At 65.2% G+C, this 57,671-nt stretch carries 49 protein-coding genes and 1 rRNA gene (1 of these 50 running past the window's edge); 33 read left to right on the top strand and 17 right to left on the bottom strand.

Annotation, left to right across the window (positions count from 1 at the left end; genetic code table 11):
• On the bottom strand, nt 1–31 hold the 5' end (the start) of the coding sequence (locus J3S28_RS24725; RefSeq protein WP_207843613.1) for a 2'-5' RNA ligase family protein. The gene continues 494 nt to the left of window position 1, outside the view; only the first 31 of its 525 coding nucleotides appear in the window; the start codon lies at nt 29–31; its stop codon lies beyond the left edge, outside the window.
• A gap of 28 nt (nt 32–59) precedes the next feature.
• Nucleotides 60–2,357 carry a molybdopterin-dependent oxidoreductase gene (locus J3S28_RS24720; RefSeq protein WP_207843612.1) on the bottom strand — a complete coding sequence of 766 codons (2,298 nt, stop codon included), beginning with the start codon at nt 2,355–2,357 and terminating at the stop codon, nt 60–62.
• A gap of 86 nt (nt 2,358–2,443) precedes the next feature.
• On the opposite strand from J3S28_RS24720, the gene J3S28_RS24715 reads away from it, so the two are divergent.
• Nucleotides 2,444–3,547 carry an isocitrate/isopropylmalate dehydrogenase family protein gene (locus J3S28_RS24715; protein ID WP_207843611.1) on the top strand — a complete coding sequence of 368 codons (1,104 nt, stop codon included), beginning with the start codon at nt 2,444–2,446 and terminating at the stop codon, nt 3,545–3,547.
• 18 nt (nt 3,548–3,565) lie between these two features.
• Nucleotides 3,566–4,474, top strand: coding sequence for an alpha/beta hydrolase (locus tag J3S28_RS24710; protein WP_207843610.1), 909 nt, complete (start codon nt 3,566–3,568; stop codon nt 4,472–4,474).
• 87 nt (nt 4,475–4,561) lie between these two features.
• On the opposite strand, the gene J3S28_RS24705 is transcribed toward J3S28_RS24710, so the two are convergent.
• Nucleotides 4,562–5,371, bottom strand: coding sequence for a class I SAM-dependent methyltransferase (locus tag J3S28_RS24705; protein ID WP_307797409.1), 810 nt, complete (start codon nt 5,369–5,371; stop codon nt 4,562–4,564).
• 153 nt (nt 5,372–5,524) lie between these two features.
• On the opposite strand from J3S28_RS24705, the gene rpsA reads away from it, so the two are divergent.
• The 3 genes from rpsA (at nt 5,525) to coaE (ending at nt 9,375) form a co-directional block, all read left to right on the top strand.
• Nucleotides 5,525–7,015: a 30S ribosomal protein S1 gene (gene rpsA / locus J3S28_RS24700; RefSeq protein WP_207843608.1), complete on the top strand. Its 1,491-nt coding sequence runs from the start codon at nt 5,525–5,527 to the stop codon at nt 7,013–7,015.
• A 103-nt stretch (nt 7,016–7,118) separates the two neighbouring features.
• Nucleotides 7,119–8,387 carry a zinc metallochaperone AztD gene (aztD, locus tag J3S28_RS24695; protein ID WP_207843607.1) on the top strand — a complete coding sequence of 423 codons (1,269 nt, stop codon included), beginning with the start codon at nt 7,119–7,121 and terminating at the stop codon, nt 8,385–8,387.
• Between the two features lie 70 nt (nt 8,388–8,457).
• Nucleotides 8,458–9,375, top strand: coding sequence for a dephospho-CoA kinase (gene coaE / locus J3S28_RS24690; RefSeq protein WP_207843606.1), 918 nt, complete (start codon nt 8,458–8,460; stop codon nt 9,373–9,375).
• A gap of 5 nt (nt 9,376–9,380) precedes the next feature.
• Here the strand turns inward: coaE and J3S28_RS24685 are convergent, their stop codons facing one another.
• Nucleotides 9,381–9,899 (bottom strand): ribonuclease FAU-1 family protein, encoded by a 519-nt coding sequence (locus J3S28_RS24685; protein ID WP_207843605.1) that lies wholly within the window; start codon nt 9,897–9,899, stop codon nt 9,381–9,383.
• A gap of 76 nt (nt 9,900–9,975) precedes the next feature.
• On the opposite strand from J3S28_RS24685, the gene uvrB reads away from it, so the two are divergent.
• Both uvrB and J3S28_RS24675 read left to right on the top strand, forming a co-directional pair.
• Nucleotides 9,976–12,135 (top strand): excinuclease ABC subunit UvrB, encoded by a 2,160-nt coding sequence (uvrB, locus tag J3S28_RS24680; RefSeq protein ID WP_207843604.1) that lies wholly within the window; start codon nt 9,976–9,978, stop codon nt 12,133–12,135.
• 211 nt (nt 12,136–12,346) lie between these two features.
• Complete coding sequence (locus tag J3S28_RS24675; protein ID WP_084835914.1) at nt 12,347–12,793, top strand: universal stress protein; 447 nt, start codon at nt 12,347–12,349, stop codon at nt 12,791–12,793.
• On the opposite strand, the gene J3S28_RS24670 is transcribed toward J3S28_RS24675, so the two are convergent.
• The 5 genes from J3S28_RS24670 to J3S28_RS24650 form a co-directional block, all read right to left on the bottom strand.
• Entirely contained in the window at nt 12,781–15,033 is a 2,253-nt protein-coding gene (locus J3S28_RS24670) for a HelD family protein (protein ID WP_504970640.1), read from the bottom strand. The genes J3S28_RS24675 and J3S28_RS24670 overlap by 13 nt on opposite strands.
• 151 nt (nt 15,034–15,184) lie before the next feature.
• Entirely contained in the window at nt 15,185–15,442 is a 258-nt protein-coding gene (locus tag J3S28_RS24665) for an HPr family phosphocarrier protein (protein WP_207843603.1), read from the bottom strand.
• Nucleotides 15,443–15,487: 45 nt separating this feature from the next.
• Nucleotides 15,488–17,533 (bottom strand): PTS fructose transporter subunit IIABC, encoded by a 2,046-nt coding sequence (locus tag J3S28_RS24660; protein WP_207843602.1) that lies wholly within the window; start codon nt 17,531–17,533, stop codon nt 15,488–15,490.
• A gap of 80 nt (nt 17,534–17,613) precedes the next feature.
• A complete protein-coding gene (locus tag J3S28_RS24655) occupies nt 17,614–18,594 on the bottom strand; it encodes a 1-phosphofructokinase family hexose kinase (protein ID WP_207843601.1) in 981 nt (326 codons plus the stop codon).
• Nucleotides 18,591–19,358: a DeoR/GlpR family DNA-binding transcription regulator gene (locus J3S28_RS24650; RefSeq protein ID WP_207843600.1), complete on the bottom strand. Its 768-nt coding sequence runs from the start codon at nt 19,356–19,358 to the stop codon at nt 18,591–18,593. The genes J3S28_RS24655 and J3S28_RS24650 overlap by 4 nt, the downstream gene beginning before the upstream one ends.
• Nucleotides 19,359–19,519: 161 nt before the next feature.
• Between J3S28_RS24650 and J3S28_RS24645 the strand changes: the two genes are divergently transcribed.
• Nucleotides 19,520–21,205: a putative PEP-binding protein gene (locus J3S28_RS24645; protein ID WP_207843599.1), complete on the top strand. Its 1,686-nt coding sequence runs from the start codon at nt 19,520–19,522 to the stop codon at nt 21,203–21,205.
• 54 nt (nt 21,206–21,259) lie between these two features.
• Here J3S28_RS24645 and J3S28_RS24640 read toward each other — a convergent pair whose 3' ends face one another.
• Entirely contained in the window at nt 21,260–22,564 is a 1,305-nt protein-coding gene (locus J3S28_RS24640; protein ID WP_207843598.1) for a DoxX family protein, read from the bottom strand.
• A 231-nt stretch (nt 22,565–22,795) separates the two neighbouring features.
• On the opposite strand from J3S28_RS24640, the gene J3S28_RS24635 reads away from it, so the two are divergent.
• Nucleotides 22,796–23,233: a hypothetical protein gene (locus J3S28_RS24635; RefSeq protein WP_207843597.1), complete on the top strand. Its 438-nt coding sequence runs from the start codon at nt 22,796–22,798 to the stop codon at nt 23,231–23,233.
• A 3-nt stretch (nt 23,234–23,236) separates the two neighbouring features.
• Here J3S28_RS24635 and J3S28_RS24630 read toward each other — a convergent pair whose 3' ends face one another.
• Together J3S28_RS24630 and J3S28_RS24625 are read right to left on the bottom strand one after the other, a co-directional pair.
• The gene (locus J3S28_RS24630) at nt 23,237–23,911 is read right to left on the bottom strand and encodes an MBL fold metallo-hydrolase (protein WP_207843596.1); all 675 of its coding nucleotides are present in this window, start codon (nt 23,909–23,911) and stop codon (nt 23,237–23,239) included.
• 37 nt (nt 23,912–23,948) lie between these two features.
• Nucleotides 23,949–24,917 carry a GlxA family transcriptional regulator gene (locus J3S28_RS24625; protein WP_207843595.1) on the bottom strand — a complete coding sequence of 323 codons (969 nt, stop codon included), beginning with the start codon at nt 24,915–24,917 and terminating at the stop codon, nt 23,949–23,951.
• Nucleotides 24,918–24,987: 70 nt separating this feature from the next.
• Here J3S28_RS24625 and J3S28_RS24620 point away from each other — a divergent pair, with 70 nt between their 5' ends.
• The 3 genes from J3S28_RS24620 to ilvD all read left to right on the top strand — a co-directional run bounded on the left by J3S28_RS24620 (nt 24,988) and on the right by ilvD (nt 31,352).
• Nucleotides 24,988–26,295 carry an MFS transporter gene (locus J3S28_RS24620; RefSeq protein WP_207843594.1) on the top strand — a complete coding sequence of 436 codons (1,308 nt, stop codon included), beginning with the start codon at nt 24,988–24,990 and terminating at the stop codon, nt 26,293–26,295.
• A 373-nt stretch (nt 26,296–26,668) separates the two neighbouring features.
• Entirely contained in the window at nt 26,669–29,623 is a 2,955-nt protein-coding gene (gene uvrA, locus J3S28_RS24615) for an excinuclease ABC subunit UvrA (protein ID WP_207843593.1), read from the top strand.
• Nucleotides 29,624–29,663: 40 nt separating this feature from the next.
• A complete protein-coding gene (gene ilvD, locus J3S28_RS24610) occupies nt 29,664–31,352 on the top strand; it encodes a dihydroxy-acid dehydratase (RefSeq protein WP_207843592.1) in 1,689 nt (562 codons plus the stop codon).
• 78 nt (nt 31,353–31,430) lie between these two features.
• Here the strand turns inward: ilvD and J3S28_RS24605 are convergent, their stop codons facing one another.
• On the bottom strand, nt 31,431–31,775 hold the full coding sequence (locus tag J3S28_RS24605; RefSeq protein ID WP_084892197.1) for a DUF1844 domain-containing protein: 345 nt from the start codon (nt 31,773–31,775) through the stop codon (nt 31,431–31,433).
• Between the two features lie 355 nt (nt 31,776–32,130).
• Here J3S28_RS24605 and infC point away from each other — a divergent pair, with 355 nt between their 5' ends.
• The 6 genes from infC to pheT all read left to right on the top strand — a co-directional run bounded on the left by infC (nt 32,131) and on the right by pheT (nt 37,913).
• Complete coding sequence (infC, locus tag J3S28_RS24600) at nt 32,131–32,766, top strand: translation initiation factor IF-3 (protein ID WP_207843711.1); 636 nt, start codon at nt 32,131–32,133, stop codon at nt 32,764–32,766.
• A 37-nt stretch (nt 32,767–32,803) separates the two neighbouring features.
• Nucleotides 32,804–32,998: a 50S ribosomal protein L35 gene (gene rpmI / locus J3S28_RS24595; RefSeq protein WP_207843591.1), complete on the top strand. Its 195-nt coding sequence runs from the start codon at nt 32,804–32,806 to the stop codon at nt 32,996–32,998.
• Nucleotides 32,999–33,066: 68 nt separating this feature from the next.
• Nucleotides 33,067–33,447, top strand: a complete 381-nt coding sequence (gene rplT / locus J3S28_RS24590) for a 50S ribosomal protein L20 (RefSeq protein ID WP_084835833.1) — start codon at nt 33,067–33,069, stop codon at nt 33,445–33,447.
• A 17-nt stretch (nt 33,448–33,464) separates the two neighbouring features.
• Nucleotides 33,465–34,304, top strand: a complete 840-nt coding sequence (locus J3S28_RS24585; protein WP_307797421.1) for a TrmH family RNA methyltransferase — start codon at nt 33,465–33,467, stop codon at nt 34,302–34,304.
• A gap of 48 nt (nt 34,305–34,352) precedes the next feature.
• Complete coding sequence (locus J3S28_RS24580; RefSeq protein WP_207843590.1) at nt 34,353–35,384, top strand: phenylalanine--tRNA ligase subunit alpha; 1,032 nt, start codon at nt 34,353–34,355, stop codon at nt 35,382–35,384.
• A 51-nt stretch (nt 35,385–35,435) separates the two neighbouring features.
• On the top strand, nt 35,436–37,913 hold the full coding sequence (pheT, locus tag J3S28_RS24575; protein WP_207843589.1) for a phenylalanine--tRNA ligase subunit beta: 2,478 nt from the start codon (nt 35,436–35,438) through the stop codon (nt 37,911–37,913).
• Here pheT and J3S28_RS24570 read toward each other — a convergent pair.
• From J3S28_RS24570 to J3S28_RS24555, 4 genes are all read right to left on the bottom strand, one after another.
• Complete coding sequence (locus tag J3S28_RS24570) at nt 37,898–39,328, bottom strand: MFS transporter (RefSeq protein WP_307797405.1); 1,431 nt, start codon at nt 39,326–39,328, stop codon at nt 37,898–37,900. The genes pheT and J3S28_RS24570 overlap by 16 nt on opposite strands.
• A 143-nt stretch (nt 39,329–39,471) precedes the next feature.
• Nucleotides 39,472–40,227 carry an ABC transporter permease gene (locus J3S28_RS24565; RefSeq protein WP_207843587.1) on the bottom strand — a complete coding sequence of 252 codons (756 nt, stop codon included), beginning with the start codon at nt 40,225–40,227 and terminating at the stop codon, nt 39,472–39,474.
• Complete coding sequence (locus tag J3S28_RS24560) at nt 40,227–40,943, bottom strand: ABC transporter ATP-binding protein (protein ID WP_207843586.1); 717 nt, start codon at nt 40,941–40,943, stop codon at nt 40,227–40,229. The genes J3S28_RS24565 and J3S28_RS24560 overlap by 1 nt, the downstream gene beginning before the upstream one ends.
• Before the next feature lie 78 nt (nt 40,944–41,021).
• Nucleotides 41,022–41,660, bottom strand: coding sequence for a TetR/AcrR family transcriptional regulator (locus tag J3S28_RS24555; RefSeq protein WP_207843585.1), 639 nt, complete (start codon nt 41,658–41,660; stop codon nt 41,022–41,024).
• 86 nt (nt 41,661–41,746) lie between these two features.
• On the opposite strand from J3S28_RS24555, the gene J3S28_RS24550 reads away from it, so the two are divergent.
• From J3S28_RS24550 to J3S28_RS24480, 15 genes are all read left to right on the top strand, one after another.
• Nucleotides 41,747–42,313 carry a VOC family protein gene (locus J3S28_RS24550; protein ID WP_207843584.1) on the top strand — a complete coding sequence of 189 codons (567 nt, stop codon included), beginning with the start codon at nt 41,747–41,749 and terminating at the stop codon, nt 42,311–42,313.
• A 21-nt stretch (nt 42,314–42,334) separates the two neighbouring features.
• On the top strand, nt 42,335–42,973 hold the full coding sequence (locus J3S28_RS24545) for a carboxymuconolactone decarboxylase family protein (protein WP_207843583.1): 639 nt from the start codon (nt 42,335–42,337) through the stop codon (nt 42,971–42,973).
• Nucleotides 42,974–43,037: 64 nt separating this feature from the next.
• Nucleotides 43,038–44,075, top strand: a complete 1,038-nt coding sequence (argC, locus tag J3S28_RS24540) for an N-acetyl-gamma-glutamyl-phosphate reductase (RefSeq protein WP_207843582.1) — start codon at nt 43,038–43,040, stop codon at nt 44,073–44,075.
• Nucleotides 44,076–44,131: 56 nt separating this feature from the next.
• Entirely contained in the window at nt 44,132–45,319 is a 1,188-nt protein-coding gene (argJ, locus tag J3S28_RS24535; RefSeq protein ID WP_207843709.1) for a bifunctional glutamate N-acetyltransferase/amino-acid acetyltransferase ArgJ, read from the top strand.
• Nucleotides 45,316–46,257, top strand: a complete 942-nt coding sequence (argB, locus tag J3S28_RS24530; protein ID WP_207843581.1) for an acetylglutamate kinase — start codon at nt 45,316–45,318, stop codon at nt 46,255–46,257. Before argJ ends, argB begins: the two co-directional genes overlap by 4 nt.
• Nucleotides 46,254–47,453 (top strand): acetylornithine transaminase, encoded by a 1,200-nt coding sequence (locus J3S28_RS24525; protein ID WP_207843580.1) that lies wholly within the window; start codon nt 46,254–46,256, stop codon nt 47,451–47,453. The genes argB and J3S28_RS24525 overlap by 4 nt, the downstream gene beginning before the upstream one ends.
• The gene (gene argF / locus J3S28_RS24520; RefSeq protein ID WP_207843579.1) at nt 47,450–48,373 is read left to right on the top strand and encodes an ornithine carbamoyltransferase; all 924 of its coding nucleotides are present in this window, start codon (nt 47,450–47,452) and stop codon (nt 48,371–48,373) included. Before J3S28_RS24525 ends, argF begins: the two co-directional genes overlap by 4 nt.
• Nucleotides 48,352–48,840, top strand: a complete 489-nt coding sequence (locus tag J3S28_RS24515; protein ID WP_372436073.1) for an arginine repressor — start codon at nt 48,352–48,354, stop codon at nt 48,838–48,840. Before argF ends, J3S28_RS24515 begins: the two co-directional genes overlap by 22 nt.
• Before the next feature lie 85 nt (nt 48,841–48,925).
• Entirely contained in the window at nt 48,926–50,122 is a 1,197-nt protein-coding gene (locus J3S28_RS24510; protein ID WP_207843577.1) for an argininosuccinate synthase, read from the top strand.
• The gene (gene argH / locus J3S28_RS24505; protein ID WP_207843576.1) at nt 50,122–51,534 is read left to right on the top strand and encodes an argininosuccinate lyase; all 1,413 of its coding nucleotides are present in this window, start codon (nt 50,122–50,124) and stop codon (nt 51,532–51,534) included. Before J3S28_RS24510 ends, argH begins: the two co-directional genes overlap by 1 nt.
• Before the next feature lie 89 nt (nt 51,535–51,623).
• Nucleotides 51,624–54,611 (top strand): AMP-binding protein, encoded by a 2,988-nt coding sequence (locus J3S28_RS24500; RefSeq protein WP_307797402.1) that lies wholly within the window; start codon nt 51,624–51,626, stop codon nt 54,609–54,611.
• A 61-nt stretch (nt 54,612–54,672) separates the two neighbouring features.
• Nucleotides 54,673–54,912, top strand: coding sequence for a Trm112 family protein (locus J3S28_RS24495; protein ID WP_307797401.1), 240 nt, complete (start codon nt 54,673–54,675; stop codon nt 54,910–54,912).
• A gap of 2 nt (nt 54,913–54,914) precedes the next feature.
• Nucleotides 54,915–55,598 carry a DNA-3-methyladenine glycosylase gene (locus J3S28_RS24490; RefSeq protein WP_207843574.1) on the top strand — a complete coding sequence of 228 codons (684 nt, stop codon included), beginning with the start codon at nt 54,915–54,917 and terminating at the stop codon, nt 55,596–55,598.
• On the top strand, nt 55,595–56,884 hold the full coding sequence (tyrS, locus tag J3S28_RS24485; RefSeq protein ID WP_207843573.1) for a tyrosine--tRNA ligase: 1,290 nt from the start codon (nt 55,595–55,597) through the stop codon (nt 56,882–56,884). Before J3S28_RS24490 ends, tyrS begins: the two co-directional genes overlap by 4 nt.
• 663 nt (nt 56,885–57,547) lie before the next feature.
• A 16S ribosomal RNA gene (locus tag J3S28_RS24480) occupies nt 57,548–57,671 on the top strand; the annotation flags it as partial.

Here is a 57,671-nt window from a genome sequence, read left to right as displayed (position 1 = left end):
CGTCAAAGATGAGTTCTATCGAATGTGCCACGGGTTCACCCTAGGACATTCCGGAGGGGTCAGGCGGGGTCCATCCACAAGCGCTGATCATGGACGACGACGTCGGGAACCTGACCGCGATAGACCTGGACCTCGACACGAACCAATTGACCGGTCGACCCCTGCGCGAGTCTCGACGAGCCGGTGTCTCGCGTGAGCACGTTCGGATTGCCGTGGATGCAGGCGGCGACATCCGGTGAGCTGTAATCGAACCAGGCGCCCGTCGAGATCTGTACGACGTTGCCGGAAACGCGGTCGTCGACGACTGCTCCGGCCAGCATGTCGCCGGTGTCGCTGCGTACCAGCACGACGTCGCCCGTCGCGATCCCGCGGGCTTGTGCGTCCGCCGGGTTCAGGCGGATCGGCTCGCGTCCGACGACCTTGGACTCAACACTGACGGCGCCGTTGTCGAGCTGGCTGTGCAAGCGCGAGGCAGGATTATTGGCCACGAGGCACAACGGGTACGGGCCGGATCCCACATCGACGGTCTCGGCAGGTGCGAGCCACGTCGGATGGGCCGGGCAGTCGTCGTAGCCGAAGCCGGCGATCGTCGACGACGAGATCTCGATCCGGCCGCTGGGTGTCGCGAGACGATATCTGTCGGGATCGCTACGGAAGTCTTCGAACAGAACGTGTTTGGAGTCTGCGCCCGGGAGGTCGAGGTGGCGCGCCTCCCAGAACTCGCCGAAGTCCTGGGCGGGGGTGAACCGGTCAGGGATCGCCTCGCGCCAGCGTTCGTAGATGTGCTCGAGCCAACCCCACTCATGGCGGCCCTCGGTGAACTGTTCCTCGACGCCGAGCCGCTTACTCAGTTCGGTGAGAATTGCGTAGTCGGTCAACGACTCACCGACAGGCGGTGAAACCTGCTGCATCGCGGTCATGATCTCGTCGTACCGACCGCAGCCGATGTCGTTGCGTTCCAGCGTCGTCGCGACCGGGAGGACGATGTCGGCGTGCCGCGCCGTCGCAGTCCAGAACGGTTCGTGCACGACAACCGTGTCAGGTCTTTGGAAGCCGGCGCGCAAGCGCACGAGATCCTGATGGTGATGGAACGGGTTGCCGCCTGCCCAATAGATCAGCTTGGTGTCGGGGTAGACCCGCGTCTGGCCGTTGAACTCATAGGTGGCACCGGGTTCGAGCAGCATGTCCGAGATGCGGGCGACCGGAATGAAGTCGCTGACGGGATTGACGCCCTGATGGAACGTCGGCAACGGGTAGGGGAGTTTGCCTGCGCCCATACCGCCGGTCGACCCGTATCCGTGACCGAATCCTCCTCCGGGGAGCCCGATCTGACCCAGAAACGCGGCCAGCGCGATCGACGCCCACAACGGTTGTTCGCCGAACTGCGCCCGCTGCAACGACCATGAGGTGGTCACCAGGGTCCGCCCGGCAGCCATGCGGCGGGCGAGGTCAGCGATGGTCGGGGCGTCGATCCCGCAGATGTTCGCTGCCCAGCCCGGGGTTTTCGCGATCCCATCGGTTTGCCCGCGTAGGTAGCGGGCGAACTGCTCGAATCCGACCGTGTACTTGTCGACGAACTCGAGGTCGCAGAGCCCTTCGGTGAGCAAGACCCAGCACAGGGCCAGGATGAGCGCGGTATCCGTGGCCGGGTTGATGGAGATCCACTGGGCGTCGGTCACCGTCGCCAGATCGTCGGCAAGAGGACTGATGGTCACGAACTCGGCGCCTCGGGCGCGGGCGCGGTCGAGCGATTCCCGCACCGTGTGCCGACTGATCCCACCCGCGTTGATCTGGACGTTCTTGGCCGGTATCCCTCCGAAACACACGAAGAGGTCAGTGTGTTCACTCAGGACGTTCCAGGTAGTGGGTCGATAGAGCGGCGCCTCGTCGCCGACGATGTGCGGGAGCAACACACTCGACGCTCCGTGGCTGTAACTGTGCACCGATCGGGTGTAACCGCCGATGGTGTTCAAGAACCGGTGAATCTGGCTCTGTGCGTGATGAAAGCGGCCGGCACTTGCCCAACCGTAGGATCCGCCGAAGATCGCCGGATTGCCGTACGTGCTGCGGACTCGCTCGAGTTCGCCCGCAAGGAGGTCGAGAGCGCGGTCCCAGCTCACCTCGACGTACTCGTCGGATCCGCGCCGGCCCGACGGCCCCGGACCGTCCTCGAGCCAGCCCCGTCGGACAGACGGATGCAGTACGCGGACGCCTTTGTCCAGCGACGCCGGAATGTTGCGGAGGAGCTCCGACGCATCAGGGTCGGCGGGGTCGGGCGTCACAGACAGTCCCTGCTCGTCGAGCGATGCCGAGAATGCACCCCAATGCGAGCTGTTGACCAGTTCTTCTGCAGCCATGCGTGGATTCTTTCATCGGTCGTCGTCTGTGGTTTGGTCAGCACACGTATATCCCGGTTCGATAGCGCTCTGGAACGATCACAATCATGGCGAACAGATATCGCATCGGACTCATCGACGGCGACGGGATCGGCCCGGAGATCGTCCCGGCGGCGGCACGGGTCGTCGAGCAGGCGCTGAGCGGCGCAGGACGCTCGGTCGACTGGGTGCCACTGGAACTCGGGCACACGACCATCGAGAGATACGGCACCGCGATCCCGGAGGCAACGCTGGCCGCACTCGACGACCTCGCGCTCTGGATCCTGGGACCCCACGATTCGGCCGGCTACCCATCGGAGCATCGCGCCGGGCTGACACCGGGCGGAGCCATTCGTAAACGCTATGACCTCTACGCCAACATTCGCCCTGCGCTCGCACACGACGGCGTACGTGCGACAAACCCCGATCTCGATCTCGTCATCGTGCGGGAGAACAGCGAGGGGCTGTACGCCGATCGGAACATGGCCCGCGGCACGGGGGAGTTCATGCCCACCCCCGACGTTGCGCTGTCGGTCGGCGTGATCACCCGCGCGGCCACCGAGCGAATCGCGGTGTCCGCGTTCGAACTTGCCCGCTCCCGTCGCAAGCACGTCACCATCGTCCACAAGGCGAACGTCCTGTCGATGACCACAGGATTGTTCCGCGACGTCTGCCTCGAGGTCGCGCAGCGGTATCCCGACGTACGTGTCGACGACGAACACGTCGACGCCATGGCAGCGCATCTGGTGCGTGATGGCCGGCGGTTCGATGTCGTCGTCACCGAGAACCTGTTCGGCGACATCCTCTCGGACCTGGCCGCCGAATTGGCCGGGTCGCTGGGCATCGCGGCGTCGATCAACACCTCGGCCACCAAGGCGATGGCACAGGCCGCCCACGGCGCCGCACCCGACATCGCCGGTCGCGGGGTCGCGAATCCTGTCGGCATCATCGGTTCGGCCGCGATGCTGATCGAGTGGCAGGCGCTCCGCACCGGAGACGATGCGCTTGCGGTCGCCGCGGAGAGCATCCGGAGCGGGATCAGCACAGCGCTCGCGGCCGGCATCGCGACCGCCGACCTGGGTGGAACCGCCACCACCGCAGGTTTCACGGACGCGGTGCTCGATATTCTCGAGAATCCACCGCCTGGCACTAACCTTGCCAATGAGCAGTGACACCAACAAGGGGGCGGCATGGCAGGCGTGAGAGAAGACGTGGTCTTCGCATCGGGGCGGGGGAGTGCGCGGGCGCACTGCGCGGCGTGGCTGTACCGGCCTGCAGGAGATGGTTCCGGATGCGCGCCGCTCATCATCCTGGCGCATGGTCTCGGAGCAGTACGGACCATGCGTCTCGATGCCTACGCCGAGCGATTCGTGGCCGCCGGATATGCGGCGCTCGTTTTCGACTACCGGCACTTCGGCGATAGCGAAGGCACCCCGCGTCAGCTGCTCAGTATCGGACGCCAACGCGAGGACTGGCACTCAGCGATCGCCTACGCGCGCACGCTGGACGGCGTCGACCCGGCCAAGATCTGCATCTTCGGAACATCTTTCGGGGGTGGACACGTGCTCGCCGTCGCCGCCGACGACTCCCGGTTGGCTGCCGTCATCTCGCAGTGCCCGTTCACCGAAGGACCGGCGTCGGCGCTGACGCTCGGGCCTCGGGCGACCATCGGGGTCACCCTCGCTGCTATCCGTGACCTGGTGGCAGCCGCACGTGGCCGGGACCCTGTACTCGTGCCCCTCGCCGGTGATCCCGGTGAGACGGCGCTGATGAATGCACCGGACGTCGTCGACGGGTATCTCGGCCTGGTGCCCGAATCCGAGACCATCGTCAACGGCGTCGCGGCTCGGGTCGGCCTGGCCATCCCGTTGGCGAGACCGGGGCGTGCGGCCAAGAAGATTTCGGCGCCGGTGCTGTTCTGTGTGTGTGACACGGACACCGTCGCACCCCCGGGCCCCACGCTGAAATATGCTGCGGCGACCCCGAACGGCACGGTCCGGCGGTATCCGTTCGGCCACTTCGACATCTACGTCGGCGACGCGTTCGAGCAGGCAACCGCCGATCAGATCGAGTTCCTGCAGCGCGAAGTACCGGCCTGATCCCGCCGCCCCCGACGGAGGGTGGGTATGGCGGAGCCGACCAGGCCTTGTGCTCGCCACAAGGGCACATCTCCGGGGGTGGCAGGGCTACGTGGGCTTGCGAGTACAGAAGATGGCGGTGCCGGGGAAGTAGTGCCCGCGCAGCGGGCTCCACTGTCCCCACTCGCGGTCGAAACCTTCGGGCCACTCGGGTTCGATGAGGTCGTCGAGGATGAGGCCGGCGGCCCGGATCTCCCGAATCCGATCCCCGAGGGTGCGGTGATGCTCGACGTAGCTGACCGTCCCGTCGTCCTCGGTCTCGACGTAGGGCGTGCGGTCGAAGTACGGCAGGATCACCGTCAACCCGGTGGGTCCGGGGTCGTCGGGGAAGGCCCACCGCATCGGATGATTGACCGAGAACACCCAGCGACCTCCCGGCCGTAGTACCCGGGCCACTTCGCTCATCACCCGTGCCGAGTCGGCGACGAACGGCACCGCACCGAACGCCGAGCAGGCGAGATCGAAGACCCCGTCGCCGAACGGGAGGTCCTCCGCTCCGGCTTGCACCAGTCCGGGCTGCGGACCACCTCGAGCCATCGCCTGCTGGCCGCGCCGGAGCATCTCCCGAGACAGGTCCAATCCGACCGCATGTGCGCCGTGTCCGCTCAGCCACCGACTACATGGCGCGGAGCCGCATCCGATCTCTAATACAGCCTTGCCTGCGACGTCACCGAGCAGTTCGACATCGTCTTCGCGCAACCCTTCGGGGCACCACACGAAGTCTCCGTCGACGCTGTCGGCGCCGAGGAAGTCGCCGTGCGTACCGTGGTAGGAGTCGGCGTCGGCGTCCCACCAGCGACGATTCGCCGACACGCTGGTTTTCGAGTCGACGCCCGTGCGCAGATACGGGTATGACACGGAGGTATTTGCCCAGTCCAGCGGGGCTGGCGTATCCTCAGACACGCGCGTGCCTGAGCTCGCGTGGTTCTTCATGCCGGTCACTCATCTGTGGCCACTGTTGATCCCGCATTACTGTCCCTACAACCCAACCTGTCCGGAGCCATCTAACATATGCCGTCCACGACCATTACCTCACCACAAGTAGCCGTTAACGATATCGGCTCGGCTGAGGATTTTCTTGCCGCCATCGATGCCACTATCAAGTACTTCAATGATGGCGACATCGTCGAGGGCACCATCGTCAAGGTTGACCGCGACGAAGTGCTGCTCGACATCGGTTACAAAACCGAGGGAGTGATCCCGTCCCGCGAACTGTCCATCAAGCACGACGTCGACCCCAGCGAGGTTGTCAGCGTCGGCGATGAGGTGGAAGCACTCGTCCTCACGAAAGAGGACAAAGAGGGTCGGTTGATCCTGTCCAAGAAGCGCGCTCAGTACGAGCGTGCGTGGGGCACCATCGAAGAGCTCAAGGAAAAGGACGAGGCCGTCAAGGGCACCGTCATCGAGGTCGTCAAGGGCGGCCTGATCCTGGACATCGGTCTGCGCGGATTCCTCCCCGCATCGCTGGTGGAGATGCGTCGCGTGCGCGATCTGCAGCCGTACATCGGCAAGGAGATCGAGGCCAAGATCATCGAGCTCGACAAGAACCGCAACAACGTCGTGCTCTCGCGTCGTGCGTGGCTCGAGCAGACCCAGTCCGAGGTTCGCAGCGAGTTCCTGCACCAGCTCCAGAAGGGCCAGGTCCGCAAGGGCGTCGTGTCCTCGATCGTCAACTTCGGCGCATTCGTCGATCTCGGCGGCGTCGACGGTCTGGTGCACGTCTCCGAGCTGTCGTGGAAGCACATCGACCACCCCTCCGAGGTTGTCGCAGTGGGCGACGAGGTCACCGTCGAGGTTCTCGACGTCGATCTGGATCGCGAGCGGGTGTCGTTGTCGCTCAAGGCCACTCAGGAAGATCCGTGGCGCCAGTTCGCTCGTACCCACGCCATCGGCCAGATCGTGCCCGGCAAGGTCACGAAGCTGGTTCCGTTCGGTGCGTTCGTGCGGGTCGAAGAGGGCATCGAAGGCCTCGTCCACATCTCGGAGCTGGCCGAGCGCCACGTCGAGGTGCCGGATCAGGTTGTCGCCGTCGGTGACGACGCGATGGTCAAGGTCATCGACATCGACCTCGAGCGTCGCCGGATCTCGTTGAGCCTCAAGCAGGCCAACGAGGACTACACCGAAGAGTTCGACCCGTCGAAGTACGGCATGGCCGACAGCTACGACGAGCAGGGCAACTACATCTTCCCCGAGGGCTTCGATTCCGAGACCAACGAATGGCTCGACGGATTCGAGAAGCAGCGGGAAGCGTGGGAGTCTCGCTACGCCGAGGCCGAGCGTCGCCACAAGATGCACACCGCCCAGATGGAGAAGTTTGCCGCTGCCGCCGAGGCCGCTGCCAACGCTCCGACCGATTACTCGTCGGATTCCGCTGACAAGGGTGGTGACGACGCCGCCACCGCGACGTCCTCGTCGTCTTCGTCCGCTCCGAAGAGTGGTGGATCGCTTGCCAGTGACGAGCAGCTCGCTGCTCTGCGCGAGAAGCTGTCCGGCAACGCCTGATAGACATCTAGACAACCGAAACGCCCCCCGCCGCAAGGTGGGGGGCGTTTTGTTGTTTCGCGGCACCATTGTGGGCAAGCCATGCACATATAGCTTTTTGACAATGGTTATCGTTTGCAAGGACAATTCGGACGTGAATATTTCCCGTGGGCTGCAAGCCCTTTCCCTTGTCGCAATCGGTACGGTCCTGGTCGCCGGGTGTGGCTCCAGCAGCGACGGCGGCGATTCGTCCGCCAGTTCGAGCTCGGCCGAGTCGAATTCGAAAGGCGTCGAACAGGAGTCGGCTCAGCCGCGTTTGGCGGTGAGCTACGACGGCGGCGTCGCCGTGCTCGACGCCACCACCCTGGATCAGGTCGCGACCCTGCCGGCCGAGGGGTTCATCCGGCTCAACCCCGCCGGCGACGGTCGGCACGTATTCGTGTCGGAGTCAGAGGGATTCCGGGCACTCGACCTTGGAACATGGAGCCGGTCGCACGGGGACCACGACCACTATTACACTGCTGAGCCGGCGCTGACGGATATCCGTTTCGGTGGTGAGGAACCGGGACATGTTGTGGTGCATGATGATCGCACTACGCTGTTCTCGGACGGCACCGGCGAGATCGACATTGTCGAGCCCGCGGAATTGCTGCGGGGCAATGGCGTTGCCATCAGTCACAAAGTCGAGCCGCACCACGGAGTGGCCGTGGCCCGAGAGGACGGGACCACTGTGGTCTCTGTCGGCAACGAGGACGAGCGCACCGGGGTGCAGATTCTCGATGCTGACTTCCGGCAGATCGCAGCCAACGACCAGTGTCCGAATCTGCACGGCGAAGCTGCCGTGGCCAATGGCGTGCTCGCGTTCGGCTGCACCGATGGCATCCTGATCGTCCGTGGCAACGAGATCACCAAGGTGCAGAGCCCAGATGTGTACGGCCGCATCGGAAATCAGGCCGGCTCCGAGGTCTCGCCCGTCGTACTCGGCGACTACAAGGTCGACGAAGACGCAGAACTCGAACGGCCCACCCGGGTGAGCCTGACCAACACCGATACCGGGGAGCTCAAGCTCGTCGAACTGGGGACGAGCTACACGTTCCGTTCGCTCGCACGTGGGCCGCAAGGTGAGGCACTGGTGCTCGGGACCGACGGCGCCATCCACGTGATCGATCCGATCAGCGGCGCGGTGACCGACAAGATCGCCGTCATCGGAGAATGGAGTGAGCCGGAGGACTGGCAGGAGGCCCGCCCGGCCCTTTACGTCGAAGGTTCGACCGCCTACGTCAGCGACCCGACGAACAAGAAGCTGTTCGCTGTCGATCTCGGGTCGGGAACTGTGTCGAAGGAGACCACGGTCGACTTCACGCCGAACGAATTGACGGGCGTCACCGGCTGACAGCAGTGGATCGGGTCCTCGCGCGCACCCTGCGGGGTGCGCGCGAAGACCCGTCTGTGACACTCATCTCGTGATCCGAGTAGGCCTGACCGGTGGTATCGGCGCCGGAAAATCGACAGTCGCACGCACGCTGACCGAGCGGGGCGCGTACCTCATCGACGCGGACGTGATCGCCCGCGAGGTGGTCGCGCCGGGGACCGACGGGCTGACGCAACTCGTCGAGGCCTTCGGGGAGGGCATCCTCCAACCCGACGGCGCCTTGGACCGGGCCGCACTGGCCGCGAGGGCGTTTGTGGACGAGGGGCAACGCAAGAAACTCAACGGGATCACCCACCCGCTCGTCGGCGCACGGGCGTTCGAGTTGCTGGAAGCGGCGCCCGCCGACGCAATCGTGCTGCAGGACATTCCGCTGCTCGTCGAGAACGGCAGTGCACCCTTCTTTCATCTCGTGGTGATCGTCCACGCGGACGAGGACGTACGGCTGGCCCGCCTGACCGGTCAGCGTGGCATGCCGGAAGAGGACGCTCGGGCGCGGATCAAGTCGCAGGCGAGCGTCGAGGACCGTCGGGCTGTGGCCGACGTCTGGCTCGACAACAGCGGAACCCCGGACGATCTCGCGGCACTGGCCGCAGCGTTGTGGGACGAGCGGCTCGTGCCCTACGAGGGGAACGTCCGCAATCGGATCTGTGCACCGCAGCCGTCCGAGGAGGTCGATGTACGCCCGGAGTGGGCGCTGCAAGCAACCAGGCTGACGAACCGGTTGCGGGTGGTCGGCGGGGACACGATCGCCGATGTCGTCCACGTCGGACCGACCGCGGCCTCGGCGGGCCGCGCGCCGGACGTGCTCGAGTTCGAGGTCCGACTGGCGGACGGAAAGGCGCCTGCGGACGTGACCGCGCTACTCGCCGACGGCGGTTTTCCCGAGCGCAGCGCCGGAGTCCACGCCAACGCCGATCCGGGCCGAGCGGTCACCATCTCCGTCTCCTGACCCCACTATCGGAGGTCCCAGGTGAGGGCTGCGCCTTCGGAGGCGAGCCAGGCCTGGACGTCGTTGCCGTGGGACGCCGCCCCGACCATCGCGCGGGTCGCGATGTGGACGGCGGCCTCGGCCTGGTCGTGGGGGAGTAGCCAGGCGGCGTGGGCGTCGAACAGCTCGTCGACGTCTTCGAGTTCGAGCCCTCGTCCCGGCCGGTCGATCAAGTCGAGATACCAGTCCTCCGAGTGCCAGCGTCCGTCGGCGTCGGGGCCGGTGAACCTCCCGATGTCGAGGTAGAGGTGCTGGTCGCGTTCGTGCCCGGGCCGGTAGTGGAAGATGGTGGCCCGCAGTCCGAAGGCCGGGAGCAGCCACGATTGCAGGCGATCGAACTCGTGGTGGTCGGCGAACCGGTCCATGTAGAGCCCGAAGTCGGTGGCCCGGTAGGTCTCGACCTGGCGCACGAACCCCTTCGGGTCGGTGTTGGTCTTCGCCGGTACGTCGAAGGTCTCGTGTTTGGGTGGGTGTAGCGCCGCCATCGCGACAACCTATCCCGAGACGGGCGTTCGCTGTCGGCGCACGCGCGATGTCGGAGGTCGCGTTTACTCTGGTTGTATGGCTTTTGCAGCAGAACATCCGATCGTCGCGCATTCGGAATTCCGACCGGTGGGGGACATCGAGCGGACGGGTGCCGACTTCCAGGTGATCAGTGATCACCAACCCGCGGGCGACCAGCCGACCGCGATCGCGGACCTGGAACGGCGTCTGCGTGAAGGTGAGAAAGACATCGTCCTGCTCGGCGCCACCGGCACGGGTAAGTCCGCGACCACGGCCTGGTTGATCGAGAAGGTCCAGCGTCCCACCCTGGTGATGGCGCCGAACAAGACCCTGGCTGCCCAGCTCGCGAACGAACTGCGAGACATGTTGCCCAACAACGCTGTCGAGTACTTCGTCTCGTACTACGACTACTACCAGCCCGAGGCGTACATCGCACAGACGGACACCTACATCGAGAAGGACTCGTCGATCAACGACGACGTCGAGCGGCTGCGGCACTCGGCGACGTCGAGCCTGCTGTCGCGGCGCGATGTCGTGGTGGTGGCGTCGGTGTCGTGCATCTACGGCCTCGGTACGCCGCAGTCGTACCTGGACCGCTCCGTCAACCTCGAGGTCGGCCAGGAGGTCGACCGCGACGCGCTGCTGCGGTTGCTGGTCGACGTCCAGTACTCCCGCAACGACGTCAGCTTCACCCGCGGAAGCTTCCGGGTGCGCGGCGACACCGTCGAGATCATCCCGTCGTACGAGGAGCTCGCGGTGCGGATCGAGTTCTTCGGCGACGAGATCGAGGCGCTCTACTACCTGCATCCGCTCACCGGCGACGTCGTGCGTCAGGTGAACGAGCTGCGCATCTTCCCGGCCACCCACTACGTCGCAGGTCCGGAGCGTATGGAGAGGGCAATCGAGTCGATTGAGGCGGAGCTCGAAGCGCGCCTGGCCGACCTCGAGGGCAAAGGCAAGTTGCTGGAGGCGCAGCGGCTGCGGATGCGGACGACCTATGACCTCGAGATGATGCGGCAGGTCGGATTCTGTTCGGGCATCGAGAACTATTCGCGGCATATCGATGGTCGCGGGCCCGGAACGGCGCCGGCGACGCTGATCGACTACTTCCCGGATGATTTCCTGATGGTGATCGACGAATCCCACGTGACTGTTCCGCAGATCGGCGCCATGTACGAGGGCGATATGTCGCGCAAACGTAACCTGGTCGACTTCGGTTTCCGGCTGCCGTCCGCCGTGGACAACCGGCCGCTGACGTGGAGCGAGTTCGTCGATCGGATCGGTCAGACCGTCTACCTGTCGGCGACACCGGGCAAGTACGAGCTCGGGCAGTCGAACGGAGAGTTCGTCGAGCAGGTCATCCGGCCGACCGGTCTCGTCGACCCGCAGGTCATCGTCAAACCGACCAAGGGGCAGATCGACGACCTCATCCACGAGATCCGGGAGCGGACGGCGAAGGACGAACGCATCCTCGTGACCACCCTCACGAAGAAGATGTCGGAGGACCTCACCGACTACTTGCTCGAGCTGGGTATCCGAGTGCGGTATCTCCACTCGGAGGTCGATACGCTGCGGCGCGTTGAACTCCTCCGCCAACTGCGCACGGGTGAGTACGACGTGCTGGTCGGAATCAACCTGCTGCGTGAGGGTTTGGACCTTCCGGAGGTGTCACTGGTCGCCATCCTGGACGCCGACAAAGAGGGTTTCCTGCGCAGCACCACCAGCTTGATCCAGACCATCGGCCGTGCGGCCCGTAACGTCTCCGGCGAAGTGCACATGTATGCGGACAAGATCACCGATTCGATGCGTAATGCGATCGACGAGACCGACAGGCGGCGCGAAAAGCAGATCGCCTACAACAAGAAGATGGGGGTCGATCCGCAACCGCTGCGCAAGAAGATCGCCGACATCCTCGACCAGGTCTACGAAGAAGCCGAGGACAACGCAGTGGCTGTCGGCGGCTCGGGACGCAATTCCAGTCGCGGTCGACGCGCACAGGGCGAGCCGGGTCGAGCCTCGGGTTCCGCGGGGGTGCTCGACGGCAGGGACGTGTCGGCGATGCCGCGCGCCGACCTCGCCGACCTCATCGCATCCCTCACCGATCAGATGATGAATGCTGCTCGAGACCTGCAGTTCGAGCTTGCCGGACGCCTGCGCGACGAGATCGCCGACTTGAAGAAGGAGCTACGCGGGATGGACGCCGCCGGTATCCGGTAGGCAGAAGTATGTGTGACCGGCGTGACCATCAACTCGACGTCGCTGGTCGGCGTGGTGGCGAGACAGCACGTCGCCGGATACCGAGTAATCGAACGCGCGTTACGGGATACCCTCTCGGAGGAAGGCGACGCCGAAGGGCGGAGCTCTATCGCAAGTGCTCGCACACAGGTGTGAGCCGGCTGTCAGTACAGACACACTTATGGAGGAATGGATGAGCGCATACCAGACCGTCGTTGTGGGAACCGATGGTTCTGAATCGTCGATGAAGGCCGTGGAGAAGGCGGGGGCCATCAGCGGTGATTCGGCGAAGTTGATCATTGCCTGCGCCTACTTTCCGACCGATGACCGCGACGTTTCCGCAGTTTCGGATGTGCTGAAAGAAGAGGCGTATCAAGTTCACGGATCCGCGCCTACCGAAGAGATCCTGCGAACGGCGAAGGAAAGGGCAGTGGCTGCCGGTGGAGGGAACATCGAGACCCGCCCCGTGGTCGGTTCGCCGGTGGACGCCCTGCTGAACCTCGTCGCCGACAGCAAGGCCGGCCTGCTCGTCGTCGGTAACAAGGGCCTGAACTCCATTGCAGGCCGACTGCTGGGTTCGGTTCCGGCGGACGTCGCCCGCAAGTCGAAGTGCGACGTCCTGATCGTTCACACGGTCTGAGAGCGAACGCGTAAGGGCTCGGGCAGCTCAGCACTGTGCACGATGGCCAGTTGCTGAGTTGCCCGGGTCAGCGCCACGTAGAGGTCACCCCAGCCGCGCTGTGACTGCGCGACGATCTGGGCCGGTTCGATGACGACGGTCCGATCGAACTCCAGACCTTTGCATTGCGCGACCGTCAGAATCGACAGCTCCGGCGTTTCGGCCGCGTCTGTGCCGAGGGCTCGGATCTGTTCGACCAGGGCGTCGGGAGCGATGATGGCGGTGATCCCGTCCAGCTCCTCGTCGGCCAGTCGCAGGGCGGCGGGAACGAGACCATCGGCCGATGTCTGCTCGAAGGTCGGCGGTCTGCCGCTGGAACGAATCGACGTCGGTGCGGACATCGTCGGATCGATCTGCTCGAGGATCGGCGCTGCGACCTCCATGATCTCCCGCGGCGTACGGTAATTGACCGTCAGTTCGAACTTGCGCCAACGCTTCGCCACGTACGGCGTCAGGACCGAATCCCAGGACGTGGTGCCCGCCGGGTCGCCGGTCTGCGCCGTGTCGCCGATCACCGTCATCCAGCGATTGGGTATGCGTCGCATGATCATTCGCCATGCCATCGCGGAGAGTTCCTGGGCTTCGTCGACGATGACATGGCCGAATGTCCAGGTGCGGTCGCTGTACGCCCGTTCCGCAGTGGTCAGCGCGACCCGGTTCGTCTGACGAGCGGCGAGTTGTTCGGCGTCGATGAGGTCGTACGCCATCAGGATCTCCGGGTCCAGCTCGTCTTCGAGATCCTGTGGGGCAGAGCCGGTCAGGATGTCGAGTGCGTCCTGGGCGTCCGAGAGCTTCTGTCGCCACTGCGCGCGCTCGCGCTCCTCGTCCCCGTCGTCGTCCACGCCGATGATCTCGGCGAGTTCGTCGAGTAGCGGCGCATCGGCGGCACTGAACTGATTGCGCTCGTCGCGCAAAACCGCCGTGCGGTCGGCAGCAGACCAGTTCGGTGTCGCGGACGCGATGCGATCGGGGGAGGTCAGCAGGTCGGACAGCACCACCTGCGGTGACAACTGCGGCCAGAAGTGGGACAGCGCGGCCACGATCTGCGGATCGGCCTTCATCTCATCACGGATGTCGGCGATGTCTTTGTTGCTCAACAGCTGTGAGCCGTCGAGCAGGCTGGAACCGATGCGATCGGCGTGCTGCTGCGCGAGAGAATCGAACGCGGAGCGCAGGAAGATCGACCTGGCGTGGTTGTGCGGCCGCCTCGACGACCGGGCCCGCCCGCGGGCACGCTGGATCAGTTTGCTGCTGATGGTCAGCTGATATCCGTCGAACTTGAGGTTGATGGGCGATTGTGGCAGTTCCTGGCGGTCCCGCACCGCACGCCCCAGCACCTCAACGATGTCGAGACTCCCCTTGAGGGTGGCGGCGGCCGAATTGTCGGTCAACTGCGCGCGAACGCCTGGATACATGTCGCCGACGGTGGACAACAGCACACCGCTCTCGCCGAGCGACGGCAATACCTGCCCGATGTAGTTCAGAAAGGTCGCGTTGGGGCCCACGATGAGAACGCCGCTGCGAGCGAGGGTTTCGCGGTAGGTGTAGAGCAGATACGCGGCTCGGTGCAGTGCGACGGCAGTCTTGCCGGTGCCGGGACCGCCCTGCACCACCAAGACCCCGCGGTGGGTGGACCGGATGATCTCGTCCTGCTCGCGCTGGATTGTCTCGACGATGTCCGTCATCTGCCCGGTCCGGGCGGCGTTGAGAGCAGTGATGAGCGCAGATTCATTGACCACGTCGCCGTGCCCGGTGCTGTCGGCGTCGATCAGCTCTGCATCGTCGAGACGCTCTTCGTTGACGGCCGTGATCGTGCGGTTGCGGGTGCGAACGTGGCTTCGGGTACGGACGCCTTCCGGCGAGGCCGGGGTCGCGAGGTAGAACGGCCTACTCATCGGAGCACGCCAGTCGAGCAGCAGGGTGCTGTCCTGATCGTCGTCATCGAGGATGCCGATGCGACCGATGCGGCGGACCTCGTCATCCTCGAGATCGAGACGCCCGAAGTACAGATTGTGTTCCGCCGAATCGAATTTGGTCAGGTCGTCGGTGTACAGCCGCTCGTACGACTCACGCTCCGAACGGGCCTGAGGCGTCCCGCCGGTGTTCCGCAACGCAGACGACAGCCGTGACTGCGTATTACGTCGCATCCGATCAAGCCGGCCGTACACCCGGTCGAGATGTTCTTGTTCGGCCTCGAACACGGTCCTCCTCGATAGCTGGCACGCGGCGTGGTGATGACTGCGCCTCGGCTCTGGCTTCTTCAGCAAGCAAAAATAGTGCCAAAGGGTAACGCGGTGGGCGGGGAAAACGTTCCCCGCCCACCGCGTTGGTCAGACGATTCTAGCCGTAGATTCAGGCGTCGAGGTCGGAGGCCACGAGCTTCACGACAGTATCGAGGGCGTCCTGATCTTCACTCTCGACGGTGACCTCGGTGCCGGCCGTGGCGCCGAGGGTCATGATGAGCAGCGCTGAGCCGGCGTCTACCGGCTCGCCGCCCGCGACAGCCAACGTCACAGGCGCTCCGGCGTCGGCCACGGCCTCCGCGATCACTGCTGCTGGACGGGCGTGCAGCCCGACGGATGATCCGACAACAACATTGGTGCTTGGCATTTCGATTCTCCTAGATGGTTGAGCTGACAGTATCGGGACGGGACATCAGGCGGTGGTGAGGACCTTGTCCTCCGCAGCCACCTTGGCCCTGGGCTTGATCAGTTGTTTGGCAGCGACCACACAGAGTGCCGCCACAGCGGTGCCCGCTGCAAGTGCGAGGAAGAACCACACGATCCCGCCGATCGCGAACGAGACGAAGATGCCGCCGTGCGGGGCGCTGAGAGTTACATCGAACGCCATGATCAGACCGCCGGTGACCGCGCCGCCCGCCATCATCGACGGGATGACCCGGAGCGGATCGGCCGCGGCGAACGGGATGGCCCCTTCAGAGATGAACGATGCACCCAGAAGCCAGGCCGCCTTGCCGTTCTCGCGTTCGGCCGGGGTGAACAGCTTCGGCCGGATCGTCGATGCCAACGCCATGGCCAGCGGTGGGACCATACCCGCTGCCATCACGGCCGCCATGATCCGCAGGGATGCCTCGTCGGTGACAGACAGTCCGGCGACGGCGAACGCATAGGCAGCCTTGTTGACCGGCCCACCGAGGTCGAAGCACATCATCAAGCCGAGGATGACGCCGAGCAGGATGACAGACGAGCCGGTGAGTCCGTTGAGCCAGTCGGTGAGTCCGTCGGTGATCGCGGCCAACGGCTTGCCGAGCACGATGAACATGAGCAGACCGACCACCAAGGATGCGAACAGCGGGATGACCACCACAGGCATCAATCCGCGTGCCCACTGTGGAACGCCGATCCGGCCGATCCACAGTGCCGCGAAGCCGGCGATCAGACCACCGACGAGCCCGCCGAGGAAGCCTGCGCCGACGAACACGGCGACTGCACCCGCGGTGAAACCTGGTGCGAGGCCTGGTCTGTCAGCGATCGCGAAGGCGATGTAGCCGGCCAGTGCAGGTACCAGGAATCCGAAGGCCAGGGAGCCCAGTTGAAACAGCACCGCTCCGAGGTAGGTCTTCAGGCCGCCGTCGGGAAGGGCGAAGATCGAGTTGTCGAGCGTGATCGTCTCTGCCTTGTCCGAGATCTCGTAGCCGGCGAGGAGGAAGCCGAGTGCGATGAGCAGGCCGCCGGCGGCGACGAACGGAATCATGTAGCTCACACCGGTCAGCAAGATCTGCCGGAGTCGGGTGCCCCAGCCAACGTCGCCGGAGGGGGAGCTTGACGAGTCCGCCACCGCATCGCCTGCCACCTTGGCGGCAGTGGGGTCGAGTCCGGCGCGCAGCGCTTCGGTGATCATCGCGTCGGGTTCGTTGATGGCCCGCTTGACGCCGGAGGCGACAACGGGTTTACCCGCAAAACGTTCCTTGCCCTTGACGCCGACGTCAGTCGCGAAAATGACCGCACCAGCGGCCGCGATCGTCTCGGGCGGCAGGGGCGTGCTACCCGACGAGCCCTGGGTCTCGACATGGACGGTCACACCGGCGCGCTCACCGGCGGCAACCAAGGAGTCCGCTGCCATATACGTGTGCGCGATGCCGGTCGGGCACGCGGTGACCGCGACGATCGTCTTGTTGGGAGCAGAGTGGGAATCGTCCTGGACCGGGGTGGCAGGCGGCGCTTCTGTCGGCGCGGCCGGGGCCTTCGTGGTCGGTGCCGCAGGCTTCAGCACATCCTCGACCAGGGCGACCACGTCGTTCGGAGTGGCGGCGGCGCGTAGCGATGCCACGAACTCGGGCTTGACCAATGCGCGGGCCAGGCTCGAGAGCAGTTTCATGTGCTCGGCGCCTGCGCCATCGGGTGCGGCGATGAGAAAGACGAGGTCCGCGGGGCCGTCCGGGGCGCCGAAGTCGACCTTGGGACTGAGCCGCGCGAATCCGAGGGATGCCGCGGCGATGGAGGCATCACGGCAGTGCGGGATGGCGATGCCACCGGGTAGGCCTGTGGCCGACTGGGCTTCCCGGGCCAGGGCCGCAGCCTTGAGCGCCGAGGGGTCGTCGGAACGGCCGTCGGCGGCGAGGCGCGACGCGAGTGCGTCGATCACCGCTTCCTTGCTGTCGCCCAGATCTGCGTCGAGCGCGATCAGTTGCGGGCTGATGATCGCCGGCGCCGAGCCGGTGCTGATCGTCGGATTGGACATTGCTGGTTCCCTTTGTGTTTGGTGATTCGGAGTCGGCAGTTGCGGATCTGAAGCTGTCGAGTGTGTGACGGGGCCGGCCATCAGTGGTTTCCGATGAGCGGGGTGAGGGCTGTGACGGTCACGGCCTCGGGATTGGTGTGGTGGGGACTGGGCAGCGCCGTACCCGGCAGAGCAGCAGCGGCACTTCCATAGGCGACCGCTCTCGCGAGGCGGTCAGCCGGTCCGGCGTTCTCCAGATCGGCGAGTAGATACCCGGCCAACGACGAATCGCCGGCGCCGACCGTGCTGCGAGGCGCGATCGGAGGTGTGGTGGCATACCAGGAGCCCTCGTCGGTGACGAGTACTGCGCCGGCGGCGCCGAGCGTGGCCAGCACGGCTCGCGGTCCGCCCCCGTCGACGAGGGACCGCGCCGCGCGGGCCGTCGGCAGCGGGTCGCCCTGCTCGGCGGCCGCCTCGAGCGCAAGTCCGTCGACACCGGTGAGCTGTCCGAGCTCTTCAGCGTTGGGCTTGATCAGATCAGGTGCAGCAAAGGAGAATTCGGCGGCGAGGGCGAGCAGCGGGGCATCAGAGGTGTCGACCGCGATCTGCGCCGTTCCCGAGCGCAGCGTCGCGACCAGTTCTGCGTACCAGCGGTCGGGTACACCGGGCGGCAGCGACCCGGACAGGACGACCCAGGCCGCGGTGGAGGCGAGATCTTGCAGGCAGGTCGTCAACGCGCTGATCGACTCCGGGGGCAGCGTGGCCCCGGGTTCGTTGATCTTGGTTGTCGTTCCGTCCGGCTCGGTGACAGTGAGGTTCACACGTGCCGCTCCGGGGTAGGCGATACCGCGATGATCGATGCCGGCGTCCGAGAGCGCGACGAGGATCGGTTCGCCCTGATTTCCGGGAAGCACGGCGGTAGAGGGTTTTCCGGCCGAGGTGATGACGCGTGCGACGTTGACGCCCTTGCCGCCCGGGTGGGTCGTCGCGCCGGTGGCGCGGTGGACGGCACCGCGTCGGAGCGGTTCGGTGAGGCTGACCGTGCGGTCGATGCTCGGGTTGGCCGTGAGGGTGATGATCATGCGGTCACGACCTCGATGTCGTTGTCTGTGAGTTCTTTACGATCTCGGTCGGCGATGGCGGTGTCGGTGACGAGCACGTCGATGCGATCGATGGGGGCGAAGCTGATCAGGTCTTCCCGGCCGACCTTCGATGAATCGGCGACCACGACAACGCGATGCGCACTTTCGACCATGGCCCTCTTGATGGCTGCCTCGTCGCTGTCGGGGGTTGACAAGCCATGACGGAGGCTGATGCCGTTGGTTCCGACGAAGGCGACGTCGAGACGCATCGAGCGCAGAGCCCGGATCGCGTCGTCGCCGACGACGGCCTGGGTGATACCGCGGACCCGGCCGCCGAGGAGATGCAGTCGCGTCCCGCCGAGTCCGGCGACGCGTGCGGCGACTGGGATCGAGTTGGTGACGACGACGAGGTCGCTATCGGTGGGCAAATGCGCGGCCAGCCGGGCGGTGGTGGTGCCGGCGTCGACGAACACGCTTCCGCCGACCGAGGGCAGCTGATCGATGGCGGCCTTGCCGATGCGCTCTTTCTCGCCCGTGTACGCGTGCTCGCGTTCGTCGGTTCCGAGCTCGATGGTCGTGAACGCCGAGGAGGGGACTGCGCCGCCATGCACCCGCCGGATGACACCGGAGCGGTCCAACGTGGCGAGATCGCGTCGCACGGTCTCGGTGGTGACCCCGTAGAGCTCGGACAGATCCGCGACCGACATCCGGCCCTTCTGCGCAATCAGTGCGGCCATTTCCTGCTGCCGCTCCTCTGCGTACATACTGTCCTCCAATGTGGGGCTGTGTTGATTCGCTTCGTTGCTTTATGTTGTTTTATGCCCGTTCGTATTGCTTTGTCAAGGATTTTGGGTAATCTGTGTCACAGAGATACACACGAGTGGTCGTACGCACATCACTCTCAGGGATCGTTCAAGGAGGTCGTATGACTACATCCGCGCTGGTGAAGAGCCCACGAGGGGTGCTGCAGGGCACTCCTGTGGTCCCGGGAGTGGTGGCCGGGCCGGCGATTGTGCCCGCGCCTCGCGTCCAACCGCAGATAAACGCAGATGTGGTGCCCGAGGAGGGACGCGACGCCGAACTGCAGGCCTTCCGGTCCGCGAGCGCCGCCGTCGCCACGCGGCTGCAGGATCGTGCAGCCGTATCCAGCGGTTCGGCGTCCGAGGTTCTCGCTGCGAACGCCGCGATGGCCGCTGACCGTGGCTGGCTCGGTGCCGCTGAGAAGCTCATCACCGCCGGCAGCTCTGCCACCTCGGCCGCACTGGCCGCCACCGAACAGTTCGCCGCTCTCTTCACCAAGCTCGGCGGGTTGATGGCCGAACGGGTGACGGACCTCCGCGACGTCTGCGACCGGGTGCTGGCCGAGCTCGTCGGCGCGCCCGAACCCGGGATCCCGGTGCCCGAGGTGCCGTCGATCCTGCTCGTCGACGATCTGGCGCCCGCCGACACCGCGGGCCTCGACCCCACGATGATCGTCGGGCTGGCCACCTCGCTCGGAGGGCCGACCAGCCATACCGCGATCATCGCCCGTCAGCTGGGTATTCCTTGTGTCGTCGCGGTCGTAGGTCTGGAAGCCATCGAGACCGGTACGCCGGTGATGCTCGACGGCGAGGCCGGCGAACTGACTGTCTCGCCCGATCCGCAGGCCGCTATCGAGGCCGTCGCGAAGTATCGCCTGATCGCGGAGCGAACTGCTGCCTGGACGGGCCCGGGCACGACGTCCGACGGCCATCGGGTGGATGTGCTCGCCAACGTGCAGGACGGCGCCGGTGCGCGGGTCGCTGCTGGGACCGCGGCGGGTGGTGTTGGACTTTTCCGCACCGAGCTCTGCTTCCTGGACCGGGAGACCGAGCCGACCGTTCCGGAGCAGGCGGCCATCTATCGCCAGGTGCTGGACGCCTTCCCCGAGAAGAAGATGGTGATCAGGACCCTGGATGCGGGTTCGGACAAACCGCTGCGGTTCGCGGAGCACCCGGATGAGGCAAATCCGGCTCTGGGCGTGCGGGGGATTCGTATTGCCGCGAAAGACAGCGGCATCCTGGATCGGCAGCTCGACGCAATTGTCGATGCTGCCGTGGGGCTGAGAAGTGCGCCCTGGGTGATGGCGCCGATGATTGCGACGGCAGCCGAGGCGAGGTGGTTCGCCGGAAAGGTGCGCGAGCGCGGCCTGGTCCCAGGCGTGATGATCGAGGTTCCGGCCGCGGCGCTGTTGGCCGAGCGAATCCTCGACCACGTCGACTTCTTGTCCGTGGGAACCAACGATCTCGCGCAATACACGATGGCGGCGGACCGGATGTCGGCCGAACTGGCCGAACTGACGGACCCGTGGCAGCCCGCAGTGCTCTCCCTGGTGGCAAGGACTGCTGCAGCGGGTGCGGCGGTGAACAAGCCCGTCGGGGTCTGCGGCGAGGCGGCCGCCGACCCGCTCTTGGCGTGCATCCTGGTCGGCTTCGGGATCACGTCTCTGTCGGCAGCGGCATCGGCGGTCGCCGGAGTCGGTGCGAAGCTGGAATCGGTGACCCTGGACGACTGTAAGCGTGCGGCGGCAGCGGTTTTGGAGACCTCTGATCCGACGAGTGCGCGAGCAGTCGCCCGGACCGAACTGGGCTGAACTACTCGCGCACTGGTCGAAAGAACTACAGGTCGAACGGATCCAGTCGGTAGATCACTGGAACTTGGCCGCAGCCTTCTGTGCCTTCTTGGCCTGCTTCTTGGCCCGACCGGACAGCTTGACGCTCTCATCGGCGGCCCGTTCGGCGAGCTGTGCCGCGTAGACGCGGGCAGAGTCGGCGACCACCGGAGCCTTCTCGCGAGCAGTCGCCAGGTACTGCTCGGCGTAGCCGTTGGTCGACTGCCATGCCTTCGATGCCGAATCCGCGAGCTCAGCACTGCGTTCGGCCGCGACGCCCTTGGCGTTCGCGCCGCTCTTGACGGCTTGCGCAGTGAGCGTGGCCTGCTTCTTGGCAGCGACCTTGCTCAATTCAGCCTGCTTCTTGGCGGCTGCCTTGATCAGCTCCGTCTGCTTCTTGTCAGCCCGCTTGCTGAGCTTGGCCTGCTTCTTGCCGGCTTGCTTGGCCAACTTGGCCTGCCGCTTGGACGCGGCCTTGCTCAGGGCAGCGGTCTGGCCGACTGCCACGTCGGCGAACTTGCTGCCCTTCTTGGACGCGACATCAGCCAGCTCCGATGCCCGCTCGGACGCGACACCGGCGAGCACCGCACCACGCTTGGTCGCGACGTCGGCAAACTCAGAACCGCGCTTGGCTGCGACCTCGGCGAGCTCTGAACCACGTTCAGAGGCGACGTCGGCGAACGCGGCTGCTTTCTCGGAGGCGATCTGTGCCAGCACCGACGCCCGGTCGGACGCCACGTCCGCGAACTTGCCGCCGCGATCGGCAGCGACCTCGGCCAGTTCACTCGTGCGTTCGGAGACCACCTCGGCGAGGTGCGAGGCCTTGTCTGCGAGCGCGTCGGTGGACCCGGAGGAACCAGACGGCAGCACCGCGACGACCTTGTCTCCGGCGACGGCTGCGGCCTTACGACCCCGCCACGCCAGCGACGGCTTGCCCTCGGTGTCGACCGTGGCGATCAGCAGTCCGCCGAGGAGACCGAGGTTCTTGATGAAGTGGGCCTGCTGCTCGGCGCGCTCGTGGGGGTCGGTCTCGTTCCAGAAGTCGTTGCCCGCCAGTGTCGTGGGAATGACGACTCCGGCCAGGGTCAAGGAGGCCAGGCGGGGGAATTTTCCGGTGGCGAGAGCGAGACCACCGATGATGTGCACGGCTCCGTTCACCCGCACGACGACCTGTGCGTCTGCGGGGATCAGATCGGCAACCTGCGGGGGGAGTTGGGTTTTAGCCTTGTCGACGAACGGCTGCGCGGTTTCGGCTAGCTGTTCTGGGCGTCGGATCGCATCTATCCCAGTGGCGATGAACGCGCTCGCGAGCAAGGGACGGGCAATTCGGCGGATCAGCATTTAAAGGGCCTCCTCAAGACATTGGTCTGTGTCGAACCTGCTTAACGGACGGACTCCGTCGAGCCTATAGACCTGGCGGGCCCGGGGTACCCAATAGTCCGCTTGGCTAGTCCTCAAACAATGGAAGGAAGGGTATTGCCGATCACTCGCACGGATGTCGGATGCTGGATCATCAAGTGCAATCCGGCAACCGGAACCGACTACTTCGGGACGCTCGATAACATGATTTCGATGGGCGTGTCGTCGACCGTCACACTCGCTGACAGTTGGTGTCTGAGTGCCCGCTCGGGGCGCCGCACCCTGGTGCGTGAGGGCGACCTCGTCGCGTTGTGGGTCACCGGCCCGAAGGACCCCGGCATCTATGAGTACGGATGGGTCACCGGCGTGAAGCCGCAGGAACCCATCGCCGATTCCGAGTTCGTCAACGGAACTGGCGCACCGCAGGACAAGCTCCACTACCAGGCGATTCGTCTGGGGCGCAGCGGTCACATCGCGCGATCGCTGATGCAGGCCACGCCTGAGCTGGCCGCGTGTGAGCAACTACGCGCGCCCATGATGTCGAACCCCAGCTATTTCACCGACGACGAGGTGCGGGGACTGGCCCGGCTCATCGCGGCGCGTCAAACGGCTGGACAATTACGTGCGGCGCGGTGGGACACCCTGCTGTAGCAATCACCAACGGCGCTCGCGCCACTCCTCGAGCTGGGGACGCTCGGCACCGATCGTGGTGTCCAGGCCGTGACCGGGATAGACGACGGTGCTGTCGTCGAAGCGGTCGAACAACTTTGTCTTCACATGGTCGATCAGCGAGTCGAAGTCCTCGGGCGTCTGAGTTTTACCCACGCCGCCCGGAAAGAGTGAGTCCCCGGTGAACAGGTGGGTCACGTCGTCGTCGAAGAACAGTGCGATCGAGCCATCGGTATGGCCTTTGAGGTGAATGGCTTCGAGGCGGAGGTCGCCGACTTCGATGACGTCGCCCTCGTCGATCAGCCGGTCGGTGTGCACCTGGATGGGTTCGGCGTCGATTCGGCCGGCCGCGGTGGGCAGCCCGGTTGCCTTGACCACTTCCTCGAGCGCGATCCAGTGGTCGGGGTGCCAATGCGTGGTGAAGATCAGCTCGATGTTGCCGTGGGACTTGATCAACTCGATCAGGGTGTCGGCATCGTTCGCGGCATCGATCAGCAATGCCTTGCCGGTGCTCTTGTCGGTGATCACGTAGACGTTGTTGTCCATCGGGCCGACGGACAGCTTGACGATCGTCGCTTTGGGCGTGGACTTGCGTTGTGGCACTTCGGATTCGCTGAAGTCGCCGGTGTAGGTGTCGGAGATCGGGGCCGCTGCGCTCATGGCGACAACCCTATCCGGTGCGCCTCGGGCGTGCGCCTCACTCGCCACCGAAAGTACGCCGGTATCGCGTCGGCGACATCCCGAGATGCTTGCGCAGTTGGTGCCGTAGGTTCGCGCCGGTGGCCAGGCCGGACCGCCTGGCCACCTCGTCGATCGGCAGGTCGTGGGACTCGAGCAGTTCGCGTGCCCGATGCATTCGCTGCTTGCGCACCCACATTGCCGGGGTGTCGCCGGTCTCCTCCCGAAACCGGCGATTGAACGTGCGCACGCTCATGTTCGCGCGCCCGGCAAGCTGCGCCACCGTGAGCGGTTCGGTGAGGTTTTCGGCCGCCCAACTCCGGGTCGCCGACGTCGAGTTGTCGGTACTGTCCGGCACTGCAGAGTCGATGAACTGTGCTTGCCCACCATCGCGCCAGGGCGGCACCACGCAGTACTTGGCCACCCGGTTGGCGATCTTGGTCCCGTGGTCGGTACGGATGATGTGGAGACAGAGGTCGATGCCCGCGGCCAGGCCGGCCGACGTCAACACGTCGCCATCGTCGACGAACAGGACGTCCTCGTCGAGTCGCACCGAGGGATAGAGCCGCCGCAGGTCAGCGGCCTTGCCCCAGTGGGTTGTGGCCGGTCTGTCGTCGAGAATGCCCGCAGCTGCGAGCGCGAAGGCGCCCGTGCAGATCGACACCATGCGGGTTCCGGGCCGGATGAAATCGAACGCCGCACGCAGCTCATCGGGAAATGTCCCGTCGAAGCGCACCTGCTCCATCCGTGTCCCCGGGACGATCACGGTGTCGGCGTCGGCGAGTGCGTCGGATCCCCGGGCGGGCACGATGTCGTAACCCGACAGGGTGCTCACCGGGCTGCCGTCCAACCCGATCATCTCCACGACGTAGAGCGGGTTGCCGGCATCGTCTTCCGCCTGGCCGAACACCATCGACGGAATGGTCGCGTCGAACCCGACGACGGGCGCGAGCATGAGGACCGCGATCCGATGCTGTGGCCACGACATGGCAGTAATTCTACATATATTGTCATTTATGCCAATAGCGTCATGAGCCCGAACCGGTCAGAGTTGAGCGGTGACATCAGTTCGTCGAACGTCTGCGAGTCCTGCTCGGCCCCGCCTGCATTGGGCGTGGATCGTTGCTGCGGTGAGCTTTGTCGCGCTGCTCGCGGCGGCTGGTTTCCGGTCGGTGCCGAGCGTGATGATGGATCCACTGCACATGGAGTTCGGCTGGTCGCACGGGACCGTCGGACTCGCGATGTCGATCAACATGACGCTGTTCGGGCTCACGGCGCCGTTCTCGGCCGCCTTGATGGATCGGTTCGGGGTCCGGCCGATCCTCGCGGGAGCACTGACGCTGATCGCCGTCGGGACCGCGCTGAGCGTCTTCATGACCGAGAGCTGGCAGCTGCTGCTCCTGTGGGGCGTCTGCGTCGGCATCGGCACGGGTTCGATCTCGATGGGTTTCGTCGCGACCGTGGCCACCCGTTGGTTCGTGGAGCGTCGAGGTCTTGTGACCGGTGTCCTGACCGCGGCGAGCGCGACCGGGCAGCTGATCTTTCTGCCGCTGGTCGCCCAGATCACGACCGGACACGGATGGCGTCCCGCAGCGGTCGTCGTTGCCGCTGCGGCTCTGGCGGTGGTCCCGTTGATCCTCGTGTTCATGCGAGATCACCCTGCGGACAAGGGGATCGGCCCCTATGGCGCGCCGCTGCAGGCAACCGCACCCACAGCAGTCGGCGGCAGCTTCCGTGCGGCGTTCGACGGGCTCGTCATGGGTGCGCGCACCCGGGTGTTCTGGCTGTTGGCGGCCTCGTTCGCAATCTGTGGTGCCACCACCAACGGCCTGATCGGAACCCACTTCATCCCGGCCGCGCACGACCACGGCATGCCGACGACGGTGGCTGCGAGTCTGCTCGCCACGATCGGGGTCTTCGACGTGGTCGGCACCATCTTCTCGGGGTGGCTCACCGACCGCGTCGACCCGAGAGTGCTGCTCGGTGTCTATTACGTCGGCAGGGGAGTGTCGTTGCTTGCCTTGCCGGTGCTGCTGTCGCCGCACGCGGAGCCGAGCACCTGGGTGTTCATCATCTTCTACGGGCTGGACTGGGTGGCCACCGTGCCCCCAACGATCGCGCTGTGCCGCAACCACTTCGGGGTCAACACGCCCGTTGTTTTCGGCTGGGTCTTCGCTTCCCACCAGCTCGGTGCCGCCGTCGCGGCGTTCGGTGCCGGTTATCTGCGGGACGAGCACGGTGGTTACGACATGGCGTTCTATGCAGCATCGGGCCTGTGCCTGGTGGCCGCGCTGCTCTGCGTCGGCATTCGGCGTCGGCCGGCACCTGCGGAAGGCGTGGAGGCACCGACCCCGGCGCATACTTGAGCCCCGGCGGTCGTCGGGGTCGAAGGAGTCGCGGGACACGACGCAGATGTCCGTGTCGGTCGCGATGGGGGTGGGGCGGTGATCGGCGTGGCCGTGTACTGGGGAATGGACCTGGCGTCGCTGTGGTTCCCTTTGTGACCGTTGACTCGCTCACGGCCGTGATCGTGTTCGTCTTCGCTGGTCAGGAAGACGCCGAAGCGGAGTCTCCACCCGCGGGTGGTACGACGGGTCCGCCGCCACCGGTACCTTGTCAGAGGGTGCCTCTAGCATTGCCGGGTACGCCTGCGGCAAACACCAAAGGCCGACGGAGTCGCAGCGAAAGCCCCAGCAGCGACAGTCGGCAACACCTGATTCGACACCGAAAAGGACCACAGTGGCTGATCGCCTCATCGTGCGCGGAGCCCGCGAGCACAACCTGCGTGGCATCGACGTAGACCTGCCCCGCGAAAGCCTGATCGTTTTCACGGGCCTATCCGGGTCAGGAAAATCCAGTCTGGCCTTCGACACCATCTTCGCCGAGGGCCAGCGCCGCTATGTCGAGTCCCTGTCGGCGTACGCCCGACAGTTCCTTGGTCAGATGGACAAGCCCGACGTCGACTTCATCGAAGGTCTCTCACCCGCGGTCTCCATCGACCAGAAGTCGACCAACCGCAACCCGCGGTCGACGGTCGGCACCATCACCGAGGTCTACGACTACCTGCGTCTGCTGTACGCCCGCGCCGGCAAGGCGCACTGCCCTGAGTGTGGTTCTGCGATCGAGAAGCAGACCCCTCAGCAGATCGTCGACCAGGTGCTCGCGATGGAGCAGGGCATCAAATTCCAGGTGCTCGCGCCTGTGGTCCGGACCCGCAAGGGCGAGTTCGTCGACCTCTTCGGGACCCTTCAGACACAAGGTTTCTCGCGAGCCAGGATCGATGGGGTCGTCTACCCGTTGACCGACCCGCCGAAGCTCAAGAAACAGGAGAAGCACGACATCGAGGTCGTGGTCGACCGGCTCTCGGTCAAGGCCTCGGCCAAGCAGCGCCTCACGGATTCCGTCGAGACCGCACTCGGCCTCGCCGACGGTGTCGTGGTGCTGGACTTCGTCGATCTGGAAGAGAACGACCCGGATCGGGAGCGCCGCTTCTCCGAGCGGATGGCCTGCCCGAACGGCCATCCGATCGCGATCGATGATCTCGAGCCCCGTTCCTTCTCGTTCAACTCGCCCTACGGTGCCTGTCCGGACTGCGACGGCCTCGGAATCCGCAAAGAGGTCGACGAAGAACTCGTCGTCCCCGACGCCGATCTCTCCCTCGCCGACGGCGCCATCGCGCCGTGGTCAGGCGGGCACAACGCCGACTACTTCCTGCGTCTGCTCTCCGGTCTCGGTGACGAGATGGGTTTCGATACCAAGACGCCGTGGAAGAAGCTCCCGCTCAAGGCGCGCAAAGCGATCCTGAACGGCAGCGAGCACCAGGTGCACGTCCGATTCCGTAACCGGTACGGCCGCACCCGCTCGTATTACACCGAGTTCGAGGGTGTGATGTCGTTCCTTCACCGCCGGATGGAGCAGACCGAGTCCGAACAGATGAAGGACCGCTACGAGGGCTACATGCGCGACATCCCGTGCCCGGCGTGCGCCGGCGCACGGTTGCGTCCAGAGATCCTCGCGGTCACGCTCGACCACCATCGCTACGGCGAGAAGTCGATCGCGGAGGTCTGCGCACTGTCGGTGTCCGAGTGCGCCGACTACCTCTCCGACCTCAAGCTGGGCACCCGTGAGCAGGCCATCGCCGGCCGCGTTCTCAAGGAGGTGCAGTCGCGCATCACGTTCCTGCTCGATGTCGGCCTGGAGTACCTGTCGCTCTCGCGCGCCGCGGGGTCGCTGTCGGGCGGTGAGGCGCAACGTATCCGCCTCGCCACCCAGATCGGTTCCGGTTTGGCCGGGGTGCTCTACGTCCTCGACGAGCCGTCGATCGGTCTGCACCAGCGCGACAACCGGCGACTCATCGACACCCTCACCCGGTTGCGCAACCTGGGCAACACCCTGATTGTCGTGGAACACGACGAAGACACCATCCGTGCGGCGGACTGGATCGTCGACATCGGTCCCTACGCCGGGGAGCACGGCGGCCGCGTCGTGCACAGCGGAAGCTATGAGGACCTGCTCAAGAACGAGGAATCGCTGACCGGCGCCTATCTGTCCGGCCGCGAGTTCCTGGAGGTCCCCACGATCCGTAGGCCCATCGACCGCAAGCGGCAGTTGACCGTGGTCGGTGCCCGCGAGCACAACCTGCAAGGCATCGACGTGGTGTTCCCCCTCGGTGTGCTCACCGCGGTCACCGGTGTGTCCGGGTCGGGCAAGTCCACCCTCGTCAACGACATCCTCGCCACGGTGATGGCGAACAAGCTCAACGGTGCGCGCCAGGTGCCGGGGCGGCACACGCGCATCAACGGTATGGACAACCTGGACAAGCTCGTGCGGGTCGACCAGTCGCCGATCGGCCGCACCCCGCGGTCCAACCCGGCCACCTACACCGGTGTCTTCGACAAGATCCGCACCCTGTTCGCCGCGACCACCGAGGCGAAGGTCCGCGGTTACCAACCGGGCCGGTTCTCGTTCAACGTCAAGGGCGGCCGCTGCGAGGCCTGTACCGGCGAGGGCACCATCAAGATCGAGATGAACTTTTTGCCCGACGTGTACGTGCCGTGCGAGGTGTGCCACGGCGCGCGGTACAACCGCGAGACCCTGGAAGTCCATTACAAGGGCAAGACCATCTCCGAGGTCCTGGACATGCCGATCGAGGAGGCCGTCGACTTCTTCGAGGCCATCACCTCGATCCACCGGTATCTCAAGACCCTCAACGACGTCGGCCTGGGTTACGTTCGTCTAGGCCAGCCGGCTCCGACGCTCTCGGGTGGTGAGGCGCAGCGCGTGAAGCTGGCCGCCGAACTCCAGAAGCGGTCGACCGGACGCACGGCGTATGTCCTGGACGAGCCGACGACGGGTCTGCACTTCGAGGACATCCGCAAGCTGCTCAAGGTGATCAACGGACTGGTCGACAAGGGCAACTCGGTGATCGTCATCGAGCACAACCTCGACGTCATCAAGACCGCCGACTGGGTCATCGACATGGGACCCGAAGGTGGATCCGGCGGCGGCACCGTCGTCGCCGAAGGCACCCCCGAAGACGTCGCGGCGGAGCCGGCCAGCCACACCGGACGCTTCCTGGCGGATATCCTCACGCCCGCCGAGGCCGCGACACCCGTGAAGGCGAAACGCAAAGCTCCCGCACGAAAGACAGTTGCGAAGCAAACTGGACGTAAGCGAGCAGTCGCCGCGAGCTGAGTCAGCCCTCGGACCGCGCACCAACTCTAGGAGCCAGTACATGGTCGACATGAAACCCCGCAGTCGCACGGTCACCGACGGAATCACCGCGGCTCCCAGCCGCGGCATGCTCCGTGCGGTCGGCATGGGCGACGAAGACTGGGACAAGCCCCAGATCGGCATCGGGAGCTCGTGGAACGAGATCACCCCGTGCAACCTGTCGCTCGACCGGTTGGCCCAGGCCGCCAAAGAGGGTGTTCATGCCGGTCTCGGCTACCCGCTGCAGTTCGGAACCATCTCCGTGTCCGACGGAATCTCGATGGGTCACGAGGGGATGCACTTCTCGTTGGTGTCGCGGGAAGTCATCGCGGACTCGGTGGAGACCGTCATGCAGGCCGAGCGCCTCGACGGATCAGTGCTCCTCGCCGGTTGTGACAAGTCGCTGCCGGGGATGCTCATGGCTGCCGCCCGCCTCGACCTGGCGTCGGTTTTCCTCTACGCCGGCACCATCGCGCCTGGTTGGGTCAAGCTCAGCGACGGGTCCGAACGCGACGTCACCCTGATCGACGCTTTCGAGGCCGTCGGGGCATGCCGGGCCGGCAAGATGTCCGAGGACGATCTCGGCCGCATCGAACGTGCGATCTGTCCGGGTGAAGGTGCGTGCGGTGGCATGTACACCGCCAACACGATGGCGTCCATCGCGGAAGCGCTGGGTATGAGCTTGCCCGGGTCGGCGTCGCCGCCGGCAGCGGACCGGCGCCGCGATGCCTTTGCACATCGCTCCGGCGAAGCCGTCGTCAACCTGATCCGCCAGGGCATCACCACGCGCGACATCATCACCAAGGCTGCGCTGGAGAACGCCATCACCATCACGATGGCCCTCGGCGGCTCGACCAACGCAGTGCTGCATCTGCTGGCCATCGCGAGCGAGGCCGAGGTCGAGTTGCATCTCGACGACTTCAACAAGATCGGTGACCGCACCCCGCACCTCGGCGATCTCAAGCCGTTCGGGCGCTACGTCATGAACGACTTCGACCGATACGGCGGCATCCCGGTGATCATGAAGGCTCTGCTCGATGCCGGCCTTCTCCACGGCGACGCGCTGACCGTGACCGGCAAGACTCTTGCCGAGAACCTCGGCGAGATGGACATCGCCCCACTCGACGGCAAAGTCATTCGCGCCCTGGACAACCCGATCCACAAGACCGGTGGGATCACCATCCTGCACGGTTCGCTCGCACCGCAGGGCGCAGTGGTCAAGTCGGCAGGCTTCGACGCCGACACCTTCGAGGGGCCTGCCCGGGTCTTCGAACGGGAGCAGGGTGCGTTGGCTGCGCTGGCCGACGGCGTCATCAAGGCGGGCGACGTGGTGGTCATCCGCTACGAAGGACCCAAGGGTGGCCCCGGCATGCGTGAGATGTTGGCCATCACCGGCGCGATCAAGGGCGCGGGCCTCGGCAAAGACGTCCTGCTCCTCACCGATGGCCGGTTCTCCGGTGGCACGACCGGTCTGTGCATCGGCCACATCGCTCCCGAGGCCTCCGACGGGGGACCGGTCGCGTTCATCCGTGACGGCGACACGATCCGCGTCGACATCGCGGGCCGCACCCTCGACCTCCTCGTCGACGACGACGAACTCGAGGCGCGAAAGCAGGACTGGCAGCCGCTCGACCACAAGTATCAGCGGGGTGTGCTCTCGAAGTACGCGAAGCTCGTCCGCTCGGCGTCGGTCGGCGCCGTCACCCACTGACCCCCGGCCCCTCCGATTTTGGTGGCTTTTGGCGAGAAGAAGCCCAGGTCGGCTCCGCCAGAAGCCACCAAAACCGGGCTAGACGGGGCCGGTCTGCTTTTCGCCGGGTCCCTGACCGGGTTCGTCCGGGTGCGCACTGGCCTCCCGGAACGCGAGTTGCAGACTCTTGAGTCCGTCGCGGAGTGCAGAGGCGTGGATCCCGAGGTCGGACACCGACGCTTGGATCAGCCCGGCGAGCGCGGTGATCAGTTTGCGCGCCTCGTCGAGATCCAGATGGGGGCTCGTCGACGGGTCGGCCTCGGACAGGCCGAGCTTCTCGGCCGCTGCACTCATCAGCATCACCGCGGACCGCGTGATCACCTCGATCGCCGGGATTTCGGCCAGGTCACGCACGTCAGGCTCGGAATTCATGTTTTCCGTCATGCCTGTTAGACTTTCACCTACGACCGCCCTGGCTCACGCCGGGGTTGCAAGTGGAGTTCACACTCCCACCGCTCGACATCGTGCGTTCGCAAGAACCAACGAACAGTTGAACGGTCCGGTTTTGTCGCCGGAGATGCCGCACCGCGGAATATCTCCGGTGGTCTCTGAGTTGGAGGCTTTGATCGCTGTGATGCGATAGGTGACATGAACCGGTCGGTGTGGGCCCCGTCGATGACATTCATCGATCCGGGGCCTTTTCGCTGAGGATCTGTCTCACCAGTTGCGGCTGCGGTCAAACTGAAAACGTCTGCCACGAGGAACCACCTACGTACGCGGACACAAATGAGGAGGCCCCATCAGCACTGAGACTCGTATCAATGAGCGTATCCGCGTACCTGAGGTCCGTCTTGTCGGACCCAACTCGGAGCAGGTCGGCATCGTCCGCGTAGAAGATGCCCTGCGCTTGGCAATCGAGGCCGATCTCGATCTGGTCGAGGTTGCCCCGAACGCCCGCCCACCGGTCTGCAAGATCATGGACTACGGCAAGTTCAAATACGAGGCGGCACAGAAGCAGCGCGAATCGCGTCGCAACCAGCAGATGACCGTCATCAAAGAGCAGAAGCTCCGCCCGAAGATCGACGACCACGATTACGAGACCAAAAAGGGTCACGTCATCCGCTTCCTCGAAGCAGGGTCGAAGGTCAAGGTGACGATCATGTTCCGCGGACGCGAGCAGTCGCGACCTGAGCTCGGTTACCGACTGTTGCAGCGCCTCGGCGCCGACGTCGGAGACTTCGGCTTCGTCGAGACCTCCGCCAAGCAAGACGGCCGCAACATGACGATGGTCCTGGCCCCGCACAAGGGTGCCAAGACCAAAGCACAAGCCCAGAAAACCCACCCCCCGCAAGAGGCACATCCGCGCCCCGCAGCGGGCCCGGCCGGCGAAGCGAAGCCAGACTCAGGAACGGCCCCGGCCGCTCCCACGAGCTGATCGCACTCACAGGTCGACGACACAGGAAGGCATTTCCATGCCCAAGAGCAAAACCCACAAGGGAACCGCGAAGCGTTTCAAGGTGACCGGCAGCGGCAAGATCGTTCGCCAGCGGGCGAATCGTCGCCACTTGATGGAGCACAAGCCCACCAAGCGAACCCGTCGACTCGATGGCACCGTCGTCGTTTCCGAGAACGATGTTCCCCGCATCAAGCGGTTGCTGAACATCTGATTGCGCTTCGAACCAGACCACCCCGCTGCCGGTTCCCGGTGGCCAATTACTAAGAGGTAAATCAAGCTATGGCACGCGTAAAAAGGGCAGTGAACGCCCAGAAGAAGCGTCGTTCAACCCTGGAGGCTTCCAAGGGTTACCGCGGACAGCGTTCGCGGCTCTACCGCAAGGCCAAAGAGCAGCAGCTCCACTCGCTGACCTACGCCTACCGTGACCGCCGCGCCCGCAAGGGTGAGTTCCGCAAGCTGTGGATCTCGCGGATCAACGCTGCGGCCCGGGCCAACGACATCACCTACAACCGCTTCATCCAGGGTCTGAAGATCGCTGGTGTCGAGGTCGACCGCAAGATCCTCGCCGAGATCGCTGTGAGTGATCCCGAGGCCTTCACGGGTCTGGTTGCTGTTGCCAAGAAGGCCCTGCCTTCGGACGTCAACGCTCCGGCCGCCTGATCGAGCCCGCCATAAACATCCCCGCGCCGGACGTTCTCACCGAACGTTCGGCGCGGGTTGTTTCGTTTGCCAAGCTGCACCGGTCCGCTGGTCGTCGTAAGGCCGGGGCGTTCCTGGCCGAGGGGGCCAACGCCGTCGAGTCGGCGCTTGCCACCCGGCGCGCGGCAGTGCTGCTCGCCACCGACGACGCGCTCTATCGGTATCCGGACCTCATCGCGTCCGCCGCAGACGGTGGGGTCGAGGTCGTGCGGATCTCCGACGGGGCCGCCGGCAAACTCGCCGAGACGATCACGAGCGCGGGTCTTTTCGTGGTCTGCGATCTGCTCGATGTGTCGATGACGTCGGTGCTCCAGAGCGCGCCGCAACTGCTGGCCGTTCCCGTCGAGATGACCGACCCCGGCAATGCCGGGACTCTGATCAGGACAGCCGACGCCATGGGGGCCGATGCGGTCATCCTCGCCGGGGACAGCGTCGACCCCCACAACGGCAAGTGCGTCCGGTCCACCGCAGGCAGCGTGTTCCACATCCCGATAGCCCGGGAACGAGACACCGATGAGGTGCTCTCGGCGCTGAGTGCAGCCGGGGTGGCGATCTGCGCGACCGCGGGTGATGGGGAGCTGAGTCTGCCTGACGCCGCTGAAGTGCTCTCCGGCCCGACGGCCTGGCTGTTCGGGAACGAGGCGCACGGCCTGTCGCCGGAGGTATTGGCCCGTGCCGACCACCGGATCTCCATACCGATCCACGGCCGTGCGGAGAGTCTGAACCTGGCCGCGGCGGCAGCGATCTGCCTCTATGCCAGCGCCGATGCCCGGAGCCGGGTCGACTACCCTCGAACCGGATCGAAACCGACCCACTGACCCGTACTTCAGCCCAGAAGTCACCTACCTTAGGGAGTTGCCGCAGCCGTGGCCGACGTCGACGAACAGACACTGGCGAGTGCAGTTGATGCTGCTGTCGCGGCATTTTCGGACGCCGCGACCCTTCCGGACCTCGCAATCGCGAAGACCGAGCACCAGGGTGACAAGTCGCCTATCGCACTGGCCCGTCGCGAGCTCGGTTCACTACCGAAGGAGAAGAAGGCCGAGGTCGGCAAGCTCGTCAACGTTGCTCGCGGCCGCGTGCAGAAGGCGTATGAGGAGCGACTCGCTGCGCTGACAGCTGAGCGTGACGCCGCGGTCCTGATCGCCGAAGCGATCGATGTCACACTGCCCAGCACGCGTCGACCGCTCGGTGCCCGCCACCCGATCACCGTGATCGGGGACCAGGTCGCCGATGTGTTCGTCGGCATGGGCTGGGAGATCGCCGAGGGTCCCGAGGTCGAGACCGAGCACTTCAACTTCGATGCACTGAACTTCCTGCCGGATCATCCCGCTCGGTCGATGCAGGACACGTTCTACATCGCGCCGCCCGAGTCGCGTCAGGTCCTTCGCACGCACACCTCACCGGTGCAGGTGCGGGCGATGCTGTCGCGGGAGCTGCCGATCTACGTCGCATGTCCGGGGCGGACGTTCCGGACCGACGAACTCGATGCCACCCACACGCCGGTCTTCCATCAGGTCGAGGGGCTTGCGGTCGACAAGGGCCTGACGATGGCGCATCTTCGCGGCACGCTCGACCACTTCGCAAAAGCATTGTTCGGGCCGGAGACGGTGACGCGGATGCGGCCCAGCTATTTCCCGTTCACCGAACCCTCGGCCGAGGTCGACGTCTGGTTCACCGGCAAGAAGGGTGGCGCGGGCTGGGTCGAGTGGGGTGGCTGCGGCATGGTCCATCCAAATGTGTTGCGGGCCAGCGGTATCGACCCCGAAATTTATTCCGGATTTGCTTTCGGGATGGGTCTGGAGCGGACCCTGCAGTTCCGCAACGACCTGCCAGACATGCGCGACATGGTCGAGGGCGACATCCGCTTCACCGTGCCTTTCGGCCCCGGTGCCTGAGCGCCCCGCCAAGCCAGAGCCCGCAGAACAAACGAAAGAGCTGAGTTTCCAGTGCAACTAGCGCAGTCGTGGCTGACCGAGATCCTGCAACATGGCACTCCCGGGTGGACGAGGCCGTCGGCAGAGATCGACGATGCCTTCGTGCGAGTCGGTTTCGAGATCGAAGAGATCACGCCGTTGCCGGTCATCACCGGACCGCTGGTCATCGGCAGAGTCGAGCACATCGAGCAGCTCACCGAGTTCAAGAAGCCGATCCGGTTCTGTCAGGTCGACGTCGGCGAATCCGAGCCGCGTGGGATCGTCTGCGGTGCCCAGAACTTCGCCGAGGGCGACTTGATCGTCGCAGCGCTGCCCGGCAGTGTGCTGCCCGGCGACTTCGCGATCGCTGCGCGCACGACTTACGGCAAGACCTCCGACGGCATGATCTGTTCGGTGTCGGAGATGGGAATCGGCAATGACCACAGCGGGATCCTGGTCCTGCCCCCCGAGATCGCCGCACCCGGTACCGACGCCCGCGAGGTACTCGGCCTCGATGACACGATCATCGACGTCAACGTCACGCCCGACCGGGGTTATGCATTCTCCGCACGCGGCCTCTCGCGTGAACTCGCCTGTAGCTTCGATCTGCCGTTTGTCGATCCGGCCACCGCGCCGTCGATCCGGACCAGCGTCGGAGAATCTGGCTGGCCCGTGCACCTCGACCCCGAATCAGGCGCCACCCGGTACTGCGCCCTGGTGGTTCGCGGGATCGATCCGACGGCTCCGAGCCCGTGGTGGATGGCCAAGCGGCTCATGCTCTCCGGCGTGCGGCCCATCTCGGCAGCAGTCGACATCACCAACTACGTCATGCTGGAACTGGGTCAGCCGCTGCACGCGTTCGACGCGGGCAAGATCTCCGGCGACATCCGGGTTCGGCGCGCGAACCCGGGGGAGCAGCTCACCACCCTCGACGACACCACGCGCACGCTGGACCCCGAAGATGTTGTCATCACCGACGACAGCGGCCCCATCGCCCTCGCCGGTGTGATGGGCGGCGCCGCGACCGAGATCGGTGCGCAGAGTGCCGACGTGTTGCTCGAGGCCGCAACGTTCGATCCGGTCGCCGTCTTCCGCACTGCCAAGCGGCACCGGTTGACGAGCGAGGCGAGCAAACGGTTCGAGCGGGTGGTCGACCCGAAGGTGACCGATGTAGCAGTGCTGCGCGCTGCCCAGCTCCTCGTCGAGATCTGCGGGGGCACCGTCGAATCGACGTACACCGATGCCGGGTCGGTACCTCCACCCGCGACGGTGCTGATGGCCGAGCAGGCGCCGTCGGCAACTGCCGGCATCGAGTATCCGGTCGGCGTTGCCCAACAACGACTCGTCCAGGTGGGCGCGGCTGTCGAGGCGGCAGGCGAGATGCTGACGGTGACCCCGCCCAGCTGGCGACCCGATCTGCGCCAGAGCGCGGACCTCGTCGAAGAGGTGCTGCGCCTCGAGGGTTACGAGAACATTCCCGTTCGACTACCGACGGCACCGGGTGGGCGCGGTTTGGCTCCGCGTCAGATCCGGCGCCGTAGCGTCGGCCGCAGTTTGGCGCTGTCGGGATATGTCGAGGTGCTGCCGTACCCGTTCATGCCGGCGGGAGTGTTCGATCTCTGGAACCTGCCCGCGGATGATCCGCGTCGCGCCGCCGTCACGGTCCTGAACCCACTCGAGGCCGACCGGCCGGCGCTGAACACCACTCTGCTGCCTGGACTGCTCGAGATGGTCGGCCGCAACCTGGCTCGCGGACAGCGAGATCTGTCGATGTACACGATCGGTCAGGTGGTGCTCGGTGGCGGGAACGTCCGTCCCGTTCCACAGTTGCCTGTGGACCGTCGGCCTTCCGCCGAGCAGATCGCTGAGTTGGTCGAATCGCTGCCGGCGCAACCACTGCATGTCGCGGCGGTCCTCACCGGACTGCGGGAACCGGCCGGGCCGTGGGGCAAGGGCCGTGCCGCCGACACCACCGACATCTTCGATGCTGTCGCCATCATCGGGCAGGCCGCGGGCGTCGAGTTGACTCTGAAGTCGGCAGCGGAGGTGCCGTGGCATCCGGGCCGGTGCGCACAGATCCTCGCCGGCGGCACCGTGGTCGGCTGGGCAGGTGAGCTGCACCCGGCGGTGCTGGAGAAGTCGCATCTGCCTGCGCGATCGCTGGCTCTCGAGATCGATCTCGATGCAATCCCGGTGAACTCCGAGCTCGTGTCCCCGAGGATTTCGCCGTATCCACCTGTGTTGCAGGACCTTGCGGTGGTCGTCGATGCGGACGTGCCCGCCGAGGATGTCCGCGCCGCACTGCGTGAAGGCGCCGGGGACCTGCTCGAGAGCATCGGACTCTTCGACGTGTTCACCGGCGACCAGGTCGGGCAGGGACGCAAGTCGCTCACCTTCTCGCTGCGCTTCCGCGCGACGGACCGTACCCTCACCGAGGACGAGGCCACGGCCGCCCGCGACGCCGCCCTGGCCAAGGCGACGTCAGCGGTCGGTGCTCAGATGCGCGGCTGACCCTCAGTCGAACTGACCAGATCCTCGGGGGCCGAGGGCTTGTCGTCATCTGAGGTGTGGTGACCGCGCAGCGTCAACGCCGAGACCACTGCGCCGATGGTGGCCAACCCGGCGGAGACCCACAACGCTTTGTCGAGACCCGCGACGTAGACGTGCGGGTCCATTCCGGAGAAGACGGACTCTGCGGGTAGCAGAGCACCGAGTGCCGCGACGCCGACCGCGATACCCGTCTGCCGGAACGCATCGTTGATGCCGGCCGCGAGCCCGGAGTGCTCAGCTGCGCTGGCATCGAGAACGAGACCGCTCATCACGGGGTTGAAGATCCCGGCGCCGATCATGGCCACGAGCATGCCCGGCAGGATGGTCCACTTGGAGCTGTCGACGTCTGCCACCGTGGTCATCGCGAGCCCGACCCCGACGAGCAGCAGCGAACCGGAGAGCAGAATCCACGCAGGCACACGCTGCCCGAGCTGCGCGGTCGCGCCGGCGACGATGAACATCGCGGCGGTGGCAGGCAGGTACACCAGGCCCGCCTCGATCGGGCTCATGCCGAGCACACTCTGCAGATAGATGGTGGTGTACAGGAACACAGAGAACAGGGATACGGAGATCGCGAAGGCGGCGACCTGAGCACCGGTGAAAGCTCGGTTGCGGAACATCTCGAGGGGAAGCATCGGCTGGGTCACCCGCATCTCGACGACCAGGAAGGCCGCCGACGACACTGCTGCGATCGCGAACGACGCCACCGTGACGGTCTCGGTCCATCCGTGCTCGTTTCCGCGGAGCAGCGCCAGTACCAGGGTCGCGAGGCCGATCGATGCGAAGATTTGCCCGCCTACGTCGAGGCGACGGAAGTTCGGGTCACGTGATTCGGGTACCCACGTCATCGTCGCCCACAGCGCGAGAATGCCGATCGGGAGATTGACGATGAATATCGCCCGCCAGTCCAGCCACTCCGTGAGCATGCCGCCGACCAATGGCCCGAGTGCGAATGCGCCGCCTATGGTGGCGCCATAGGCAGCCAGTGCGCCCGCGCGATCCTTACCCGGCGCGAACACGTCGGCGAGCAGCGCCAGCGAACACGCGAACAAGATTGCGCCGCCCAGACCCTGGATTGCGCGGGCGACATCCAGTGTGACGATGTCGGGCGCGATCGCACACACCACGGATGCCGAGGTGAACAGGATGAGTCCGACGACAAAGACATGTTTGCGGCCTCGCCGGTCAGCCCACGAGCCTGCGCTCAGGACCACGGTCGCCAGTGCGAGGGTGTAGGCGTCGACGACCCACTGCAGGCTGGTCATGCCGGCATCGAGGTCGACGGCGATGGATGGGAGGGCGGTGTTCACGACGGCGATGTCGAGCATGAGCATGGCGGTGGTGACGCAGACGACCACGAGGGTCGCTCGTCTCACCGTCGCTGAGTATGTGGTTCTTGGGCGGGTATGCGATGTCATGAGTTTCACGCTGCGCCAGACCGCTTGGCGTCTTCTTGGTCATTTTCTTGGAGCCGTCGATCGGACGAACGACAGCTCACATTCGTTAGGGTGTCAGGGTGTCAGGGGGTGACGCGACGCAGCGTGGCTGCACCCAGAACCAACGCGACCATCGAAAAGGCGACCACCACAACCAGATCTCGCCACATGGTGCTCGTAGCGTTCGAATGCTCTGCCACCTCCTGCAGAGCGTCGACGACGTAGGTCAAGGGGAGCACATCGCTGATCCACTGAAGCCAGTTGGTCATCTGATCTCGCGCGACGAACAGGCCACACAGCAGTAGCTGCGGGATGACGACGACAGGGATGAACTGGACGGCCTGGAACTCCGTTCGGGCGAAGGCGGAGAAGAACAGGCCCAGTGCGACACCGAGGACCGCGGCCAGGACGGCGATCAGGACGACCCAGACCGGATTGCCCGCGATGTCGAGGTCGAGTACCCAGAATGCGAGTGCGCTCGCGAGCGCTGCCTGCACGGCGGCGGCTAGCGAGAACGCCGCGCCATATCCGGCCAGGAGGTCGAGTTTGCCCAGTGGTGTCGTGAGCAGGCGTTCGAGTGTTCCGGAGGTGCGTTCGCGGACCATCGCGATGGACGTGGTGATGAACATGAGGACGAAGGGCAGCAGTCCGAGCATGATCAGCCCGACCTTGTCGAACATCGTGGTCCCTGGCCGAGGCCCGGGCTGCGAGTCGAACATGAAGTACAGCAACACCATCAGGACACACGGAACGACCAGGATCATCGCGACCGTGCGGCGGTCGTCGAGCAGCTGGCGCAGGATCCGGATCGTCGTCGACCAGAACAACGCGGGGTGCACTAGGCCGCTTCCTCAGTGATGAGTTGGAGGAACGCTTTTTCCAAATTGTCCTGTCCGGTCCGGCTGCGGAGTTCGGCCGGTGTGAGCGCCGCGAGGATCAGGCCGTCGCGCATGAGGATCAGGTTGTCGCACCGGTCTGCCTCATCCATCACGTGGCTCGAGACGAGCAGAGTGGTCCCGCTCGCGGCGAGGTCGTGAAACCTGTTCCAGAGATCCTCGCGCAGAAGCGGATCGAGGCCGACGGTCGGCTCGTCGAGGATCAGCAGGTCTGGCGAGCCGACGAGAGCGCAGGCGATGGAGACCCGGCTGCGTTGACCACCGGACAGGTCGCGGGTGTTGCGCGCTTCGAGTTCGGTCAGACCCACGGCGTCGAGGGCATCGCGGACGCCGGCGGAGTTGCCGTAGAGATCTGCGAAGTACCTGACGTTCTGTCCGACGGTCAGGTCTGTGTAGACCGACGGGGCCTGCGTCACGTATCCCACCGACCGTCGTAGCCGGGCACTCCCGGCAGGCAGGTCCAGGACGGTGACCGTCCCGGAATCAATCCGCTGGGTGCCGACGATCGCGCGCATCAAGGTGGTCTTCCCACAACCAGAGGGTCCCAACAGGCCCGTGATCGAACCTGCCGGGACCTTGATGTCCACCCCGTGTAACACCGGATGCCCACCACGGATGACCCGCAGCGCGTCCACAGCGATCGCCAGAGATGCCGTCATCGGTCATTCATACCGCTCACCACGCGAACTCCGCAGGGATTCGACATGCCTGGCTTCCTCGACGAAGCTCGCCGGGGGTCAGCCTTGCCCGAGTCCCAGCGCGCCGAGACACATGCTGTCGAGGGTGTCGAGGAGGGCTTCGGCGTCGGCCGTGTCGCCTTGGACGAGCCAGAGGTACAGGGTGTGATCGACCATTGCCGCCATGGCGCGGGCTGCCAGGACAGGGTCGAGATCGGCTCTGACCCTGCCATCTCGCTGCCACCGGTTGATGGCGCGCGCGGTCCGGTCGGTCAGTTGACGGCGGTGTTCCTGGCGCACGAGGCGGAAGTCCTCGTTGAAGGTCGCGACCTGTTCGACGATGGCCATCAGACGGGCGTTACGACGATAAGCCTCGTAGTAGGCGCGATTGGAGGCGATCAGCTTCTCGGCGGGGGAGCCGGCCGACTCCGATGGCTCCCGGTGGTGATGCACGTCTTCGAACAGCCGTGTACTCAATTCGTAGAAGATCTCTTCCTTCGACTCGAAGTAGCGGTAGAAGGTGCCGTACGAGACGTGCGCCTCTTGTGCGATGTGTTCTACGCGCGTGTCGAGGAACCCGACGTCCTCGAACACCGTTCGCGCAGCGCCGATCAGCGAGTCGCGCGTCTTACGGCCTCGCGGCGTCAGTGACTCGACAGTTGCGGGGGCGGACGGGGGGTTGACAGACGGCTTGGCCACAGACAAACTCTCCCAACAGGTGACATGACTGTCAAGTCATGTCTGTTTGCTCTGGTGGACAGCCCCACCGCATCGGAAGGACTCGGATGAGCACCTCGAACACGAGATACCAGCTCGACGGCATCAACCACCTGGCGCTGGTGTGCTCGGATATGAAGCGCACCATCGACTTCTATTCGGGAACGCTGGGCATGCCGCTCGTCAAGACGATCGAGTTGCCCGGTGGCCTGGGTCAGCATTTCTTCTTCGACTGCGGCGGCGGCAACACGATCGCGTTCTTCTGGTTGGCCGACTCGCCGGACGCGGCGCCGGGCGTCGCCGCGCCCAAGGGGCTGCCCGATGAGGGCGAACTGGCCAGTGCGGTGGGGTCCATGAACCATGTTGCGTTCGCCGTCCCGCAGGAGAAGTTCGACGAGTACTACAGCCAGATCAAGGCTGAAGGTCTGCACGTCAGCCGAATACTGAACCATGACGACAGTGCGATCGGCGCCAGTCGCCACGTGCACGCGGGCACTTTCGTCCGGTCGTTCTACTTCCAGGACCCCGATGGAGTTCTCCTGGAGTTCGCCTGCTGGACCAAGGAATTCACTGACGCAGACGTTTCGCATGAGCCCAAGACCGCCGCGGATCGCCGCGTTGCCGGCCAGTTGTGACCATTCCTGAAAGGAGCCGCCGTGCCCCGCTTGCGTGAGATACCTCGCGACGAAGTCGTCGACGAGAAGATCTCGTTCTTCTACGACCGACTCTTCGGTCCCGACAAGGACCCGGCTGTCGACCACGGCACCGTCCACGGGACGCCCGGTGACTGGTGGACGGTGTTTGCCCAGTCGCCGGATGTGTTCAGACATGCAGTGAAGGGCTTTGCCCTCTATCGGGAGGCGACGCTGGACCCGCACTTGCGTGAACTGGGTCAGAGTCGTGCCGGGTACGCCCGGGGTAGCCAGTTCGTCTTCTCTCAGCACTGCAAACAGATGCGTTCTCTCGGGGTCGCCGAAGAGAAGATCGCGGCGGTTCCGCACTGGCAGATCGCGGACTGCTTCTCTGTCCTCGAGCGGGCGGTCCTCGCCTACACGGACGGGCTCGTCTACGACGGCGGTCGGGTGCCCGATCAGGTCGTAGACGTGTTGCGGGCCCACCTGACCGATCCCGAAGTCCTGGAGTTGACCTACATCACGTGTCTGTACGACATGCACGCGACGATCTGCCGGGCATTGCGCCTCGAGTTCGACGACCGGCCCGAACTGGTCACCGAAGTCGAGATCCCCGAGGGCATACAGGCTCGCGATCTCTCGACCGACTTGTCAGGTGATTGATCCTCGCAGCGCTGCGGGGAACCCCCTGATGAATGAAGTTGCGCTCAGGTGCATAATGAATCACATGATCGTGTCTGTGGCAGTCGCCGGCGCCAGCGGGTATGCAGGCGGAGAAATTCTCCGCCTGCTGCTCGGTCACCCCAAGTTCGCCTCAGGCGAGCTGCGAATCGGGGCGCTGACCGCCGGGTCCAACGCCGGGTCGCTGCTCGGGTCCCATCACCCCCACCTGCTGCCGCTCGCGGACAGGGAACTCGAGGAAACGACCACCGACGTCCTCGCCGGACACGACGTCGTCTTCCTCGGTCTGCCCCACGGTAGCTCCGGGCCGGTGGCCGATGCCTTGCCGCCTGCCACCCTTGTCATCGACTGCGGTGCAGACTTCCGTCTCCAGGACTCGGCGGAGTGGGAGAAGTACTACGGCGGGAACCACGCCGGAACGTGGCCTTACGGCCTGCCCGAGCTGCCGGGGAATCGGGAGGTCCTCGCCGGTGCAGCGCGGATCGCGGTTCCGGGTTGCTATCCGACGGTCAGCACACTGGCGCTGCTTCCTGCGGTGGCCGCCGGCATCGTCAGTCCCCAGGTCACCATCGTCGCCGTCAGCGGCGCATCGGGTGCAGGCAGGTCTCCGAAGGTGGATCTGCTCGCGGCAGAGGTGATCGGTTCGGCCCGGGCGTACGGGGTCGGGGGCATGCACCGGCACACGCCGGAAATCATCCAGAACCTGTCAGCGGTGGCGAACAACCCCGTCAATGTGTCATTCACCCCGGTCCTGGCGCCGATGGCCCGGGGGATTCTCGCGACGTGTACCGCTCCGACCACGGTGAGCTCGGCAGAAGCCCGCGCCGTCTATGAAAAGGCCTATGCCGAAGAGCCTTTCGTGACCCTGTTGCCCGAAGGTCGGCTGCCTGCCACCGGATCGGTGATCGGGTCCAACGCAATTCAGCTCAGCGTTGCCGTGGACGAACGTTCCGGGACCCTGATCGCAGTGGGTGCGATGGACAACCTGACGAAAGGTACGGGCGGTGGCGCCGTGCAGTCGATGAACCTGGCTCTGGGCTGGGGAGAAACCGAAGGCCTGAGCACTGTGGGAGTGGCGCCGTGAGCGAGCAGAACGTTGACCTGGCGGGAAATTGGCGCGAGGTCGCAGGTGGGCACCGGATGACGCATCTGCAGGGTGTCACCGCACCACTGGGGTTCCGGGCCGCCGGCATCAAGGCCGGCATCAAGGCCAACGGAAAAGCAGACCTGGCACTGGTGTTCAACGAGGGACCCGAATATGCCGCTGCAGGAGTGTTCACCGCGAACAAGGTCAAGGCAGCCCCCGTGTTGTGGAGCCAACAGGTGCTGACCACCGGGCGTCTACGCGCCGTGGTACTGAACTCCGGCGGGGCGAACGCCTGTACCGGACCCGGCGGATTCCAGGACACCCATGCCACGGCCGAAGCACTCGCGGCAGCCATCAGCGATTGGGGCACCGAGACCGGCGCACTCGAAGTCGCGGTCTGCTCAACTGGTTTGATCGGCGATCGCCTTCCCATGGACAAAGTACTCACCGGAGTGACCGAGATCGTCCACGAGATGGGCGGCGGGATGTCAGGCGGAACCGACGCGGCGCACGCGATCATGACGACGGACACCGTGCCGAAGCAGTCGGCATTCCACCACGCCGCGGGGTGGAACGTCGGCGGGATGGCCAAGGGTGCAGGGATGTTGGCGCCGTCGCTTGCGACGATGCTGAGCGTCATCACCACCGACGCTGCCGTGACCGCGGAGCAACTCGACAAAGCGCTGCGCGCCGCGACCTCAGTGACCTTCGACCGGCTCGACGTCGACGGCTCCTGCTCGACCAACGACACGGTTCTGCTGCTGAGTTCGGGCGCCAGTGAGGTGACCCCGAGTCAGGACGAACTCAACGAAGCCGTTCGGCTGGTGTGCGACGACCTGGCCACACAACTGCAGGCCGACGCAGAGGGTGTGACCAAACGCGTCGTGGTGACCGTGACCGGTGCGAGCTCAGACAACGATGCGCTCGCTGCGGCACGAACAGTCGCGCGTGACAGCTTGGTCAAGACGGCACTGTTCGGCTCCGACCCCAACTGGGGCCGGGTTCTGGCAGCAGTCGGTATGGCCCCGGTCGAACTCGACCCCGACCGGATCTCTGTACGATTCAACGGTTATCCGGTCTGCGAGAACGGCACCGGCGTGCCGGGAGCCCGGGAGGCGGACCTGTCGGGTATCGACATCGACCTCACCGTCGATCTCGGCATCGGCTCCGGCACGGCGTTCATCCGGACCACAGACCTGTCCCATGCGTATGTCGAAGAGAACTCGGCCTACTCGTCATGAGCGATCCGACACTGCTGACGGCGCTCGACAAAGCGCACGTGCTGGCCGAGGCGTTACCGTGGCTGAAGCGCTTCTCCGGCAAGGTGATCGTCGTCAAATACGGTGGCAACGCCATGATCGACGACCAGCTCAAAGCCGCTTTCGCCGAGGACATGGTCTTCCTGCGCACGTGTGGGATTCATCCGGTGGTCGTACACGGGGGCGGTCCGCAAATTTCGGCGATGCTCAAACGCCTCGACATGACCGGTGAGTTCCGCGGGGGCTTCCGCGTGACGACACCCGAGGTGATGGACGTCGTCCGCATGGTGCTCTTCGGGCAGGTGGGGCGCGAACTCGTCGGACTCATCAACGCGCACGGCCCTTACGCGGTAGGTATCTCGGGAGAGGATGCGCACCTGTTCACCGCCACCCGGCGTTCGGTACTCGTCGATGGTGAGGCCACGGACATCGGACTCGTCGGCGACGTCACCACCGTGAATCCCGCGGCGGTCACCGATCTCATCGCCGCCGGCCGTATCCCGGTCGTGTCGACCATCGCACCCGACGCCGACGGAGTCGTCCACAACATCAACGCAGATACCGCGGCCGCTGCGCTGGCGCAGGCTCTCGGGGCGGAGAAGCTGGTGATGCTGACCGACGTCGAAGGCCTGTACACCGACTGGCCGGACCGCGGGTCGCTCGTCTCCGAGATCGGGACCACCGCGCTGGCGCAGCTGTTGCCCGGGCTGGACGCCGGCATGGTGCCCAAGATGGAGGCGTGCCTGCGAGCTGTCGCCGGGGGTGTGCGCCGAGCTCACGTGATCGACGGCCGCACACCGCATTCGACGCTGCTCGAGCTCTTCACCACCGAAGGCAACGGAACCATGGTCGTGCCCGATGAGGATCACGTGATCCCTGGGGCCTACGGCGAGAAACCACCGATCGAGGACAAATCATGACCAACCCGGCAGACCCGACGACCGCCATGCAGGAGCGGTGGACATCGTCGCTCATGAACAACTACCGCACCCCCAAGGTGGCGTTGCGCTCGGGGTCCGGCGCGGTGTTGACGGGCGCCGACGGGCGCGAATACCTCGATCTGCTCGGTGGGATCGCCGTGAACATCCTCGGCCACGGCAACCAGGCGATCATCGATGCGGTCACCGGGCAGTTGGCGACGCTCGGGCACACCTCGAACCTCTACCTCAACGAACCTGCTGTCGAACTCGCCGAGGCCTTGCTGTCGCGGTGGGGTGTGCCGGGGAAGGCGTTCTTCTGCAACTCCGGCGCCGAGGCCAACGAGGCGGCCTTCAAGATCGCACGACTGACCGGACGGCCAGAGATCATCGCTGCCGAACTGGCCTTCCACGGGCGGACGATGGGTGCTCTGGCACTGACCGGGCAGCCCGCGAAACGGACGCCGTTCGAACCCATGCCCGCAGGCGTACGGCACGTTCCCTACGGCGACATCGATGCGATGGCTGCGGTGATCGGTCCGCAGACCGCTGCGGTGATCCTTGAACCAATCATGGGGGAGAGCGGCGTGGTGACCCCACCTGCGGACTACCTCGCCGCAGTCCGCAGGCTCACCACCGCTCACGGAGCGCTCTTCATCCTCGATGAGGTGCAAACCGGAATCGCCCGTACCGGAACGTTTTATGCCCATCAGGCCGCAGGTATCACCCCTGACGTGATGACCCTTGCCAAAGGCCTCGGCGGGGGGTTGCCGATTGGTGCGGTGCTGGCCACCGGCGCGGCGGCTGAGCTGCTCCAACCGGGGCAACACGGCACGACGTTCGGAGGCAATCCCGTGTGCGCCGCAGCGGCGCTCGCGGTGATCGAACAAGTCGACACCCTGGGACTGGCCGATCACGCGGCGACCTTGGGCAAACACATCACGTCCTCGATCGACGGTCTCGATCACCCACTGATCTCGCACACCAGAGGATCGGGTCTGCTACTCGGCATCGTCCTGACCGAGCCTGTCGCGGCGGCAGCAGAAGCCGCGGCCCGCGACCGAGGCTTTCTCATCAACGCACCCGGACCCGACGTCCTGCGGCTGGCGCCGCCGCTGATCCTCACCGAGGAACAGGCCACCGGATTCGTCGAGGCACTGCCCGCCATCCTCGACGCCGCGAAGCAGGCCACCTCATGACCCGCCATTTCCTCCGTGACGACGATCTGTCGCCCGACGAACTCACCCGGGTCCTCGAGCTGGCGGCAGAGTGCAAGCGAGACCCGTTCGCGCACAAGCCGCTTGCCGGACCCAAAGGGGTCGGGGTCATCTTCGACAAGAACTCGACGCGCACCCGGTTCTCGTTCGAGGTGGGTATCGCGCAGCTCGGCGGGCACGCGGTCGTCGTCGACGGCAAGGCCACCCAGCTCGGTCGAGAAGAAACCCTCGCCGACACCGGCCGGGTGCTCTCGCGGTACGTGGAGGCAGTGGTCTGGCGGACGTACGGTCAGGACAGGCTCGAGGAACTGTCGTCGGCCGCCACCATCCCGGTCGTCAACGCGCTCTCCGACGACTTTCATCCGTGCCAGGTGCTGGCGGATCTGCAGACCATCGCCGAGCACAAGGGCGCCATCAAGGGACTGACCCTGGCATATCTCGGCGACGGGGCCAACAACATGGCGCACTCGCTGATGCTCGGTGGGGCCAACGCCGGGATGCATGTCCGGGTGAGCGCACCAACGGGGTTCACGCCCGACGATGTCTTCGTCGGGTATGCGCAGGACCGAGCGGTGTCGACCGGGGGCAGCGTCGAGATCATCGGCGATCCCCGCGCGGCCGTTGCGGGCGCCGATGTGCTGGTCACCGACACGTGGACGTCGATGGGGCAGGAGGACGACGGCAAGGATCGCGTGGCACCGTTCCGGCCCTATCAGATCAACGCGGAGTTGGTTGCGCTCGCTGATCCCGAAGCGATTGTCATGCACTGCCTGCCGGCCCATCGCGGTGAAGAGATCACCGACGAGGTACTCGACGGACCGCGCAGTGTGGTCTACGACGAGGCGGAGAACCGGTTGCACGCACAGAAGGCGATCCTCATCTGGCTTCTGGAACAACAGTGACCACCAGGGCCGGACGTCAGGCACGGATCATCGCGTTGCTGGCCGGCCGGCAGGTGCACAGTCAGACGCAGCTCCAGCGACTGCTGGCCGACGACGGGGTGGAAGCCACCCAGGCGACCCTGTCCCGCGATCTCGACGAGCTGGGTGCGGTCAAATTGCGCGGGCCCGACGGTGGCACGGGTTTCTACGTCATCCCGGAAGACGGTTCTCCTGTGCGTGGGGTGACCGGGGGAACCGACCGGCTGTCCCGGCTGCTCACCGAGCTGCTCGTCTCCGTCGACTCGAGTGGTTCGATGGCGGTACTGCGGACACCACCGGGCGCCGCGCACTATCTGGCGAGCGCGCTGGACCGGGCCAGCCTGCCGGATGTCGTCGGCACGATCGCAGGCGACGACACCCTGTTCGTGTTGGCGCGCGAACCGGTGACGGGTGCGGACCTTGCCGTCAGGCTCGAGGCGCTGGCATGAGATTCTGACCGACAAAACGAAGACCTTTCAGATCATCAAGACTCTGGCAGTTGTACAACCAATAGAAACAAGGAGTGACCCCCTCATGGCGGAGCGCGTAATCCTCGCGTACTCGGGCGGCCTGGACACCTCGGTGGCCATCAGCTGGATCGGTAAAGAGACCGGCAAGGAGGTGGTGGCCGTGGCCATCGACCTCGGTCAGGGTGGCGAGGACATGGAGGTGGTCCGCCAACGGGCCATCGACTGTGGCGCCGTCGAATCCGTGGTGGTCGACGCCCGTGACGAGTTCGCGGACGAGTACTGCCTGCCGGCGATCACGAGCAACGCGCTCTACATGGACCGGTACCCTCTCGTGTCGGCGATATCGCGGCCCCTGATCGCGAAGCACCTGGTGACCGCTGCGCGCGATCACGGCGGCACCATCGTCGCCCACGGCTGCACCGGCAAGGGCAACGACCAGGTCAGGTTCGAGGTCGGATTCGGCTCTCTGGCACCCGAACTCGAGGTCATCGCCCCGGTCCGCGACTACGCCTGGACCAGGGAGAAGGCCATCAACTTCGCCGAAGAGAACGCGATCCCGATCAACGTCTCGAAGAAGTCGCCGTTCTCCATCGACCAGAACGTGTGGGGCCGCGCGGTGGAGACCGGGTTCCTCGAGGACCTGTGGAACGCCCCGACAAAGGACGTCTACTCCTACACCGAGGACCCGACGATCAACTGGCAGGCTCCCGACGAGGTCATCATCAGCTTCGACAAGGGTCGTCCGATCGCGATCGACGGCCGCCCGGTCAGCGTGCTGGAGGCGATCGTCGAACTGAACCGACGCGCAGGCGCTCACGGTGTCGGACGCCTCGACGTCGTCGAGGACCGCCTTGTCGGTATCAAGAGCCGCGAGATCTACGAAGCTCCCGGCGCCATGGTGCTCATCCGCGCCCACGAGGAACTCGAGCACGTCACCCTCGAGCGTGAGCTCGGACGATACAAGCGCCACACCGACCAGAAGTGGGCGGAGCTGGTCTACGACGGCCTCTGGTTCTCGCCGCTGAAGGCATCGCTGGAAGCGTTCGTCGACCACACCCAGGAGCACGTCACGGGTGATATCCGGCTGAACCTGCACGGCGGGCACATCGCGGTCACCGGCCGGCGCAGCCCGGAGTCGCTGTACGACTTCAACCTGGCCACCTACGACGAGGGCGATACGTTCGACCAGTCGGCCGCGAAGGGCTTCGTGCACCTGCACGGTCTGTCGTCGAAGATCTCGGCGAAGCGGGATCTGCAGTAGTGTCGCCGTCTTCGACCAACGAGGGATCGCTGTGGGGCGGCCGGTTCGCGTCCGGACCGGCCGACGCCATGGCGGCGCTGAGCAAATCCACCCACTTCGACTGGGTGCTGGCGCCCTACGACATCAGGGCCTCGCAGGCCCACGCCAAGATCCTGCACAAGGCAGGTCTGCTGTCGGACGACGATCTGGCCGCGATGCAGGACGGACTCAGCCGTCTCGCGGAGGACGTCGCGTCCGGTGTGTTCGGGCCTGCCGATAGCGATGAGGACGTGCACGGTGCGCTCGAACGTGGCCTGATCGAGCGGGTCGGCGCCGAGGTCGGGGGCCGCCTGCGGGCGGGTCGGTCTCGAAATGACCAGGTGGCCACCCTTTTCCGGATGTGGCTGCGTGATGCGGTGCGGCATGTCGCGGCTGGCGTCCTGGACGTGGTCGATGCACTGATCGAGCAGGCCGGCGCCCATCCCGACGCGGTGATGCCCGGTAAGACGCACCTGCAGGCCGCCCAGCCGGTACTGCTGGCGCATCACCTCCTGGCGCATGCGCACCCGCTGGTGCGAGATATTCAGCGACTCAAGGACTTCGACAAGCGGGCAGCGGTATCGCCCTACGGGTCCGGTGCGTTGGCCGGGTCGTCACTCGGCCTCGACCCGGAGGCGATCGCCGAGGACCTCGGCTTCGATTCCGCGGCCGACAACTCGATCGACGCCACATCGTCTCGGGATTTCGCCGCCGAGGCGGCATTTGTGTTCGCGATGATCGGGGTCGACCTGTCGCGTATGGCCGAAGAGGTGATCCTGTGGAGCACGCCGGAATTCGGTTATGTGACGCTGGCAGATGCCTGGTCGACCGGTAGTTCGATCATGCCGCAGAAGAAAAATCCGGACGTCTCGGAACTGACGCGCGGCAAATCCGGGCGGATGATCGGAAACCTCACCGGACTGCTGGCGACGCTCAAGGCGCAGCCACTGGCGTACAACCGAGACCTGCAGGAGGACAAGGAGCCGGTCTTCGATTCGGTGACGCAGCTGTCGTTGTTGCTACCCGCGATCGCCGGACTGATTCGGACGCTCACGTTCCACGAGGAGCGGATGGCCGAGCTCGCCCCCGCCGGGTTCACGCTGGCCACCGACATCGCGGAGTGGCTGGTACGGGCGGGCGTTCCGTTCCGGGTGGCCCATGAGGTCGCCGGCGCGTGCGTCCGGGTTGCCGAGACGAACGGGGTCGGATTGCCAGATCTGACCGATCAGCAGTTCGCTGACATCCATCCGGCGCTCACACCTGCGGTGCGGGAGGTACTCACGGTCGAGGGTTCGATCGCATCTCGTGACGCCCGCGGTGGCACGGCGGGGACCCGGGTCGCCGAACAATTGCATAGGCTTGCAGAGTCGGCCGCAATGCACCGGCAGTTCTAGTCGGCTGCCGGGCATTCCGGTCGCGGGCACGGGGGTAGAGTGTGACGGCAGTCACCAACCAGGTAGTTCGTCGTTCGTGAGGGGTGTTTGTGCGCGGCCTTCCCAACATCAAGGAATCCCTTGATCGTGTTGTAGCCACGGCTCAGAACGGACTGGAGGTCATCCGGTACGGCAGTCTCGAAACCGGCACCAAACCGGCTCCCTTCCGGGTCGAGGAAACGGTTCCGATGTACCGGTTGCGCCGGTACTTCCCCGACGACGCCGCCGATGGACCGCCGGTCGTGCTCGTTCCACCGATGATGGTGTCGGCCAACGTATACGACGTCACCGCTGACAACGGGGCAGTGACGATCCTGCACAACGCAGGGCTCGACCCGTGGGTGGTTGACTTCGGATCACCCGACAAGGTCGACGGCGGCATGGACCGAACGCTCGCCGATCACATCGTGTCGATCAGCGAGGTCATCGACAGCGTGCGCGAGGTCACCGGCCGAGATGTCCATCTCGCCGGGTACTCCCAAGGCGGGATGTTCTGCTATCAGGCGGCCGCCTATCGGCGATCCAAGGGCGTTGCCAGTGTGATCACGTATGGCAGCCCCGTCGACGTGCTCGGGGCGCTTCCGCTGGGTCTGCCCGCAGCCCTGGTATCGCCGGGTGCGCAGTTCCTCGCCGACAATGTCTTCAATCGCCTCGCGATTCCCGGCTGGCTGGCGCGCACCGGATTCCAGCTTGTCGACCCGGTCAAGGCGGCCCGCAGCAGGATCGACTTCCTCCGGCAGTTGCACGATCGCGAAGCGCTGCTCCCGCGCGAGGATTCGCGACGGTTCATCGAGGTCGATGGCTGGGTCGCCTGGTCCGGCCCGGCGGTGGCCGAACTGTTGCGGCAGTTCGTGGTGCACAACCGGATGGTCGGCGGCGGGTTCGTCATCGGGGATCAGGTGGTCACGCTGGCCGAGGTCACCAGCCCGGTACTGGCCTTTCTCGGCGAAGCAGATGACATCGGCCAGCCTGTGGCCGTTCGCGGCATCCTGCGGGCCGCCCCACTGTCTCAGGTGTACGAATCTTCGCTGCCGGTCGGACATTTCGGACTCGTGGTCGGTTCGGCTGCGGGAACCCGGACGTGGCCGACCACCGCGGAGTGGATTCGCTGGCACGACGGTACCGGGCCGCAGCCCGAGGCCATCGAGAAGATGCACGACGACAGCGACCGCAGCGGCCAGACCGGTGTGAGTTTGTCGTCGCGGTTGGCGCACGGTCTCGGTTCCGCTGCGGGCGTCGGTGCGGACGCGGGCCGCGACATCGTCGGGGCGGCGCGCTCGGTCACCCGCACCACCGACGCGGTCTTCCGTGAATCTGCGCGCGTACTTCCCCGGCTTGTCCGGTTGGGTCAGTTGCAGTCGAGGACCACGATCTCACTCGGCAAGCTGATGAACGAGAACGCGCGCAAGCACGGTCAGCAGGAGCTCTTCCTCTTCGAGGACCGGGTACTGAGCCATCGTCAGGTGAACGATCGAATCGACAATGTGGTCCGTGGCCTCATCTCCTGTGGGGTGCGACCGGGTCAGCACGTAGGCGTGTTGATGGCCACCAGGCCAAGTGCCTTGGTGGCGATCGCGGCGCTGTCGCGGCTCGGCGCGGTGGCAGTCATGCTCTCGCCGGGCAACGATCTCAAACAGTCGCTGCGCCTTGGTGATTGCTCGTTGGTGGTGGCTGATCCCGCCAATCTCGACGACTCGGCCGCCATCGCGGACCGTGTCCTGGTGCTCGGTGGCGGCGACGCCCGCACACTGGCGCAGGCCGATGGTGAACGAATCATCGACATGGAGCAGATCGATCCGGACGCGGTCGAGGTGCCGTCGTGGTATCGGCCCGATCCAGGTCGGGCCGGCGATCTGGCGTTTGTGCTGTTCAGCAAGAACGGTGGCACGTTGGAGAAGTGGCCGGTGACGAATCACCGGTGGGCGTTGTCGGCCTTCGGCGCGGCGTCTGCTGCGGCGCTCAGTGGCAGCGACACCGTCTACTGCCTCACGCCTCTTCATCATGCCTCCGGCCTTCTCACCGCGCTCGGCGGTACCGTCGCCGGAGGCGCACGGATCGCGCTGTCTGGCGAGATCGATCCGGAACGTTTCGCCGCGGAGGTCTACCGTTACGGCATCACGGTCGTCTCGTACACCTGGTCGATGCTTCAGGACGTCATCCATTCCGACGAGTTGGCAATCGGCGTACACAACCCGATCAGATTGTTCATGGGTTCCGGTATGCCGACCGGTCTCTGGGATGATCTCGTCGAGCGGTTCCCGAGGGCACGAGTACTCGAGTTCTTCGCCACCGGCGACGGGTCCGCCATCCTGGCCAACGTGACCGGCACGAAGGTCGGTTCGGCCGGTCGACCCGTGCCCGGCGTCAACGATGTCGCGATCGCGGCCTTCGACCTCAGTGAGGGTCGCTTGATCACCGATACGAATGGCTTCGTGCGTGAAGCGCGTGTCGACGAGGTCGGGGTGATGATGTCGAAGGCGGGGCAGCAGTATGAAGTAGGCGCGACCGTCCTGCGTGACGTGTTCAGTATCGGTGACCGCTGGCAGCTGTCCGAGCACATGTTCAAGCGCGACGCCGACGGCGATTTCTGGTTCATGGGACACACCAGCGGCATCGTCATCTCGAAAGATGGCTACGTGTACCCCCAGCCGATCATCGACGGACTGTCGCGCCTGATCCAGGTGAAACATGCCGTTGTCTACAAGGTGGGGGAGCCAGGCAACCAGTTGGCCATCGCTGCTGTCTCGAAACAGGAAGACACCGGTTCGCCCACCGGGTCGTCGCTGCGCCTTGCCCTCGCCGGGCTGACGCCCGCACAACGACCGCACATCATCCGAGTGCTCGACAAGATCGAGGTGACGAACTCGTATCGCCCACGGGCCGAGTCGATGCGCGAGGCCGGCATACCTGCGGCGGGCGCAGGCGTCTGGTTCCGCGACGAAGATGGCCGGTATCGCCGATTGACCAGGGCGATCGCGTCTGACTTCGGCTGGGAGCCCGGCGCCACGGTCGTCGGCGCCGTAACCGAGCTTCTCTGATGGCCGAACTGCACTGATGGCTCGGGATCACACCAGGGCGGAGCCGGGTACGGTTGATGCCGTGTCACACGAAGCCGGTTTGAGTCCCCTGTTGCTGACGTTGCTGGCGTGCCCGCAGGACCATGGTCCCTTGCTGGTGATCGGCGATGAAGAGATGTACAACCCTCGATTGCGTCGCTCGTATCGGATCGATGACGGCATCCCGGCGCTCCTGATCGATGACGCCCGCGACGTCGACGCCGAGGAGCACGAGGCTTTGCTCGCTCGCGCCACCGCGACCACCGGTCCTGTCCCGGACTGATCTTGGCTGATCTCGTCCCCTTCGACGTCGTCCGCTTGGCCACTGCCACACCGTTACAGGCGGCGCGGCGGCTTCTCGGGTCGCTGCTGGAGGTCGACGCTCCTGACGGGACCGCCCGGATGCGCATCGTGGAAGTCGAGGCGTATGGCGGCTCGCCCGACAGTCAGTTCCCCGATCCCGCCTCGCACGGATATCGGGGCCCTACCGAGCGCAACTGGGTGATGTACGGCAGCGCCGGTCACCTCTACGTGTACCGGTCCTACGGGATTCACTGGTGCGGCAACATCTCGTATGGGCCGGTTGGTCAGTGCGGCGGGGTGCTGATGCGTGCGGGTGAGATACAGGCAGGACATGATCTCATGTCCGTGAGACGTCCGACCGCGCGAAAAGAATCTCAATATGCCTGCGGCCCAGGCAATGTGGGATCCGCGATGGGGATCACCCGCGAGCTCAACGGATCGGATGTGAGCAAACCCGATTCTCCGGTTCGACTGTTTCGAGGGCCGCGTATCCCGTCGTCCGCGGTGCGGTCGGGACCCAGGGTCGGGGTCAGTTCAGCGCAGGACCAACCGTGGCGGTTATGGGACGGGCGTAGTTCGGCTGTGTCCAAGTACCGGCGCGCCGACCCGATCGGTGCCCTCCGGCTTTCGGTACCGCGTGTCGATGGGGGAGGATCGGGGTCGTGACCGCAGCGAATCCCGACCAGCCCACAGCAATCCTCGACGAACTGACGTGGCGTGGACTCATCGCCCAGAGCACTGACCTCGACGAGCTGGGCAAGGTGCTCGGCGATCGCACGACGTTGTATGCGGGATTCGACCCCACCGCACCAAGCCTTCACGCAGGTCATCTTGTCCCGCTGCTCACCTTGCGCCGCTTTCAGCGGGCCGGACATCGTCCGATCGTTTTGGCGGGCGGAGCCACCGGCATGATCGGCGATCCGCGTGATGTGGGGGAGCGGGTCATGCAGACCGCCGAGACGGTGGCCGATTCCGCCGAGAAGATTCGGCTCCAGTTGGAGCGTTTCGTCGACTTCGACGAGAGTCCTACCGGGGCCGTGGTGGTCAACAATCTGGATTGGACAAGCAAACTCTCGGTGGTCGACTTTCTGCGCGATGTCGGCAAGCACTTCTCGGTCAACACGATGCTCGCGCGGGACACGGTGCGTCGTCGCCTCGCGAGCGACGGCATCAGCTACACCGAGTTCAGCTACATGCTCCTGCAGGCGAACGACTACGTGCAACTGCACCGCGAGTACGACTGTTCGTTGCAGATCGGCGGATCGGACCAGTGGGGCAACATCATCGCCGGCGTCGATCTGACCAGGCGTGTCTCCGGTGATTCGGTGCATGCAATGACCGTGCCTCTCGTCACCGCTGCGGATGGAAAGAAGTTCGGCAAGTCGACGGGTGGTGGCAGTCTGTGGCTCGATCCAGAGAAGACAACCCCGTATGCCTGGTACCAGTACTTTCTGAACACCGCAGATGCTGATGTCATCAGGTACCTCAAGTGGTTCACGTTCCTCGGACGCGAAGAGATCGACGACCTCGAGCGCGTGACCCTGGAGACGCCCCATCTGCGGGAGGCGCAGCGACGTCTCGCCGCCGAGATGACAACGTTGGTCCACGGCCAGGCGAACACCGATGCCGTACAGGTCGCGAGTCAGGCTCTGTTCGGTCGAGCCGAGCTCACCGACTTGGACGAGGGAACCCTCGCGGCAGCGCTGTCAGAAACCACCGTCGCCCAGTTCGACGCGGACTCGACACCCACGATTGTCGAGCTTCTCGTCGGCACCGGACTGTCTGAGAGCAACAAGGCCGCGCGTCGTACGGTCGGAGAAGGTGGCGCATACGTGAACAACCAGAAGGTGACCGCAGAAGACTGGCGGCCTGCCGGCACCGACCTTTTGCACGGCGCTTGGTTGGTCGTGCGTCGCGGCAAGAAGAACCTTGCCGGCGCCCGCATCGGTTGACTTCGACCGTCGGCACTCCGTCGTAGGCCCCTGACCTGGCGATTTGACTCGTAGCGAGGTAGTCCCGTAACTTTCTTCAAGTCAGCGAGTGAGGCGCCGGAGAGCGAGAGTCCGGGTAGCCAAGAACACCGACGGGATGTTTTCCTGAAGGAACAACGTTGACCGCCCAGGATGGAAACGAGTCCACTCAGTGTGGAGCGTATCGTCGTGGGTGGCCGAAGGTCGACAGACTTCAGCCAACACGCCGGAAACGGAATGTTGCGAGCAGGTTTCAAGGCTGGTAGGTTGGGAGACCTGCGCCAAACTGGGTTTGGAGTAGGACTTCTAAGCAAGATAATACATAGCTCCTCCGGGATGGCGCGCCACGTGAAGTGCGTGTCGAAGTCGGGGCGGGTGTGTTCTTTGAGAACTCGATAGTGTGTCGATGGATTGTTAGTGCCATTTATGGTTCTGGCTTCTGTCACTGTGACTTTTCTCCGGTATAGGAGGGAGGTTGTGGTGGTGGTGCTGGGATCGAATTGGTTTGAATAGTTTGTTTTTGATCCCATCGCAGGTTTTGAGTCCTGTGGTGGTGTCAGTTTTTGTTTGGTTGGGATTATGGAATCTCTTCAGGACATATTTTTTTGAAAAGCGTCCCTTTTGGGGGATGGTTTTTGGAAGGTTTTCATGGAGAGTTTGATCCTGGCTCAGGACGAACGCTGGCGGCGTGCTTAACACATGCAAGTCGAACGATGAAGCCAGCTTGCTGGTGGATTAGTGGCGAACGGGTGAGTAACACGTGGGTGAT

This window comes from Williamsia soli (assembly GCF_017377795.1).
Taxonomy (GTDB): Bacteria; Actinomycetota; Actinomycetes; order Mycobacteriales; family Mycobacteriaceae; genus Williamsia; species Williamsia soli.
This window is presented reverse-complemented; position numbering and strand designations above follow the sequence as displayed.

What these genes read in the sequence shown, in the direction of transcription:
- J3S28_RS24560 (WP_207843586.1), bottom strand. Translation starts at nt 40,943, where the DNA reads ATGACGGCATCTCTGGCGATCGCTGTGGACGCGCTGCGGGTCATCCGT.
- aztD (WP_207843607.1), top strand. Translation starts at nt 7,119, where the DNA reads ATGGTTATCGTTTGCAAGGACAATTCGGACGTGAATATTTCCCGTGGG.
- argB (WP_207843581.1), top strand. Translation starts at nt 45,316, where the DNA reads ATGAGCGATCCGACACTGCTGACGGCGCTCGACAAAGCGCACGTGCTG.
- J3S28_RS24640 (WP_207843598.1), bottom strand. Translation starts at nt 22,564, where the DNA reads ATGCTGATCCGCCGAATTGCCCGTCCCTTGCTCGCGAGCGCGTTCATC.
- argC (WP_207843582.1), top strand. Translation starts at nt 43,038, where the DNA reads ATGATCGTGTCTGTGGCAGTCGCCGGCGCCAGCGGGTATGCAGGCGGA.
- J3S28_RS24630 (WP_207843596.1), bottom strand. Translation starts at nt 23,911, where the DNA reads ATGAGCGCAGCGGCCCCGATCTCCGACACCTACACCGGCGACTTCAGC.
- J3S28_RS24665 (WP_207843603.1), bottom strand. Translation starts at nt 15,442, where the DNA reads ATGCCAAGCACCAATGTTGTTGTCGGATCATCCGTCGGGCTGCACGCC.
- J3S28_RS24550 (WP_207843584.1), top strand. Translation starts at nt 41,747, where the DNA reads ATGAGCACCTCGAACACGAGATACCAGCTCGACGGCATCAACCACCTG.
- J3S28_RS24710 (WP_207843610.1), top strand. Translation starts at nt 3,566, where the DNA reads ATGGCAGGCGTGAGAGAAGACGTGGTCTTCGCATCGGGGCGGGGGAGT.
- J3S28_RS24525 (WP_207843580.1), top strand. Translation starts at nt 46,254, where the DNA reads ATGACCAACCCGGCAGACCCGACGACCGCCATGCAGGAGCGGTGGACA.
- rplT (WP_084835833.1), top strand. Translation starts at nt 33,067, where the DNA reads ATGGCACGCGTAAAAAGGGCAGTGAACGCCCAGAAGAAGCGTCGTTCA.
- J3S28_RS24685 (WP_207843605.1), bottom strand. Translation starts at nt 9,899, where the DNA reads ATGGCGGCGCTACACCCACCCAAACACGAGACCTTCGACGTACCGGCG.
- J3S28_RS24660 (WP_207843602.1), bottom strand. Translation starts at nt 17,533, where the DNA reads ATGTCCAATCCGACGATCAGCACCGGCTCGGCGCCGGCGATCATCAGC.
- argF (WP_207843579.1), top strand. Translation starts at nt 47,450, where the DNA reads ATGACCCGCCATTTCCTCCGTGACGACGATCTGTCGCCCGACGAACTC.
- J3S28_RS24510 (WP_207843577.1), top strand. Translation starts at nt 48,926, where the DNA reads ATGGCGGAGCGCGTAATCCTCGCGTACTCGGGCGGCCTGGACACCTCG.
- J3S28_RS24650 (WP_207843600.1), bottom strand. Translation starts at nt 19,358, where the DNA reads ATGTACGCAGAGGAGCGGCAGCAGGAAATGGCCGCACTGATTGCGCAG.
- J3S28_RS24635 (WP_207843597.1), top strand. Translation starts at nt 22,796, where the DNA reads ATGGGCGTGTCGTCGACCGTCACACTCGCTGACAGTTGGTGTCTGAGT.
- J3S28_RS24655 (WP_207843601.1), bottom strand. Translation starts at nt 18,594, where the DNA reads ATGATCATCACCCTCACGGCCAACCCGAGCATCGACCGCACGGTCAGC.
- J3S28_RS24605 (WP_084892197.1), bottom strand. Translation starts at nt 31,775, where the DNA reads ATGACGGAAAACATGAATTCCGAGCCTGACGTGCGTGACCTGGCCGAA.
- J3S28_RS24675 (WP_084835914.1), top strand. Translation starts at nt 12,347, where the DNA reads ATGAGCGCATACCAGACCGTCGTTGTGGGAACCGATGGTTCTGAATCG.
- rpmI (WP_207843591.1), top strand. Translation starts at nt 32,804, where the DNA reads ATGCCCAAGAGCAAAACCCACAAGGGAACCGCGAAGCGTTTCAAGGTG.
- uvrB (WP_207843604.1), top strand. Translation starts at nt 9,976, where the DNA reads ATGGCTTTTGCAGCAGAACATCCGATCGTCGCGCATTCGGAATTCCGA.
- J3S28_RS24625 (WP_207843595.1), bottom strand. Translation starts at nt 24,917, where the DNA reads ATGTCGTGGCCACAGCATCGGATCGCGGTCCTCATGCTCGCGCCCGTC.
- J3S28_RS24645 (WP_207843599.1), top strand. Translation starts at nt 19,520, where the DNA reads ATGACTACATCCGCGCTGGTGAAGAGCCCACGAGGGGTGCTGCAGGGC.
- J3S28_RS24715 (WP_207843611.1), top strand. Translation starts at nt 2,444, where the DNA reads ATGGCGAACAGATATCGCATCGGACTCATCGACGGCGACGGGATCGGC.
- argJ (WP_207843709.1), top strand. Translation starts at nt 44,132, where the DNA reads ATGACGCATCTGCAGGGTGTCACCGCACCACTGGGGTTCCGGGCCGCC.
- ilvD (WP_207843592.1), top strand. Translation starts at nt 29,664, where the DNA reads ATGGTCGACATGAAACCCCGCAGTCGCACGGTCACCGACGGAATCACC.
- J3S28_RS24720 (WP_207843612.1), bottom strand. Translation starts at nt 2,357, where the DNA reads ATGGCTGCAGAAGAACTGGTCAACAGCTCGCATTGGGGTGCATTCTCG.
- rpsA (WP_207843608.1), top strand. Translation starts at nt 5,525, where the DNA reads ATGCCGTCCACGACCATTACCTCACCACAAGTAGCCGTTAACGATATC.